Genomic DNA, 55147 nt, shown 5'->3' on the forward strand with positions numbered 1-55147 from the left:
GTCGCGAACAGGTTGCGCCCGGTCTCGGCATCGACCACCGACTGGTGGACGTGCATCGCGCTGCCCGGCTGGCCCGCCATCGGGTTCGCCATGAAGGTCGCATAGACATTGTGCTGCTTCGCGACGTTGCGCACGACGCGCTTGAACAGGAAGACCTCGTCGGCGAGACGCAGCGGGTCGCCGTGGATGAAATTCACCTCGAGCTGCGCGGCGCCCATTTCGTGGATCATCGTGTCGATATCGAGCCCCATCAGCTCGCAATCGTCATAGATATGATCGATGATATCTTCATATTCGTTCATCGCCTCGAGCCCATAGGGCTGGCTGGCGCTCTCGCTGCGTCCCGACTGGCCGGTGGGCGGGGTGAGCGGGAAATCGGGGTCGGTGTTCTGAGAGACGAGATAGAATTCGACCTCGGGCGCGATGATCGGTTTCCAGCCCTTTTCTTCGTAGAGGCCGAGCACCTTCTTAAGGATCGTGCGCGGCGCGATGTCGACTTCGGTGCCGTCGCGGTTGAACGCGTCGGCGATGACGAAGGCGGTCGGCGAGGTGAAGCCCGGTGCGACGCAGATCGTGTCGGGGTCGGCGATCAGGACCTTGTCGGGATCCTTGTCCCAAATGTCGTCGATGTCTTCGGGATAATGGCCGTCGATCGTGCAGATGAAGACGCTGCCCGGGATGCGCAGCGACTTGTCCTTGACCGACGACAGGAACTTCTTGGCCGGCAACACCTTGCCGCGCTGAACCCCGTTGATGTCGGGGACGATACATTCGACTTCGTCGATATTATGGTCGCTGATCCATTGTTCCAGATTGACTGACATGCGCCCCCGATTGGGCCGAGGAGCCGGCCCGCTTGTGGAAGACAAGCCTATCCTGAAGTTGGCTCAAGCGCCAGAGGGGCGGGTTTTGACATTGCCAGCCGTGCGTGCACCCGCCAGATTGGGCCCGACAAGATCAGGAGATGTTCGCGATGCGCGGTGACAACGACCAGCTGGCCTCCTTCTGGATGCCCTTTACCGCGAACCGGGCCTTCAAGCGCCAGCCGCGCCAGCTCGTTTCGGCGAGCGGCATGTTCTATCGGTCGAGCGACGGGCGCGAGATCCTCGACGGGACATCGGGTCTGTGGTGCAGCAACGCGGGCCATTGCCGCCCCGAGATCAGCGAGGCGATCGCAAAGGCGGCCGCGACGCTCGATTTCGCGCCGACGTTTCAGCTCGGCCACCCGCTGCCGTTCGAACTGGCGCAGCGGCTCGCCGAATTGATGCCCGAAGGGCTCGATCGAATCTTCTTTACGAATAGCGGATCGGAGTCGGTCGATACCGCGCTTAAGATTGCGCTCGCTATCCAGCGCGCGAAGGGCGAGGGAACACGCACGCGGCTGATCGGGCGCGAGCGCGGCTATCACGGCACCGGCTTCGGCGGGATTAGCGTCGGCGGGCTCGTCAACAACCGGCGCGCGTTCGGCGGCGGGCTGTCCGGGGTCGATTATCTGCGGCACACGCACGACATCGAACGCAACGCCTTTACCCGAGGATTCCCCCAGCATGGTGCCGAGCTTGCCGACGATCTCCAGCGCCTCGTCGATCTGCACGGCGCCGAGACGATCGCCGCGGTGATCGTCGAGCCGATGGCGGGATCGACGGGGGTGCTCGTGCCGCCGATCGGCTATCTCCGGCGCCTGCGCGAGATTTGCGACCGGCACGGCATTATCCTGATCTTCGACGAGGTGATCACAGCCTTCGGGCGCGTCGGCGGCGCGACGGCGTCCGAAACCTGGGGTGTGACACCCGACATAATCACCATGGCGAAGGGCCTCACCAACGCGGCGGTGCCGATGGGCGCGGTCGCGGTGAAGCGTGAACTGCACGATGCGGTGATCGACAGCGTGCCGGGCGGGATCGAGCTGTTCCACGGCTATACATACTCGGGGCATCCGCTGGCGAGTGCGGCGGGGCTCGCGACGCTCGATCTGTATGCGCGCGAGCGGCTGTTCGACCGCGCGAACGAGCTGGGCAGCCATTGGGAGGATGCGGCGCACAGCCTGAAAGGTGCGCGCCATGTCATCGATATCCGCACGATCGGGCTCGTCGCGGGGATCGAACTCGAACCGCGGCCGGGGGAACCGACCGCGCGCGCGATGGAGTTGTTTCACGCCTGTTTCGACAACGGGCTGCTCGTCCGCGCGACGGGCGACATCATCGCGCTGTCGCCGCCGCTGATTGTCGAAAAACCGCAGATCGACGAGATGTTCGGAAGGATCGCCGATCTGCTGAGCGCGATCGACTAGGCGGCGAGCGGGAAGGTCACCGATACCTTCGTTCCCTTGCCAAGCTCGCTCTCTATGTCGAGCTGGCCCTGGTGGCGTTCGCTGATATGCTTGACGATCGCGAGGCCGAGGCCGGTGCCGCCGACCGAGCGGCTGCGCGCTTCGTCGACGCGATAGAAACGTTCGGTCAGGCGCGGCAGATGATCGGGCGCGATGCCGTCGCCTTCGTCGCTGACCGACAGCCGCACGCGGCTTCCCTCGCGCGCAAGTTCGACCGTGACGGGGGTTCCCGGATGGCCATATTTCATCGCGTTCGAAATGATATTGTGCGCGAGCTGGCCCAGCTGCGCGCCGTCGCCGAGCATCGGCTGCGGCGCGTCGCCCAGCATCGCGACGATGTCCTTCGCGCGCGGCTGTTCGCTGTCGCGAAGCTGCGCGACCGACGTCTGGACGATCGCCGCTAGGTCGACCGGCGTCGTCGGGCGGCGAAAGCGGTCGGCCTCGACCCGCGAGATCGAGAGCAGGTCGATGACGAGCTGCTGCATCCGCCCCGCTTCGCGGTGGATGATCGACAGGAAGCGGCTGCGCGTCGGCGCGTCGGTATCGCCGTTCATGTCCTGCAGCGTTTCGACATAGCCGAGGATCGCGGCGAGCGGGGTGCGCAGCTCGTGGCTCGCATTGGCGACGAAATCCGATCGCATGCGGTCGGCGGCGTCGATTGCCGAATGGTCCGACAGCATGATGATGCGCTGTCCGCCCGATAGCGCCGCGACGCGCATCGTCCAGCGCTGGCCGGGGCGGGGGAAATCGACGAGATTGACCGTTTCCAGCGGGCCGTCACTGTTGATGCGCGACAACCACTCTGTGGCCGCCGGATGGCGGATCGCGGTGCGTATGTCGGCGCCGACGATATGGCGCCCGAGCAGGCGGATCGCCGCGTCGTTGGCGATTGCAACGATGTTGTCGGAAACGCCGAGGAGCGGGTCTTTTTCCTGGTCGACCCAGCGTGCGAAATCGGGGTGGCGGAGAAGCGAGACCGGCGGGGCATCAGCCGCCGGCGCCGCACCCGGCGCGTCCGGGAGCGGGGCGGGAAGCGCGCTGTAAACCGTGCCTGCGGCGGCGAAGCCCGCGATCGCCATCATCGCGATCGACAAGGGGTCGCCCCCCGTCAGCGCGGCAAAGATCGCCGCGATGACGACCAGCGTCAGGGCGATGACGAGGCTGGACAGACGATCGAACATGCGCCGCTCGGGTCGCACGAAGCGGGGGATCAGCGCAAGCGGCTTTGCGGTCGTTAACGCTTTTTGCCCGCATGTGCCAAAGCGGGAAGCCGGTGATCTGCGGCGGTCTTTTTCTTTTCCTAGGCGCTTCATTGCGTTATGCGCCGACCATGGAAAACAGCGACATTCCCGCAGGGCCGCCCGAAATGGATGACGAAGCCGTGCCGTCGCGCCGCAAGATGCTGGCGCTTGGCGCCGCCGGCGTGTCGGCGGCGCTGACGATCCGGCCCGCCTTTGCGCAGACCGCGGTGTCGGTGATGAATTGCGAGATTCCGGTTCCGAGCCCCACGGCAGCGGGCCAATATATCGACCGCGCGGGCAAGCTGGTGCCTCCGGGGACGAAAGGTGCGTTTCCGGGAGCGCCGCGGCCGTTTACGGGCGAGGAAGTGAAACGCGCCTTCCGCGGCCAGACGCTGCCCGGAACGACCTACAACCAGTCGCAAGCCTATCTGCAATATATCCGGCGCTTGCAGGCAGGGCAGAGCGGCTTTACCTGTTTCGCATCGATCACGACGTCGCGCTGATTATCGCTTCCCGACAGGCGATGACGGTTTCAGCCGCATCGTCAGACAAGGGAGTTTTCGTGAAACTAGCATCGCTCAAAAAGGGCCGCGACGGCCGTCTGGTCGTCGTTTCGGACGATCTCGCCTGGTATGCCGACGCCGGCGAGATCGCGGCGACGATGCAGGCGGCGCTCGACAATTGGGCCTATGCCGCGCCGCGCCTCGCCGCGCTCGCCGAGGACCTCAACCACGACGCGATCCCGAAGGAGCGGTTTCACGAGCGCGATGCGGCGTCGCCGCTGCCGCGCGCCTATCAATGGGCCGACGGCAGCGCGTATGTGAACCATGTCGCGCTCGTCCGGCAGGCGCGCGGCGCCGAAATGCCTGACAGCTTCTGGCACGACCCGCTGATGTATCAGGGGGGCAGCGACGCCTTTCTGGCCCCCCGGGACCCGATCCCGCTCGGCGATCCCGCGTGGGGCTGCGACATGGAGGCCGAGGTGGTGGTCGTGACGGGCGATGTGCCCGCCGGTATCGATGCCGCCGCGGCGCGCGACAAGATCCTTCTCGTCGGCCTCACCAACGATGTGTCGCTGCGCGGGCTGATTCCCGCCGAACTCGCCAAGGGCTTCGGCTTTTTCCAGTCGAAACCGTCGAGCGCGATGTCGCCGGTGTTCGTGACGCCCGAGGCGCTGGGCGATCGCTGGCAGGACGGCAAGCTGCACGGGACGCTTTCGGTCGACCTGAACGGCGAACCGCTGGGCCGCGCCGATGCCGGGGTCGACATGACCTTCGACTTCGGCGCGCTGATCGCGCACGCCGCGAAAACGCGCGATCTGGGCGCGGGCACGATCATCGGGTCGGGCACGGTGTCGAACCGCGACGCCGACGGCGGCCCGGGCAAGCCGATCAGCGAAGGCGGGCTGGGTTATAGCTGCCTTGCCGAAGTGCGGACGGTCGAGACGATCCAACTGGGTGAGCCCAAGACCCCGTTCATGAAAAAGGGCGATACGGTCCGCATCTGGATGGACGATGACCGTCACCACAGCATCTTCGGCGCGATCGAACAAAGCGTGGCCTGATAAAAGAGGGCGGAAGTCGCCTCCGCCCTCTTTCTTTAACCGGCGCTGGAGCTGTGATCAGCCCTTGCCGCCGAAGCTGCCGCCCGACATCGCGTCGCTCAGCGAACAGGCAGCCGGGCCCAAAATGACGATGAACAGCACCGGCAGGATGAACAGGATCAGCGGCACCGTCATGATCGCGGGCAGGCGTGCAGCCTTTTCCTCGGCGCGCATCATGCGTTCGTTGCGGAATTCGGCCGACAGGACGCGAAGTGCAGACGCGAGCGGCGTGCCGTATTTTTCGGTCTGGATCATGGTTGTGACCACGCCCTTCACCGATTCAAGATTCACGCGATAGGCGAAATTTTCGAACGCCTGTCGGCGCTCGGTCAGGAAGCCGAGTTCGATCGACGTCAGGGCGAATTCCTCGCCCAGTTCGGGATAGGCGCGGCCCAGTTCCTTCGACACACGTGCGAAGGCGGAGTCGACCGTCAGGCCCGCCTCGGCGCAGATGACGAGGAGGTCGAGCGCGTCGGGGAGGCCTTTGCGGATCGCGTCGGTGCGCTTTTGGCGCATATTGTCGACGAAGAGGTCCGGTGCCTTGTAGCCGAGGATCAACGCACCCATCGTATAGGCCGAGCGTTTGAACGAAGTCAGGTCGGGCCACATATCGACCCCATAGATCAGAAAAAGCGCAAGGCCCCCAAACAGGATCGGCAACACCATGCGGCCGAAGATCACCGCAACGGCGAGATCCTTCGACCGGATACCAGCCTGCGCGAGCTTCTGCTGGACTTCCTTGATCTGACCATCCTGCAGGACCTGGAGTTTGCCCAGAAAAGTGCGCATCTTGTCGGCGGTCTGGTTCTTGCGGACCAGCCGGGCGCGGCGCTTCGCCGTCGAGGCCGTGATGCCGGCCTTCAGTTGTTCGCGTCGATCGTTGAGCGCCTTGACGCGTTTCGTCATCGGATTGCGTACGGTCAGCGCGTTATAGATCGCGAACAGCACGGCGAAGACCCCGACCGCCGCCAGCATGGTGCCGGCCCATACGACGTCGATGCCGAGCAGGGTCGGGCCGCTTTGTGCGCCTGTGAAGGCGGACGAGAGAAGGAGGCTGCTGTTCACTGTTTCTGCCCCCTTAGATTTCGAAATTGACCATCTTGGCCATGATGCCGGCGCCGATGCTCATCCAGATCAGGCCGCCGATACCGGCAATGATAAGGCGTTCCTCGACGAAAAAGCCTTCAAGGTAGCCGGGGTTTACCGTCCAGACGACGCCGAACACGAAGAAGGGCAGCGCGCCAACGATGTAAGCAGACGCCTTGGCCTCCGACGACATCGCGCGGATCTTGAGTTTCATCTGGGCGCGCTTGCGCAGGACGTCGGACAGGTTGGCCAGCGTTTCGGCCAGATTGCCGCCGGTTTCGCGCTGGATCTGAATCGTGATACAGAAGAACTGGAATTCGGGAGTGCCGAGCATTTCGGCCGATTCCTGTAGCGCGGCTTCCATCGTATTGCCGATGCGGATGCGCTCGACGACGCCCTTGAACTCTTCACCGACCGGCCCGGGAAGTTCCTGGCTAACCACCTGAAAGGTCTCGGTGACCGGCAAGCCCGACTTGAGACCGCGGACGAGCAGGTCGATCGCGTCGGGAAAGCGGCTGTTGAAAGCGGCTACGCGCCTTTTGATCGTCATGCCGACGACGAGATAGGGGAGCCCAAGGCTGAGCAACAATCCGACCAGGCCGGCCATCAGGACGGGCGCGCGGACGATAAGCATCGCGCCGGTGGCGACGACGAACACGATCATCGTCGCAAACATATATTGCGTCAGCGTCCAGTTCTTGCCGGTACGGCGGATGCGCTTCTCAAGCTCTTCGCGGCGTGGCAGCAGATGGGTCAGCGACGAGTCGCCCGCGCGGCCCGACTGGATCGTCTTGCGCATCTGCGCCGCGACGACCGCTTCGGTCGAAGCCGCATGGCGATCCTTGACCATCGCCAGTCGCCGCGTCTTCGCCTTGCCCTCCGAAGGCCCGCCGAGCAGGATCACGAGGAGGACGAAAGCGAGAAGGGCCCCGGCGATGATAAGGATGACTGGCAGGTTCATGGTCAGCTGGTGTCCGCTTCTATGACAGAGGATCGCGACGGCGTGCCGGTGGCGTCCTCACGCCGCCTGCTTCGCGCCCTTTTTGGTCAAGCCGAGCTTGCCGAGCAGCGAACCGCCTGATTTGCTTTTCGCGGCCGAGACCGGTGCGTCCTCGGCATCGACGTCGGCGCCGTCGAGGACGAGACGCATCAGATTGTTCCAAACCTGCGCCGATTTGGTGCCCTTGCAGGTTTCGGCGTAGGATTTTCCGAGCTTCGCCGACTGGGCGACGAGCTTGGGATCGAACGGGATGACGATGTCGATCGGCCGTTCGATCGAGGATTCGAACTCCTTGCGCGACAGTTCGCCGATCGCGTTCTGGAACTTGTTGGCGACGAGCACGACGCGCGCGCCGGGAACGTTTTGCTTGAACCACGACAGAAGCCGGATCGTGTCCCGCGCCGCCGCGAGCGTCACGTCGCTGACGAGCAGGATGGTCCCCATTTCCGACACGAGGTGCGGGAAGGGGATCAGCACCTGACGCGGGATGTCGACGATCGTCATCTCGAACGCGTTGCGCAACTCTTCCTCGAGCTGAAAAAAGGCTGAGCCGTCGGTCATCACCGGCTGATGGATCGGCGCTTCGGCCGAAAGCAGGCTGAGCTTGTCCGACGCGCGCACCATCGCGCGCTCGATGAACAGGCCGTCGATGCGGCTCGGATTGTCGATCGCGTCGATCAGGCCGCGCCCGGGTTCGAGGTCGAGCGTAAGCGCGCCCGTTCCGAAATGGACGTCGAGATCAAGCAGAGCGGTCTGGCGATCCGCCTGTTCGCTGATCGCCCAGGCGAGCGACGTCGCGACGAGCGATGCGCCGACGCCGCCCCGCACACCCACGACACCCATCATGTGATGCGGCTTGTCGTCGTGCATATCGGCGTGTTTCGGGGCCGAAAGCATGGCTTGCGCCATGGTCAGCGATTCGCGGACCTGTTCGAGCGACAGCGGCTTCAGAAGATAGTCCTGAATGCCGCTTGACAGAAGGTCGCGATACAGGCGCACATCGTTGACCTGACCGGCGGCGATCACGACCGTTCCGGGCTCGCAGACTTCAGCCAGCGCATTGATATCGTTGATCGGGTCGCCCGATTCGGACATGTCGACGAACAGGATATTCGGGCTCGCCGACACCGACAGCGACTGCACCGCGTTGCGCAGGCCGCCCTTGTTGCACTTTTCGATCGGCCAGCCCATGTCGCCCGCCGCCGCGCGGATCAACTCCAGCGTATCGTCGTCGCAGACGAAGGCGTTGAAAGGATCACGCAGTCCTGCTGATTTGAAAGGAGCGTTCACTGGCCACCTCCGCTGGTGGGTGCTTTGGTCAACTCGCCGGCACCGGTCTGGGGTTTCGTCCGATAGGTCTGGATCGCGCGCGTCGCAGCGAGCGGGTCATGCCCCGTGTCGCGCGTGCCTTTGATGAGGTCGTTGGGATCGGCGACCATCGTGGCGAGGTTGCTGTTGATTGCGCAGCCATAATTGGACGAGGTCGCATTGGCCGGGTTCAAGGAGGACTTGCTTTCCCAGTTGGGACATCCTGGAACCGAAGCCGACGCGCGCGTCACGACGACGCGCAAATATCCTTCCGGAACTGCGCCCGTCGTCACCGGCACGTCCCGGCTCAGCAACAGTCCGCGACGTTCGACCATCGCACGGACGGTCGCCTGCGCCGACGTTGCCCCATATGTCGAGGGGTCTTCGACCGCGATGCGGTCGCCGTAGCGAACGCCCATCGCGTCGAGCCAGCCTTGCAGCCGGCCCTGCTCGCCGGGCGGCAGTTCGCCATTCGCGGTTGCGACGTCGAATTGATAAAGATTGTTGCGCACCACCGGCTGATGCACCGATTCCAGGCTGCGATTGCTATATGCTGCGCCGGTGCATCCGGCGAGCGAGGTCGCGCATGCCAGGACCGTCCAAGTTGCGATTTTCTTCATCACTTTGCTCCTGAGATCCAGCGCGTCACTTGATGTTGAAACCGGGCGCCGCGTTGCCGCTGCCGGTCCGCGGACGGTCGGCGTCGCCGACATTGGTATCGAGCCGCGGTTTGGGGCGGTCGCCGCCGGTTACGCCGTCGCTCGTCTGGTTGAGCAGCAACCGCTGCAGGTCGTGCGTGTCCTGGAAGGCGTCGGTCGGCAGCTTGATGTCATTCGCCGACACGGGCTGGACCAGATAGGGCGTCACGACGATCACGAGTTCGGTTTCGCCGCGGCGGAAACTGTCCGACTTGAACAGCATGCCGAGCAGCGGGACGTCTCCGAGTCCGGGCATCTTGTCGATCGCGCCGATCGAGCGGTTGTTCAGCAACCCCGCGATCATGAAGCTTTCGCCCGATCCGAGTTCGACCGTCGTTTCGGCGCGGCGGATTGTCAGCGCGGGGACCTGAAAGCCCTGCATCTCGATCGCGCCCTCGGTCGACAGTTCGGACACCTCGGGGCGGACGCGCAGGCTGATCCGGCCGTTCGACAATACGGTCGGCGTGTAGGCGAGGCTGACGCCATATTTGCGATATTCGATCGTCGTGCCCGCGAAATTCCCCGGGATCGGTACCGGGAATTCACCGCCCGCCAGGAAGTCGGCGGTTTCGCCGGAAATTGCGGTCAGGTTGGGCTGCGCCAGCGTTGCGACCAAGCCCGATCGCTCGCCGATATCGAGTGAGGCAATCAGATCGAGCCCGAACAGGCGGCCGGCACCGGCGAGGCTGCGCGTCCCCGCTGGCGTGTTGATCGTATAGGTGGTGTTGCCATTGGCATCGGTCGTGATCGTGCCCGCTTGACGCCCTCCGAAAACCCCACCCAGAAAGCCGTTGCCAAGCGGGCCGTCGGTGTCGCGGGTCAGGAGGTTGCCGCTGATTTCCTTGACCAGCGACCGGTTCACTTCGGCAATGCGGACCTGCAGATTGACCTGCAGGGGCGTGGCGGTACGCAGGCGCGAGAGCACCTTGGTTTCCTCGCCGACAAAGGCCTGAACCAGCCGTTCCGCTTCGGCGGCGTCGTCGGGCGACCGAACCGTTCCGGTGAGCAGCACAAAGCCGTTCATCGGGTTCGCCGCAATGCTGGCTTCCGGCATCGCGAGCGACAGCATCTGGTCGATGGTTTCGATATTGTTGCCGACGCGGGCGACGGTCGAAAAGACGACCCGACCGCTGGCATCGGTAGCATAGATGCTGGTTTCGCCCGGCTTTTTGCCAAAGACATAGAGCTGGCGGCCCGAGCGGACCTGAACGTCGGCGACTTCGTCATTGGCGACGAAGACGTCGGACATCGTGGCGGGAAGGCTGACCAGGCGGCCGCGCCCCACCGAGAGTTCGAGGCTGCCGCTCGCATTCTGGACGGCTTGGGCGATAGCGGTTTGCGAAGGCGCCGCGACGAGCGTCGCCGCCACCAGGCCGATGGCCAGGGTGCGCGCCAGTGCCGCCACCTTGAAATTGGCGTTGCTGTTCATCTTACTTACCCCCCACGGGAACTTCGGTCATCTTGTCGCCGCGGGTGACGCGCACGACCGGGCCGGTCGGCACCGCCGCCTGTCGCCCAGCATTGGACGGTGCATAGCCGCCGCTGTTCTCGGACTGCTGCGGGCGCGGCGAGGTGACGCGGCCGCGCACCGGGATCCAGAAACGCGACACGTCGCCGCCGGTCGTCGCCGACGAGCGGCTGGCGGTCGGACGCGCGGCGGCTTGGGCCAGCATCTTCTTTTCGGCGGCGGTATCGGCCCCTGCGGGGACGTCAATCTCGCCCGAGGCGATCGCGGCTTCGAGTTCGCCTGCGCTTTCGGCCAGCGGCCGCAGCGCGAGCGACAACTTTCCCATGTCCTGGGCGACGGCGATTTTCTCGGCGATCTCCGGCGTTGCTTCGAGCGTCACCGAGCTGAAGGTGCGTACCGGCGTCTTGCCCGTCTCGTCCTCGGCATTATAGCGCTGGTCGGTCGCCAGAACGCGAACGTTGCGGATGATCGTCTCTGCGGTGAACAATTCCTTGTCCGGGTAGGACGACGTTTCGGAATCGACCGAGATCTGCTGCGCGAGCACGACGTCGACACGGTCGCCCGGAAAGACGAAACCGCCGACGCCCTCTTCGCGCGAAACCTTCACGGTGACCGCGCGCATGCCCGGACCAAGCGCCGCAGCGAGGAAGCCGCGGTCGTCGGGATGAACGAGGGCGCCCTGCGTGAGCGGCTGTCCGGCGGTTATCGCGTGACGCACGACGGTGCCGACCAGCGTGTTCACGTCGGTCTTGTCCTTCAGAAAATAGGCCTGTTCGACCAATTCCTTCGGCCATGGCTGAAACCGGAAACTGTCAGGGCCGATGATCGTGCCGACCGGCAGCTGCCGCGTCGCGACAAGGATCATCGGGCCCGTAATTTCCGGCGCCGCGGCGGCGCGTGCCGACGGAGCGGCGGCGCCGCGCATCATCTTGTTGACCCCGAACGCCGCGCCGATGGCAATCACCAGCGCGCCGACGATCAGCATAATCTTTCGCGTATCCATGACGAGTTTTCGCCCTCCTGCACCCACCAGAGACGGTCGTGCTTTTCCCTCAGGTCATCCGATAACCTGAAACTGGTTAAGATAGTGTTGGTGAAGCGCCCACAGGCCCGCCGCGGCGATAGCGACCCCGTAGGGCACCTCGACCGGCTTGTCCGAAGGTCGCAATTTCATATGGATAAGCATCAGGGCGGACAGGATGCCGCCGCCGATGGCCATGACCGTCAGCATCGACAGAAACAGCGGAAGCGGGATCCAGAGCATTACCGCACCGATCATTTTCACGTCGCCGCCGCCCATCGCTCCGATCGCGAACAATCCGGCGAAGAGAAGGAAAACCAGAAAGGCCGCGCCGAACTGGATCGCGACCTCGGGCCAGAGCGCGAGGCCGGAAGCGATCCAGAAGGGGATCGCGAGCAGCGCCATCGCGGCGTTGAGCCGGTTGGAAATCGTTCGCGACCCGACATCGCTGATCGCCGCGGCAATCATCAGCAGGCCGAGTAGGGCCATCAGGCCGAGCGAGATCGCGTCGCTATTCATCGGCTCCTCCTACGCAACATGGCTTACCAAAGAGTAACCATGTTGCGGGCGACGCGGCTTGCATTCCGCGGTCCAGCCGATATGCGGCGGGCCATGACCGACCGGCCGCCCTCCGCCACCGATGTGCTGATCGTAGGCGCCGGTATCGCCGGCGCGAGCCTGGCGGCTGCGCTTGCGCCCTGGCGCCGCGTCGTGCTGGTCGAAGCCGAGGATATACCCGGCTATCACGCCACAGGCCGGTCTGCAGCGTTCTGGCACGAAACCTATGGCGGGGCGGCAGTGCAACCCCTGACGCTGGCTTCGCTGGGGACGCTGCGGAACCCAGATCCGGCCTTTTCTGATCGTGCTTTCCTGTCGCCGCGCTCGGCATTGACGATCGGACGGACATCCGAAGCGGCAGCGGTCGATGCCTTCGTCGCCGAGTTCCGGGCGAAGGGTGTCGATGTCGAGCGCATGTCGGGCGCCGCCGTTGCCTCGAGAGTTCCGGGGCTGCGTTCCGAATGGAGCGAAGCCGCCTATGAGGCGGCGTGTCGGGATATCGACGTCGGCGGCCTCCACGCCGCCTATCTTCGCGCCGCGAAGCGGGCGGGCGCCTTGCTCGCCACCCGCGCGCCGCTGCGCAGTGCCCGCCGCGTCCGCGACGGATGGAGGGTCGCGCTGGGTGAGGAGGAGGTGGACGCAGCGGTGATCGTCAACGCCGCGGGCGCATGGGCCGACACGGTCGCGGCCGCTTGCGGTATCGCGCCGCTCGGGATCCAGCCGTATCGGCGGACAGTTCTGCAGGTTCGTCTCGACGTCGCGGTTCCGGCCGAACTGCCGCTGGTGATCCATGTCGGCGGCCAATTCTATTTCAAGGGCGAAAGTGTCGGGCGTGTATGGCTGAGCCCGCACGACGAGACCCCAAGCATCGCGCATGACGTGGCGCCCGAAGATTGGGACGTCGCAACCGCCATCGAGCGCATGCAATCGGTCGTCGACTGGCCGGTCGCCGCCGTCGAGCGCAAATGGGCGGGGCTGCGTAGCTTCGCCCCCGACCGGATCCCCGTCTTCGGTCCGGATCCCCATGAAGGCCGTTTCATCTGGTGCGCGGGGCAGGGCGGGTTCGGCATTCAGACCGCGCCGGCGATCGCCGGGTTGCTCGCGGCGCAACTGGGAGCGCCGCCGCCACCGGGCGCGATCGGACGGGTCGACCCATTGCCCTTCGCTCCCGCACGCTTCACCTGAGCCGATCTTGTCTTGCACGGCGAAACGAGCGAATTAACATATGTTTAGCCCGCCACCCCCGGCGCGGCGCGACGTGTGGAGGATGGCATGGCCCATTATTTCGAGATCAAGAAGAACAAGGCCGGCGAATTTGTCGCCTATTTCAAATATAACAGCGAGCCGATCTTCTGGACCGAAGGCTATAGCAGCAAAGCCTCCGCGCAAAATGCCATCGACTCGATCCTGAAAAACGGTCCCGGCGCCGAAGTTCGCGAGGCCGAGTGATCTTCAGGGGTTAGCGCGCGGGCGCCCTGCGCGCCCGCGCGACCTCGATCGCGGCATCGCTGGCGAGCTGGTCGGCGAGTTCGTTGTCGCCGTGGCCCGCGTGGCCCTTGACCCAGATCCATTCGACCTTGTGCCGCGCGTTTTCGCTGACCAGCCGCTGCCAAAGATCGGCATTGGCGACGGGCTTTTTGGCGGCCGTTTTCCAGCCGTTCTTCTGCCAGCCGAATATCCATTTGGTGATGCCGTCGCGGACATAGACGCTGTCGGTCGACAACTCGACGTTGCAACTGCGCTTAAGCGCGGCGAGCGCCTCGATCGCGGCCATCAGTTCCATGCGGTTGTTCGTCGTATCGGGCTCGCCCCCCGACAGGGTCTTCACGACGTCGCCCCAGCGCAGCACGGCACCCCAGCCGCCAGGGCCGGGATTGCCCTTGCACGCGCCGTCGGTGGCGACGATCACGGTCTTGCCGGTGCTTGTCGTCATGCGAGCGTGAACAGGTCGGCAGCGTCGGCGGCGCGATAGCGCTGCAGGCGGGCGAGGAAGGGCGAGGGATCCTTGCGCGTGACGAGCGCGTCGGCGGGTGTGTGCACCCAGTCGTGCGCGCGGGTCAGCAGGAAGCGAAGCGACGCGCCGCGCGCAAGCAGGGGCAGGGCGGCAATCTCCGCATCGGTCAGCGCGATTTCGCGAGCATAGCCCCGCATCAGCGCGCGCGCGCGCGCCGGATCGCACGCTTTGCCGTCGGCCGAAAAAGTCCAGGACGCGTGGGTGATGGCAAGATCATAGGCGCGAAAATCGCTCGCGGCGAAATAGAAGTCGATCAAGCCGGTGACGCGATCGCCGAGCATCAGAACATTGTCGGGGAACAGGTCGGCATGGATCACATGCGCCGGCAAACCGGTCGGCCAGTGCCTGTCGAGATGTTCCAGCTCGCCGTCGACGATCGCTTGCAGCCCCGGGAGAACCGCGTCGAGATCGCCCGCCCCCTCGGCCACCGTGCGCCAGTGACGATGGCCCATGCTGTTCTCGCGCGCGCCGGCATAGGTTTCGAGCGCGCGGTGCATCGCGCCGAGCGCCGCGCCGGCGGCTTCGCACTGGCCGGGTGTCGGCTGGGTCAGCGAAATGCCCTGAAGAAACTGGATGACGCAGGCGGCTCGTCCCGAAACCTGCTGGATGGCGACGCCCTCGCAGTCGCGGATCATCGCCGGAACCGGGCAGCTCCGGTTTGCGAGATGGTCGAGCAGATCGACGAAGAAGGGCAGGTCGCCTTCGCTGACGCGCTTTTCGTAAAGCGTCAGGATAAAGCGGCCGCCCGTGGTTTCGAGCAGGAAGTTGCTGTTCTCGACGCCCTCGGCGATGCCCTTGCACGAGACGACGGTGCCGATGTCGTAACGCGCCACCAGCGCCGCAAGGTCGTCGGGCTCGACGTGGGTATAGACCGCCATCGCAGGGTCAAAACCCGCGTATGACGCGATCGAGGCGTCGAAATGGCGAAGATATCGGCTTTGCGTGACCGCCGAAGATGGTGGTTCCATCTTCAAGGGGGCGCGGAGACGAGATCGAAGCCATTTCGATGTCCCGAGGGGATTTGATCGATTTTGTCCACGGCTGCGTCAGCGAGCCTTGGAATATATTCATATGCCTACGTCTCACTTCCTTGCCGTGAACAAAATCGCTTCAAACCTCGACCGCGTCATACGCGGGTTTTGACCCTATGCCGCTTCGAGCCCGCGCGGCAGCTTGAAGATCATATGCTCTTCGGCGGTCACGACGATATCTTCGACGATCGTCCTCACGGCCGCAACGGCGTCGATCACTTCGCGAACCAACGTTTCCGGCGCGCTCGCGCCGGCCGTGATACCGAGCGTTGCAATATCTTCCAGCCAGGCCGGATTGATGTCGCTGCCGCGCTGGACGAGATGGGCGGGGGTGCCGAGCCGCTCGGCCACCTCGACAAGGCGCAGGCTGTTCGAGCTGTTCGGCGCCCCGATCACGATCATACGGTCGCACTGCCCGGCGATCGCCTTCACCGCGTCCTGCCGGTTCGAGGTGGCATAGCAGATATCCTCGCCGCGCGGCCCGCTGATCGCGGGAAATTTGTGCTGAAGCGCCGCTATAATGTCGCGCGTATCGTCGACCGACAGCGTCGTCTGCGTCAGATAGGACAGCATCGCGGGGTCGGCGGGTACGAGCGCGGCGACATCGTCGACCGATTCCACCAGCGTCATCGCGCCTTCGGGAAGCTGGCCCAGCGTGCCGACGACTTCGGGATGGCCCGCGTGTCCGACAAAGACGATATGCCGTCCCGCTTCATGCGCGCGTTCGGCTTGGCGGTGCACCTTCGACACCAGGGGGCAGGTCGCGTCGATATAGTCGAGCCCCCGCAGCTCGGCTTTCGCGGGAACCGCCTTGGGCACGCCATGCGCGCTGAACACGACCGGAACGCCATCGGGAACCTGGTCGAGCGATTCGACGAAAATCGCGCCTTTCGCTTTCAATGAGTCAACGACATAGCGGTTATGCACGATCTCGTGCCGGACATAGACCGGCGCACCATATTTCTGCAGCGCGAGTTCGACGATACGGATCGCGCGATCGACCCCGGCGCAAAAACCGCGCGGCGCGGCGATCAAAACCTTGAGTTCCGCCGCTTCATGGCCGGGCGCAGGCGTCGTCGGGTGGGGTGCGTTCATGATGCGCGCGCTCTAGCGCAGCAAGTCCCACGGGGTAAAGCCGCTTCGTCCCGTCGATTGGTCGTTCTCTTTGTTGCGCCGCGTTCATCGCACCGATAAGAAGCGGCGCGCATGAAGCGGGATCAATCGTCCCGGCACCTGTCAAAGCGCCTGTTTGGAAAGCCCGATTATCATGATGTCCAATTCGTTCCCGTCGCGTAAGTTTCTGACTGTGCTGTGCGGCACGGCAGCCATGGCGACGGCGGCGGGCTGTGCGAAGGACAATGAAATCGAGCTTTCGGGCGGCGTCGGCATCACCGCGACACGCAGCGCGTGTCCGGCGGTCGCTGTGCCGCTGCACACGGGCGATATCACGTTGTTCGATCCCGCGACCAGCCGCGACGCGCGCGCGATCGACGTCGTCGCGGCGATCACCAATGTGACGCCGCAGTGCAACGAAACGGGCGAGAAAGTCTATCAGCTAGCGAGCTTCGAAGTCGTCGCGACGCGGCGCGAGGCCGGACCGGCGCGCACCGTGACGCTGCCCTATTACGCCACGGTGCTCCAAGGCGGGACCGCGGTGGTCGCGAAGCGCCTCGGCAATGTCGCCGTGACCTTCGCCGAGGGGCAGGTGCGCGGCACGGGGCGCGGGCAGGCTTCGGCCTATGTCGACCGCGCCGCCGCCACGCTTCCCGCCGATATTCAGGAACGCATCATGCGCAAGCGCAAGCCGGGGGATCAGGACGCGGCGATCGATCCGCTGAGCCTGCCCGAAGTGCGCGCCGCGGTGCAGCGCGCGAGTTTCGAACTGCTGGTCGGCTTCCAGCTGACGCAGGACCAGCTTGAATATAACGTCCGACGATAATCTCGCGGCGGCGCGGTGGCGCCGTTCGCTTCTTCACGCCCTGCGCGCCGCCCGGTGACGCAGGGCTTTTCGCGTGCGCCAAGCTGGGTTAGGGCGCGCGCAAGCGTTTCTCCGATCCAAGATAGGCCAGTCCCGTGACCCTGTTCAGCCGTTTTTCCGATCATATAGGCGCCGCGCTCGACGCGCTTGTTGCCCAAGGTGCCCTGCCGGACGGCCTCGATCGCGGTGCGATCAGCGTCGAACCGCCGCGCGATCCCGCGCATGGCGATGTCGCCACCAATGCCGCCATGGTGCTCGCGAAGCCTGCGGGAATGAATCCGCGCGCGCTCGCCGACCTGCTTGTTGCCGAACTCGGCAAGCTTGACGAGGTGACCGAAGCAAGCGTCGCCGGCCCCGGCTTCATCAATCTGCGCCTCGCCGACGACAGTTGGCGCGACGAGCTGGCGCTGATCTTCAGCGAAGGTCGCGATTACGGGCGGTCGGCGATGGGGCAGGGGCGGCGCGTCAATGTCGAATATGTTTCGGCGAACCCCACGGGCCCGATGCACGTCGGCCACTGCCGTGGCGCCGTGGTCGGCGACGCGCTCGCCGCGTTGCTCGAATATGCGGGGCACGAGGTGATCCGGGAATATTATGTCAACGACGCCGGGGCGCAGGTCGACGTGCTCGCGCGCTCGGTTCACATGCGCTATCGCGAGGCGCTCGGCGAGGATGTCGGCGCGATCCCCGAGGGACTTTACCCCGGCGATTATCTGAAACCTGTCGCGGGCAAGCTGGCGGCCGAATATGGCGACCGCTTCGTCGATGCGCCCGAAAGCGCGTGGCTCGGCCTGTTCCGCGCCGAGGCAGTCAGCGCGATGATGGACATGATCCGCGCCGATCTCGCCAAGCTCGGCATCCATCACGACCTCTTCTCTTCGGAAGCGGAGCTCCAGGCCGAGGGCAAGCCCGCCGCCGCCGAAAAATGGCTGCGCGACCATGATCTCGTCTACGACGGCCTGCTCGAAGCGCCGAAGGGCGAAACGCCCGAGGATTGGGAGCCGGTCGAACTGCCGCTGTTCCGCTCCACGCGCTTCGGCGACGATCAGGATCGTCCGATCAAAAAGTCCGATGGCAGCTGGACCTATTTCGGCGCCGATCTCGCCTATCACTACGAGAAGAGCCGGAATGCCGACGAGCTAATCGACATATGGGGCGCAGACCATGCCGGCACGGTCAAGCGGATCAAGGCCGCGGTCGCCGCGCTGACGGACGGTAAGACCCGTTTCGACGTCAAGCTGGTGCAGATGGTCCGCCTGCTCAAAAATGGCGAACCGTTCAAGATGTCGAAACGCGCGGGCAATTTCGTCACGCTCGCCGATGTCGTCGACGAAGTCGGCAAGGATGCGGTGCGTTTCACCATGCTGACGCGCAAGGCCGACGCGCAGATGGACTTCGACTTTGCCAAGGTGGTCGAGGCATCGCGCGACAATCCGGTCTGGTATCTGCAATATGCCAACGCCCGGATTTCGCGCCTGCGCAAGAAGGCGGCCGAGGCGGGGATCGACCTGCCAGCGCCGGCTCCGGCACGGCTTGGCGCGCACGAATTGGGGCTGATCAAGCTGCTCGCCCAATTCCCGCGCACTGTTGAGGCGGCCGCGTCGGCGCGTGAGCCGCACCGGATCGCTTTCTATCTGGCCGACGTCGCCGCGGCGTTCCACGCTTGGTATAATCTGGGCAATGACGACCCGTCAGCGCGGATCGTGGTCGACAATGACCCCGAACTGACCGCGACGCGCCTTTATTTGGCCGACGGAATAGGGCAGGTTATCCGCAACGGGCTCTTCCTGATGGGGGTCGAGGCGCTCGAGGAGATGAATTGATGGTCGAGGGAAAGGATGCGGGGCAGGGCGACGCGGGGCTGGGTCTCGATGATGAAGACCGGCTCCCCTGGCTTGAAGCGGCCGACGGGTTCGAGGAAGATGGCGAGGTTTCGCCGGTGCGCCTGCTCGTCATGGTGCTCGGCGGGCTGCTTCTGATCGGAGCGGTTCTCGGCGGCCTGTGGTGGATCCAGAATGGCGGCGCGCGCGGCAACGGCGAGCTGATCGCGGCGCAGCAGGGCGATTACAAGGTCGCGCCCGAGACTGACGGCGCAAAGACCTTCGAGGGCGAAGGCGACGCAGCTTTTTCCGCCAGCGAGGGGGCGGAACCCGCGGGCAAGGTCGATCCGGCGCGCATGCCCGAAGAGCCTGCCGTGACGCCGGCAAAGCGTCAGGCGGCCGCCAAGAAAGCGGCCCCGGCCCTGACCAAGGCCGCTCCTCAGGAGAAAGCGAAGCGGGTCGCGCTGGCCAAAACCGCCGAAGCCAAGCCTTCGGCGTCGGGTTCGGCGATGATCCAGATCGGCGCCTTCAGCAGCGAGGGCGCCGCCGCCAAGGCATGGACCAACCTGTCGAAACGTTTCGCCTATCTGGCCGAACTCAATAGATCGATTTTACCCGCCAAGGTCGGCGACGATACCGTCTATCGCTTGCGCGTGTCGGCAGGAACGGCCGCCAATGCGGCGAATTTATGCGGAAAATTACGCGTTGCCGGTGAAAATTGCGTCGTCGTCCGCTGATTCGGCCCGCTTGGCCGCAGACTCCGTTGGTGCGCCCCGGTCCTTATGGCATATTCTTGTCTTGGCTGCTGCCTGAGGGGGCGGCTGCCGATGGAGTTTGATGGACGATGATACCGGCTATTTTCGGCCTGTCGGGCTTGGCCCTCACCGACGATGAGCGCGCCTTTTTCCGCGACAGCGACCCGGCAGGATATATTCTGTTCGGGCGCAACATCGAAAATCGCGACCAGTTGCGGCGCCTGACCGACGAGCTTCGTAGTCTCGACGGCCGCGCCAACCTGCCGATCCTGATCGATCAGGAAGGCGGGCGCGTGGCGCGGATGAAGTCGCCTGAATGGCCGCCTTTCCCGAGCGGCGCGGCGTTCGACGCCCTGTATGACCGCGCCCCCGCCAGCGCGATCGAAGCGGCGCGGCTCAACGCGATGGCGCTCGCTGCCATGCTTTCCGAGGTGGGCATTACCGTCGACTGCCTGCCGCTGCTCGACGTCCGCCAGCCGGGGGCCAGCGATGTCATCGGCGATCGCGCGCTCGGCAGCGAACCGATGCGCGTCGCCGCGCTTGGCCGCGCGATCCTCGGCGGATTGCAGGCGGGCGGCGTCGTCGGCATCGTCAAGCATATCCCCGGCCACGGCCGCGCGCTGCTCGACACCCATGAGGCGCTGCCGACGGTGACCGCGTCGGATCGCGACCTGCAGACCGATCTCGCGCCGTTCGCGGCGCTCCGCGACGCCGCGATGGCGATGACCTGCCACGTCATTTTCGAAGCCTGGGACCCCGACCGGCCCGCGACGCTGTCGCCTATCGTCATCGACAATATCATTCGTCAGCGCATCGGTTTCCACGGTTTGCTGATGACCGACGACCTCGACATGAAAGCGCTGTCGGGCGACGTGCCGTCGCGCGCCGCCGATGCGATCGCCGCAGGCTGCGACATCGCGCTCAATTGCTGGGCGAGAATGGACGACATGATTGGCATAGCGAATGCGCTCGACCCGATCAGCACGGTGTCGCTCGCGCGGCTGGAGGGCGCGATGGACCGAATTTCGGGCGACAGCGACGGCCGCGAATTCGCGATGCTGGTCGATCAGCGCGACGCGCTGCTGGCGACGGCCTGATCGCCGGTGGAGGCGTTGCCGCTGGATTTCGAGATCGTACCGGCGGCGCCCGAGCGCGAGGATGCGTTGCAGCTTTCGCTGGAAAGCTGGGAGGGGCCGCTCGATCTGCTTCTGGCGCTCGCGCGGAGCCAGAAGGTCGACCTCAAGCAGATTTCGATCCTTGCGCTGGTCGAACAATATCTGACCTTCATCGCCGAGGCGCGCGAACTCAAGCTGGAAGTCGCGGCCGACTATCTGGTGATGGCGGCGTGGCTTGCCTACCTCAAGTCGGCGCTGTTGCTGCCCAAAGATCCGCTCGAGGATCCGTCGCCGGACGAGCTGGCGCTGCGCCTGCAACTGCGCCTGCAGCGGCTCGCGGCGATGCGCGACGCGGCCGCGCGGCTGCTCGCGCGCGACCGGATCGGCCGCGACGTCTTTCTGCGCGCAAAGCCGGAGGGGCTGCGCGACATCAAGGTGCGCCGCTGGGATGCGAGCCTTTATGACCTTCTCGCTGCCTATGGGCAGGTCAAGCTGCGCGCCGAACCCGTCGTGCATATGGTGTCGCGTCGCCCGGTGATCACACTCGACGCCGCGCTGCACCATCTGCAGCGGATGCTGGGGGTAAAGCTTGACTGGGCCGAACTCGCCGATTTCCTGCCGCCCGACTATGACGGCCCGCTGCGCCGGTCGGCGATCGCGTCGAGTTTCGTCGCCGCGCTCGAACTGGCGCGGCAGGGGCGGGTCGAGCTGAAACAGGAAGGCGCCTTCGAACCACTTTATTTGAAAGCCGCAGGGGTATGATCGACGATCTTGAACGCGCGATAGAAGCGATGATTTTCGCCAGCGACGAACCGCTCGATGCGCGGCAGGTCGCCGGGCGGCTTGGCGACCAAATGACGCCCGGACAGGTGAAGGCGATCATCGAAACCATCGCGCAGCGCCATGCGGGAAGCGGGATCGAGCTCGTCGAGCGCGGTGGCCATTGGCATTTTCAGACGCCCGCCGACCTTGCGCATCTTTTGCGCCGCGAACGCGACGATCCGCGAAAATTGTCGCGTGCCGCCGCCGAGGTGCTGGCGATCATCGCCTATCACGAGCCCGTCAGCCGCGCCGAAATCGAGGCGATCCGGGGCGTTCAGACCTCCAAGGGAACGCTCGACGTGCTGATGGAGGCCGAATGGGTCATGCCCGCCGGGCGCCGCGAAGTTCCGGGGCGGCCGCTGATCTACAAGACGACCGACGCTTTCCTGCAACATTTCGGCCTCACCAGCCGCAAGGACCTGCCGGGAATCGAGGATTTGCGTGCGGCGGGTCTGCTCGACCCGGTCGATCTCGCTTTCGAGGAAGCGATGGGCGAACTGGACCTAGTAAAAGACGGTGAAGAGGCTTAGATGAGCCCTTCAAGGAGAATTTGAGATGGGTAGCTTCAGCATCTGGCACTGGCTCGTGGTCGGGATTCTTGTCCTGCTGCTGTTCGGCAAGGGCCGCTTTTCCGACATGATGGGCGACGTCGCCAAGGGCATCAAAAGCTTCAAGAAGGGCATGTCGGAAGACGATACGCCGACCCCCGCGCCGAAGCAGATCGAGGGCCAGCGCGCGCCCGACGCCACCCCGGTTTCGACCCCGACGGCCGAGCGCGACAAGCTCTGATCGCAGTCCGCTTGCGGGGGAAGTTTTAGGTCATGTTCGATGTTGCGCCCACCGAGTTGCTGCTCGTCGTGGTGGTGGCCCTGGTCGTTATCGGCCCCAAGGACCTTCCCAAGGCGATGCGTTTCGTCGGCAAATGGATGGGGAAGGCGCGCGGGATGGCGCGCCATTTCCGTGCCGGGCTCGACACGATGATGCGCGAGGCCGAACTCGAGGAACTCGAGAAGCAGTGGCGCGAGCAGAATGAGGCGATTATGCGCGAGTTTCCGCGCATCGACGATGTGAACGTATCTCCAACGCCAACGCCCGCCTCGACGCCGGCGGTGGAGGCCAAGCCCCCAACCGAGATCGATACCGACGGGGCGGCTGCCGCCAACCCTCCCGAAACGCATGCGGTGCCGCCCAAGGACGGCCCGTTGCCATGACCGAGGAAACGGCGTCTACTGCCGGGGACGAGGATGGCGGCGGCGGCAAGATGCCGCTCCTCGATCATCTGATCGAACTGCGCTCGCGCCTGTTGAAGTCGCTTCTGGCAATCGGTCTCGCCTTCGGGGTTTGCCTCTATTATGCGAAGCCGATCTTCGGCATTCTGGTCCAGCCGCTCGTGCGCGCGGGGCAGGGCAAGCTGATATACACCCAGCTGTTCGAGGCCTTTTTCGTCGAGATCAAGGTCGCTTTGTTCGCGGCGACAATGATCGCCTTTCCGGTGATCGCCAACCAGCTCTGGAAATTCGTCGCGCCGGGGCTTTATCGCAAGGAAAAGCGCGCGCTGCTGCCTTTCCTGCTCGCGACCCCGGTGCTGTTTGCGATCGGTGCGAGCTTCGCCTATTTCATCACCATTCCGATCGCGCTCAAATTCCTGCTCGGATATCAGGGCGACATCGGCGGAATTACGCAGGAAGCGCTGCCGTCGGTCGGCAATTATCTGAGCTTTACGATGCAGTTCATCATGGCGTTCGGCATCGCCTTCCTGCTGCCGATCCTGTTGATGCTGATCGAACGGTCGGGGCTGGTGACGCGCGAGCAGCTCGTGTCGGCGCGCCGTTATATGATCGTCGCGGCCTTTGCGATCGCCGCGGTGTTCACACCGCCCGACATCCTCAGTCAGCTGTTACTGGCGGTGCCGCTCGTATTTCTCTACGAAATGTCGCTCTTTGCGATCTGGTTTACCCAGCGCCGACGCAAAACAGGCGCCGAAGAGGCGCCTGTCGAGCCTCTCGAAGAGGCTTAGGGTAAGATCCTTCAGATCAGTCGATCGCGTCGCTGCCGGCCTGACCGACCGATTCGATATCCCGGCCGACACCCTTCACCGTGTTGCAACCAGCGACCAGAAAGCTGGCAAGCAGGGTAAGAAGGATAATACGAACACTCGACATTCTTCACCTCATCAGAATTGAGCGCAAAATGGCCCGGCACGCTTCGAGGGGGGGGAGGGAATGCGAGCCGGGCCAATGTTGCTGAGCAGCGCTGCGGGGGGGCGATGACCGCTGCTCGAATAGGAAACGACCGATGCGGCCGATAAGTTCCCGAAAAAAATCGCAGGCATGAAATTTTTTTCGCCGCTTTTGAATCGCTCGGATTTCAGCGGCTTGGCTTCAAAGCGTGGTGAGTCCGCTGAGCACGGCGAGGCCCAGAAAGGCCAGGAAACCCATGGAATCGGTCGTCATCGTCACGAATATCGAGCTGGCGACCGCGGGATCCTGATCGACACGGTCGAGCAGCAGGGGGATTGCGACCCCCGCGACCCCGGCGACGAAGATATTCACGATCATTGCCGCGGCGATCACGCCGCCGAGCATCGGGTTGCCGAACCAGAGCGCCGTCGCAGTGCCGGCGATGAGCGCAATCGTGCCGCCGTTGAGCAGCGCGATCTTCATTTCGCGCCAGATCGCGCGCCAGCTGTTCGAATCGGTGAGCTGGTTCATCGCGAGGGCGCGCACCGTCACCGCCAGTGTCTGCGTCCCGGCGTTGCCGCCAACCCCCGCGACAATCGGCATCAGCGCCGCGAGCGCGACCATATGTTCGATCGCGCCGCCGAACAGGCCGACGATCGTCGAGGCGACGAGTGCGGTGCCGAGGTTGGCGACGAGCCAGCGCACGCGCGCGCTGTACGTCTCGCGGATCGGCTCGTTGATGTCGCCGTCGCCGGCGCCCGACAGGCGGAGAATATCCTCGCCCGCCTCTTCCTGGATGATGTGGACAACATCGTCGACCGTGATCATGCCGACGAGGCGCCCCGCCTTGTCGACGACGGCGGCCGAGATCAGCGCATATTTCTGAAAGCGTAGCGCGACCTCTTCCTGATCCATATCGACCGGGATCAGCGTCTGTTCGCGCTTCATCACGTCACCGATCGCGATGTCGCGCGGAGTGCGCAATATCCAGCTCAGCTGGCAGGTGCCGACCGGGCGGTGCATCGGATCGACGACGAAGATTTCCCAGAAATCGCTGGCAAGCTCAGTATCTTCACGAAGGCGGTCGATGACATCGCCGACGGTCACATGTTCGGGCACTGCGACCAGGTCGCGCTGCATCAGGCGGCCCGCCGATTCCTCGGGGAAGGACAGCGCGTCCTCGATCGCGGCGCGATCCTCGGGCTCCATCGCCTGAAGGACGGCCTGCTGCTCGTCCTCCTCCATATCCTCGATGATCGCGACCGCGTCGTCGGTGTCGAGTTCGGAGGCGAGTTCGGCCACTTGCTCCGGCGCGAGAAGATCGATCAATTCTTCGCGAACATAATCGTTCATTTCCGCGAGCACGTCGGCGGAAAGCATGTCGCCAAGCACCGCGGCGAGCATCGGACGCTCGTCGGTGCGCGCGAGTTCGAACAGATCGGCGATGTCGGCGGGATGGAGGCGGCCCACGCGCTCGCGCGCGGCCTCTCCCTCGCCGGCCTCGGCAAGTTCGATCACGTCGCGGACGAATTCGGGTTTCAGCCGATCATCCTCGTCGAGTTCGGTTTCGGGCTCGCGGCTGAGGGCATCGTCAACAATCGCCATATCATCAGGCGGCAGGGAATCTTCGCGTTTGTCCATCGCGCGGTCCTCCCTGGTCTTGCGGCGTCCGAGCCTTCCCCTAGAGCGGCCATGCTCCGATGGCAACGCCGTGACGGACCCTTTCGGCATTTAGAGCGTGGCCTTGGGCGCCGCGTCCGTCTATGGCACCGCCAAACCCGACCATAGGAGTAACAATATGTCCGAAACCCTCACGCTTTCGCTGTCGACCGGCGATGTCGTCATCCGCTTGCGTCCCGACCTCGCCCCGCAGCATGTCGAGCGCATCACCAGCCTTGCGAAGGAAGGCTTTTACGACGGCGTCGTGTTCCACCGCGTGATCCCCGGCTTCATGGCCCAGGGCGGCGACCCGACGGGCACCGGCATGGGTGGGAGCAAGCTGCCGGACCTGCCGCAGGAATTTAGCAGCGAGCCGCATGTCCGTGGCGTTTGCTCGATGGCGCGCGCGCAGAATCCGAACAGCGCCAACAGCCAGTTCTTCATCTGCTTCGAAGATGCGCGTTTCCTCGACAACCAGTATACCGTCTGGGGCGAAGTCACCGAAGGCATGGAAAATGTCGATGCGCTGCCCAAGGGCGAGCCGCCGCGCGAGCCCGGCAAGATCGTCAAGGCGACCGTTTCGTAATCGACGACCGCAATCCTCCCTGTGCCGCAGGTATGGGGAGGGGGACCATCGGGAGGATGGTGGAGGGGCTGCGAGCATCGCGAGCGCTTCGCGCTCTGCCCCTCCGTCAGCCGCGATGCGGCTGCCACCTCCCCATCGCTGCGCGACAGGGAGGATCAACGACGCGAGCTAGTCGCCGATAAAGCCGTTGAGTCGTTCGCAGGCCGCGACCCAGTCTTCCTTGAATGCCTGCACGACCTGCCCGGCGCCCATCGCCTCGTTCATCAGGCCGACACCCTGACCGACCCAATAGGTCGCGAGCGCCTTGGCGCCTTCGTGGCCGCCTTCGGACAATTTATCGACCTTGCGCAGCGCGGGTTCGCTGACCAGCGACTGGAGCGGCATCGGCAAGGGTTTGGGCGCCCCCTCGGCCTCCCACGCGTCGGTCCATGGCGAGCGGAGCTGGCGTGACGGCTTGCCGGTGCGGCTTTTCGAGCGCACGGTGTCGCGCGCCGAGGCGGCGAGCATCTTTTCCTTCACGACCGGGTTGGTTTCGGCCTCGGCAGTGGTGAGCCACACCGATCCGCACCAAGCGCCGTGCGCGCCCATCGCCATCGCCGCCGCCATCTGGCGCCCGGTGACGATGCCGCCCGCGGCGAGGATCGGCGTGCTCGCGCCGATCGCCTCGACCGCCGCCGCCACTTCAGGCACGAGCACCATCGTCGCGACCTCGCCGCAATGGCCGCCCGCTTCGCCGCCCGCGACGACAAGGATGTCGACGCCCGCGCGAACCTGCGCCAGCGCATGGTCGCGCGTCCCGACGAGCGCGGCGACCGGGACATTGTGGCGCTTGCCGAGCTCGAGCATCAGCGGTGGCGGGACGCCGAGCGCATTGGCGATCAGCTTGATCGGGTGGCGGAAGGCGACTTCGAGAAGTCTGGCCGCGCCGTCTTCGTGCATATTGTCGCCGAAGCTTTGGCGCGTTTCCATCGCTGCCTCGAGCCCCGCGGCATCGACGTCGAACTTGCCGAGCAGGTCGGCGGCGAATTGCAGATGGGTTTCGGGCACCTTCGCGACGCCCGACGAGGGGGCGTCGCCTTTGCCCGCGAAGCTGTTGGGGACGATCAGGTCGACGCCATAGGGGCGACCGCCGATATGCTCGTCGATCCATGCGAGTTCCTCTTCGAGCCGTTCGGGCGGTAGTGCGGCGGCGCCGAAGACGCCCATGCCGCCCGCTTTCGACACGGCGACGACGACGTCGCGGCAGTGCGAGAAGGCGAGGAGGGGGAATTCGATGGCGAGCATCGCGCAGATGGGGGATTGCATGGGACCTCTCCGAAGTTGGCAAAGTTGCCGCGTGGCGTGCATGTCAGCGCCAGTTGACGTAAACGTCAAGTTGATTTGCTCGGCGGGCGGATTATCGCGGGGGACATGACCCAGTTCACGCTCCCCGATTTCGACCTTGATGCCTTTGTCCGCGCCACTTTGGCCGAGGATCTGGGCGCGGGGGGCGACATTACCTCGATGGCGACGATCCCCGCCGACGCGCGCTTCGGCGGAGTGATGGACAGCCGCGATGCGATCATCGTGGCGGGGCTGCCGATCGCCGAGCGATTCTTTCGCGCGCTCGAACCCGGCATGGAGATCGCGATACTGGTCGAAGAAGGCGCCGAAGTTGCCGCGGGAAGCGACCTGATGCGCTTGTCGGGCAATGCGCGCGCGATGCTGACCGCCGAGCGGTCGGCGCTCAACACGGTGCAGCATCTGTCGGGGATCGCGACGATGACGCGCCAATATGTCGATGCGCTGACGGGTACCGGCGCGACCTTGCTCGACACGCGCAAGACGATCCCGGGGCTTCGCGTGCTCGAGAAATATGCGACGCGGATGGGCGGCGCGAAGAATCATCGCATGGGTCTGTGGGATGCCGCGATGATCAAGGACAATCATGTCGCGGTCGCGGGATCGGTCGAGGAGGCCGTGCGGCGCGCGGTCGACGCGGGAATCGCCGACATCATCGTCGAGGTCGATCGCGTCGCGCAGGTCGAACCCGCGCTGAACGCCGGCGCGACGCATCTGTTGCTCGACAATATGGGGCTCGACGAACTCCGCCAGTGCGTCGCGCTCGTCGGCGGCAAGGTCCCGACCGAGGCGTCAGGCGGCGTGCGGCTCGACACGATCCACGATATCGGCGCGACGGGAGTGACCTATGTCTCGGTCGGGCGACTGACGCAGTCGGCGCCCGCGGCGGACATCGGCCTCGACTTTGCGCTGGCTTAGCGCCGCCGCGCTGGCGCTGATGCCGGTCGCGGCGCAGGCGCAGGCGCTGTCCTGCTCGGTGCCCGACCGCATCCCGGTCCCGCGGCTCGAACAGCCGCGCCGGGGCGAGCCGGTGCGCAAACCCCCGATCACCGGCTATCTGCTGGCCATGAGCTGGTCGCCGCAACATTGCGCCGACGTGCGCAATCCCAAGGGCGCGCGCGATGCTTTCCAATGTTCGGGCGAGAACGGCCGTTTCGGCTGGGTGCTCCATGGGCTGTGGCCCGAGACCGACAGTCGCGGCTATCCGCAATGGTGCCGCCCGGCGAAGATCGTGCCGCAGCCGGTGCTGAGGAAGCATCTGTGCATGACGCCGTCGGCGCAGCTTCTCCAGCACGAATGGGCGAAGCACGGGACGTGCATGAGCCCGCACCCCGCGGCCTATTTCCGCTCGGCCGAAATATTGTTCGGTGCGGTGCGCTTTCCCGACATGAAGGCGCTCGCCGCGAAACCGCAGACCGCGGGCAGCATCCGCCGCGCCTTTGCCGCCGCCAATCGCGGCGTGACGGCGCCGATGATTGCGGTGTCGGTCGGCCGCGAGGGTTGGCTCGACGAAGTGCGGCTTTGCCTGGGACCGCGCATGAAGCCCGCGCGGTGCAAGCCGTTCCAGGCGGGGGCGAAAGAGGGGCGCCGCGTGCGCGTGCGGCCGATGGCCGGAGGTTAAGCCGCGAGGGAAAAGCGTCCCGCCATGGGACGGCCCGGACGTTAACACTCTTTTAACCTTACCGATCCGTTAACATCGCCCTAGCTTCGGGGCATGGACTCGGACGATCATATCGACATTCGCGAGCGCGTGCGGGCGCATGGCGTGCGGCAACTGGCGATCGCACGGCTCAACGCACCGGCGGACTGGCAGGGCGAATTGCGCGCGGCGCTCGCGGCGCACCGCGAACCGGTCACGATCTGGTCGAACAATGACTTGCGGCTGTTTCTGCAGAGCTTTGCGGTTTTCTTTACCGCGACGATGATGTTCTTGATTTGAGGACGGGTTTCGAGCGGAACTAGCCGTCGCCCCCGCGAAGGCGGGGGCCGCTAGCGGGCTTACACGGAGGCGCTGCGTAAATCGACAGCGGCCCCCGCCTTCGCGGGGGCGACGGTTAAAGGCGGCGTCCGCTCCCCAGCCCTAAGCAGACAGGTGTGCCGTCGCCGCTTCCGGTCAGTCGCAAGCCCGGTGCAGTTTGACCGCGAGCCAAGCGGAGATCAGGCACATGGCGGCGCTCATCAGCAGTTGGTCGACGACGCCGATTCCGGCGAAGCCGAGGCCCATTGCGAGGAGCGAGCCCGCGACCATTGCGCCCGAATTGACGATGTTGTTCGCGGCGACGGTTCGCGCGGTCTGGTCCTTGGGGACCGTGGTGGTCAGGAAGGCGTAGAGCGGCACGACGAACATGCCGCCGCTGATCGCGATGCCGAGCAGCGCGGCGAGGAGCGGGATGACGTCGGGGTGGCCGAGGAAGCCTTCGATCCCGTACATCACGCCCGACGGGTCATGTTCCCAGTTGCGGCACACCCAATAGAAGGCGACGACGAAAACACCCATGACGATGACGCTGGCGGGGCTGTAGCGCGCCGATACCTGCCCCTTGAGCAGGCGGTTCACCGCGACCGACCCGATCGCGATGCCGATCGAGAAGATCGCGAGGAAGAGGCTGGCGACGCTCTTGTCGGCGTGGAGGATATTCTTCACGAGCGGCGGAAACTGGATGAACAGCACCGCGCCGATCGTCCAGAAAAAGCTGATCGAGAGGATCGCGAGATAGAGGCGCGGGATGTGCATCGTGCCGCGGACGAGTGCGATCGACGAGCGGATGATGTGCCAGTCGATGCCCGTTTCCTCATGCTCGGGCGGGGCGGGGGGCACTTTGCGTCCGGTCCAGTAACCGATCCCCGCGACAAGGACGACGCCGAGCGCCGCCCATTCGACGTCGATCACGCCCGCGAGGATCGTGCCCGCGAGAATCGCGATATAGGTGCCCGCCTCGACGAGCCCGGTGCCGGCCAGCACCTCGTCGCTTTGCAGGTGCTGCGGCAGGATCGCATATTTGATCGGGCCGAAAAAGGTCGAGTGGATGCCCATCGCGAAGAGCGCGAGCATCATGAGCGGGATCGCGATCAGATGCACCGCAAAGCCCATCCACGCGAGGACGAGCCCGAGCCCGCCGACGAGCATGATCAGAATTTCGCAGAATTTGACGATGCGGATGATCCGCGCCTTGTCGCGCGTGTCGGCGAGCTGGCCCGCGAGCGCGGAAAGCAGGAAGAAGGGCAGGATGAAGAGCCCCGTCGCGACCGCACTGAACAATGTTTCCGAGGCTTCGTCGTTGAACACGCCGTAAACGACGAAGAGCACCATCGCGTTCTTGAACAGATTGTCGTTGAACGCGCCGAGGAGCTGGGTGACGAAAAGGGGCAGGAACCGGCGTTGCTTCAATAGCGCGAAGGAGCCGGTCATGCGTGGTCCAATCTTTTCAATCTTGTTCGGTCACCACGCAAATCGCGGGCAATTTGGTTGTCGCCCGGGGGGCTTATCGGCTAGGGCGGACAGGGTCAAAGGTCATTTTGGACCGCCTATATCGACGGGGATCATGCTGAGCCTTCCCAACATCCTGACCCTTTCGCGAATCCTTGCGGTCCCCATCCTGCTTTTCCTTCTGTGGCCCGGGGTGGTGGAGGGATCGCACCAGCCGAAGCCGATCGACTATGCGCTCGCCTTCGGCCTTTACTGCCTGATGGGCATTACCGACTATTTTGACGGCTATGTTGCACGCTCGCGCGGGATCGTGTCGCGGCTGGGCGCCTTCCTCGACCCGATCGCCGACAAGATCATGATCGCGGCGGTGATATTGCTGCTCGTCTTCACGCGCGACATCGCGGGTTGGCATGTCATCGCCGCGCTGATGATCCTGCTGCGCGAGATCATCGTGTCGGGGCTGCGCGAGTTCCTCGCGACATTGCAGGTGTCGATGCCGGTGACGCAGCTTGCGAAGTGGAAGACGACCTTCCAGCTCGTTGCGTTCGGCGCGCTGATCCTTGCGGGCGCCTTGCCCGCAATAGGGTGGATCAAGACGGTCGGGCTCGTCTCGCTGTGGGGCGCCGCGGTGCTGACGCTGATCACCGGCTGGGATTATCTGCGCGTCGGCCTGAAGCATATGGATTGAGGTCGGCCGATGGCGCTGAACATCGCTTATTTTTCGTGGGTCCGCGAAAGGATGGGGGTGGCCGACGAGACGGTCGATGTGCCCGCGGGCGTCGGCGACGTCGGCGCGCTGATCGCCTGGCTCGCGGCGCGCGACGCGCGCGGCGCGCTGGCCTTTGCCGAGCCGCAGCGTATCCGCGCCGCGATCGACGGGGTGATGATGGGCCCCGATGCGCCGCTGTCGGGTGCGCGCGAGCTTGCGCTGTTTCCGCCGGTGACCGGGGGATGATCCGCGTATTGGTTCAGTCGTCGGCGATCGAGGTCGCCGCCGAGTTCGACCTGCACGATGCGGGCGGGCATGGCGCGAGCGCGAGCTTTATCGGGCGCGTGCGCGGCGACCACGGATTGGCCGAGCTGTTCCTTGAGCATCATCCCGTCATGACCGAGGCCGGACTGGGCAATCTGGCCCATGCGGCGGCGGACCGCTGGAAGCTGTCGGCGCTGACATTGATCCACCGCATCGGCGCGATGGCGCCGGGCGAGACGATCGTGCTCGTGCTCGCGAGCAGCGCGCACCGCGCCGAGGCGCTGGCGGCTTGCGAGTTTCTGATCGACCGGCTGAAAACCGATGTGATGCTGTGGAAGCGCGAAAGCTTCACCGATGGGCGGGTGGCGTGGGTCGAGGAGCGCGAGGGCGACCAGAGTCGCGCGGAGCGGTGGGAATCGGACATTCCATAACCGTCGCCCCCGCGAAGGCGGGGGCCGCTGTCGGTTTACACAATGCCGCTGAGTAAGGCCGCTAGCGGCCCCCGCCTTCGCGGGGGCGACGGCTAAGTTCGGTCGTTTTCTAACGAATATTCGGGACGCTAGTTCACCTGATGTTTGCGGAAAATATCCGCGAGCAGGCGGAACTCGTCGGCGCGGGGGCTGCCCTTGCGCCAGACGAGCGCGATCGTGCGCCAGTCATGCTCCGAATCGAGCGGGCGCGTGTCGATGTCGGTGTGGTCGAGGATGCCGGCCTCGATCGCCATTTGCGGCAGCATCGTGATGCCGAGGCCGTTGTCGACCATCTGGACGAGCGTGTGGAGCGAGGTGCCCATCATCCGCGCCCCGGCGCGCAATTCGGGGCGGTTGCATGCGGCCAGGACATGATCCTTCAGACAGTGCCCGTCCTCGAGCATCAGCATCTGCGCGGGGTCGAGCTGGTCGGCGCTGACCATGGCGGGCAGGTCTTCGCTCTGCTCGCCGGGGAAGGCGACGAAGAGCGCGTCGTCGAACAGTTTCTCGCTCTCGACGTCGCCGCACGCATAGGGGAGCGCGAGCAGCACGCAGTCGACGGTGCCGTGATGGAGCGATTCGCATGCCTGCGCGCTCGGTTCCTCGCGCAGGAAGAGCTTCAACGACGGGCGTTCCTTGCGCAGCCGCGGCAGCAGACCGGGAAGGAGGAAGGGCGCGATCGTGGGGATGACGCTCATGCGCAGTTCGCCGACGAGCGGCGCGGACGCGGCGGCCGCCATATCGGCGAGCTCCTCGGCCTCGCGCAGCACGCGGTGCGCCTTTTCGACGATCGCGTTGCCGAGCATGGTGAAGCGGACGACGCGGCGGGTGCGCTCGACGAGCGTCTGGCCGAGCAAAGTCTCGAGCTCGCGGATGCCCGCCGACAGCGTCGACTGGGTGACGTTGCACGCGTCGGCGGCGCGGCCGAAATGGCCGTGCTCGTGGAGCGCGACAAGATATTGCATCTGCTTCAGCGAGGGGAGGTAATTGTGCATTGATCGGATATAGCAATTGACGCTGGGCTTTTGAACAAGCCTGTCGATTAAAATTCGCCGCCATTATGGCGTCGTCCGTTGGCGCCCGCACGCGCGCCGTGATAGCAAGGGCCGATCAACCGGCGCGGAGGGGCGGATGGCGATTTCCCGATTTCTGATCGGCGGCGTGGCGAGCGCGCTGCTGCTGACCGGCGGGCTGTTCATGTGGAAGGGCTATACGCAGATCGCGGAGGTCGAGGTGCTGCCCGATCCGCCGCCCGCCTTGCCCGCAATTCCGGTCGCGGCGGCGAATGCGCCGAAACGCGGCCCGGCGCCGCCGGCGCTGCCCGCCGCGAAAGAGGCGTCGCGCGAGGAGCGGCGCTTCAACCGCTTCGATCGCGACCGCAACGACAAGATCAGCCGCGTCGAACTGATGTCGTCGCGCACCGCGGCGTTCCGCAAGCTCGACAAGGACGGCAACAATCTGCTGACCTTCGAGGAATGGGCGGTGACGACGGGTGCGCGCTTTGCCAGCGCCGATGCCGACAAGTCGGGCGATCTGACGCGCGCGGAATTTGCAACGACGGCGCCGAAGCGAGCGGCGAAACCGAAGTGTAGTTGCTGAAGCCGGCGGTCAGGCCGCGACGCCCTCCGCCTGCTTCATCCACTCCGCGAGCTTCGCGCCCGCGCGCTGCGTATAGCCGAGCTTGCGGTCCTTCTTGCGCACATCCTCGGCGAGCGGCGGGAAGAGGCCGAAATTGACGTTCATCGGCTGGTAGGAGGACGCATCGGCGCCACCGGTTATATGGCCGAGCAGCGCGCCGAGCGCGGTTTCGGGCGGCGGCGGGGGCAAGGTGCGGCCGCCGAGCTCGGCAATGGCGAAACGCGCGGCGACGAGGCCGATCGCGGCGCTTTCGACATAGCCCTCGCAGCCGGTGATCTGGCCGGCGAAGCGGATATGCGGGGCGGATTTGAGGCGGAGCTGGGCGTCGAGCAGTTCGGGCGAGCGGATGAAGCTGTTGCGGTGGAGACCGCCGAGGCGCGCGAACTCGGCCTTTTCGAGGCCGGGGATGGTGCGGAACAGCTCGACCTGTGCGCCGTGTTTGAGCTTGGTCTGGAAGCCGACCATGTTCCAGAGCGTGCCGAGCGCATTATCCTGCCGCAGCTGGACCACCGCATAGGGCCAGCGCCCGGTGCGCGGATTGTCGAGACCGACCCCCTTCATCGGGCCGAAGCGGAGCGTTTCGGGGCCGCGCTCGGCCATGACCTCGATCGGCATGCAGCCTTCGAAATAGGGGGTGTCCTTTTCCCAGTCCTTGAAATCGGTCTTTTCGCCGTCGACCAGCCCCTGGACGAAGGCGTGATATTGCTCCTTGTCCATCGGGCAGTTGATATAGTCCTTGCCGTCGCCGATCGGCCCGACCTTGTCCCAGCGGCTCGCCATCCACGCGACGTCCATGTCGATGCTGTCGCGGTAGACGATGGGGGCGATCGCGTCGAAAAAGGCGAGCGCGTCCTTGCCGGTCGCGGTGCCGATGCTCGCGGCGAGGCCGGCGGCGGTGAGCGGGCCGGTGGCGACGATCGTCGGGCCTTCGGCGGGCAGCGTGTCGATGCGTTCGCGGACGATGGTGATATTGGGGTGCTCCGACAGCGCCTTGGTGACGCCGCCCGAGAAGAGGTCGCGGTCGACCGCGAGCGCCGAGCCCGCGGGGACCTTCGTCGCGTCGGCTTCGCGCATGATGATCGAGCCGAGCGACCGCATCTCGCGGTGGAGCAGGCCGACGGCGTTGCTGTCGCCGTCGTCGCTGCGAAAGCTGTTCGAGCACACCATCTCGGCGAGCGCGTCACCCTGATGCGCCGGGGTCATATCCCCGCCGCCGCGCATTTCGGAGAGGCGCACGCGATAGCCGGCCTCGGCGAGCTGCCACGCCGCCTCGGAGCCCGCGAGGCCGCCGCCGATGATGTGAATGTCGTGCGCCACTATTTACCCTAAACATTGACTTGCAGTTGGTCCGCCGCGCACTAGGCCCATTGACGGCAAGATGCAAAGGGGCGGGCGATGAGCAGCGAACAGGGTTGGGATCGGGCGCGGTGGCTGTGGTGGCTGGCGCTGGCCGGCGGCGTCGGTTTCTTGGTCGCGGTGTTCCAGCGGCTCGATGGTCCTGCAATCTGGGCGTGGAAGGCGACGGGGGTTGGCTTCCTGGCGCTGTGGGCGGCCGCCAATGCGCGCGAAAGGAGCGGCTGGCTGATCGCGGCGGCGCTCGGTTTCGGGGCGCTCGGCGACTGGCTGCTCGATGCGAAGGGACTCGAGACAGGCGCGGTCGCATTCGTGGTCGGGCACATCATCGCGATCATCCTGTATCTGACCAACCGGCGGGCCGCGATGACGCCGTCGCAGCGCCTGCTCGGATGGCTGACCATGCCCGCGACGCTGGCGATCGTGTGGGGCATGCTGAGCCCCGCACCCGGCTGGTGGCACGCCGCCGTCTATTCGCTGTTCGTCGCCGCGATGGCGGCGGCGGCGTGGACCAGCCGTTTCCCGCGCTATCGCACGGGGGTGGGCGCGATGCTCTTCCTCGCGAGCGACCTGTTCATCTTCGCGGGCGAGGGCGCTGTTTTGTCCAAGGACGTCACGATGTGGCTCGTCTGGCCGCTCTATTTCGGGGGGCAGGCGCTGATCGCGTGGGGCGTGGTCAGCACCTTGTCCAAGGAGGCGCGCGCCTGATCAGGAAGGCGGCGCGGCTTCGCCGACGAGCAACGCCTCGATGTCGGGGATCGGGCGGTCGGTCATTTCCTTGACATGCTCGCCAACGATCCTTGCACTGACCTCCTTATGCCATAGCGGGCGCAGCTCGCCCATCGTGCGCGCGGGCGCGACGACGACGAGCGCATCGAATTTTCCAGATAGCGCCATCGCATTCACCTTTTCGGCGAGGTCGCGCGCGAAGCGGTCCTCTTCCTGCTGGTGGAAATCGGCTTCCTCCATCGTGTCCTGAAAGCCGCCGGCACCGGCGGGGCGGCTCGACCGGCCCGCGGCGTCGGTCTTGATATCGCTATCCTTGCGATCCCCGCGCTCGCGGTGTGAAGACATGCGCAAGTCGATTCGCTGCTCGTCGCCCTGATTGCGCAGGAACAGTGCCTTGCGGCCGTCGGCGACGAGGATGAGGGCGTTGTTGGGGAGGGTCATGGTAGTTGCTCCTTCTGACGGGAGCAACGCGTGGGGGGTAGGCAGGGTTTCGCGACGTGTCGGGACGGCGAGGCGGTTGGACGGGTTTCGGTCGGGAGCTACCTTGATCCTCCCCGGCACGGGGAGGGGGACCACCGAAGGTGGTAGGCACGCGGAGTCGCGCGACGAATAAAGGCAGGGAAACACCCGCGTTCTCTCCACCATGCTTCAGATGGTCCCCTCCCCCTGAAGGGGAGACCGGCTCTCCAATAATGTCAGCCAGCCCGTCCCATGCCGCGATCGTCGTGCGCGGTGGAGGAGGCGGTCGGCCGTCATAGCCGCCGGTCGCGCGGTGGAGGACCGAGCGATTGTCCCGATATGACCAGTATGTCGGGCCTCCCAGACATGGGTATAGCGAAACGCCTCGCGGCCCTGCCACCGATCGCTCAGCAGCGGCAGCCCCTCGCATCGTCGGTTCTGTCGAAGCTGATGATATATTCGGCACGAACAGGTTCTTGCGGCCCGTTTCCGGGATGGGCGCGGACGGCTGATGTAACTGCTTCGAGCGCCTCGTCGCCGAGCGGATATCCATGCTGCGTTCTGTCGTTTGCGCTGCCCTGCGGCGCGTAGTTCGCACGGGCGCTGTGGATCGCCTGCAACCCTTCTGACGCGCGCGCGAAAGTCGGCATCATGTCGAGCGCGGTGTGCTGGCTGGCGACCGCGCTGCCGCCGACGGGCATGGTATGGGTGATGCCGAAGAGGCAGGTGCCGGCAGCAGGGCGGGTCAAGAAAGCCCAGTCGCTGTGCCAAGCTGGCGAAAGCGGCGCGTTTCGTCGGCTTTGGCGCTTCACCGCGATGATACGTGGCCGGGGATCGGGCGAATGAAGGATCGTCGCCGAAGCCGCCGAAATAACGGGTGAAACGCCTCAGATCCGTCCGCCTCATTTTCTGGTCGGGAAGAGGACATGATGACGAGCCTACGCGGCGGATTTATGATCGTTCCGGCGTCGAGCGGCCGCGTGAGGTCGACGCCGGTCACGCGCGCGCCGCAACGCCTGCCGCTGGGGATGATGTAGTACGTCATGGCAAGGATGCTGCGCCGATTGCTGTGCGCGGTCAATCACTCTGGCAGCGCCCCAAAGATCGCCGAACTGACGGGGTCGGGGATGGTGAGAGGCGCCGGCAGTTCAGCCAGGCGCCATCTTTGCCGTCCTAATCTGATCCCGGCGGGGCAAGACGGAAGACAGACGTTCCTGTTCAAGAAACTGGCGTTGGCGGCGCGATCGGCGCGACGCACCGTCGCGGCACTGCCCGCCGATAGTGGAGGCGCGCGATCGCCACCGCTGGCTATTACGTGGCGATCGCGGTGATTATCGCGATACTGCCGCGATTATCGTCGCGATTACCGACGCAGACAGGCGCGCGATTACCGGCGCAGCCACTATCGCGACTGCCGCCATTGCTGCCGCGGTAGCGGCGCCACTGGCCTGGATTGCGCCCGGCGGTGCCAGTGGGCGCCCTGCTCGGTCATGAAGTCGATCACATGACCGCCTGCCCTGGCACGATCATCATGGCGAGCGCCGCGGGCGCGCTGATCGGCGCGAGATCGATCGGTAGTACGCCGCTGTTGACTGGCGATGACTGCCGTTGGCGCTGCGCCGCGCACCTATGGGCTGCGCGGTGCGACGCCCGCCGGTCGGCCGCACAGGTTCATTTGCTGTCTGCGTAATATGGCGGTAGAGTGGTTGTCCCGGCGGGGATCGTCCCGCCGTTCCCATGGAGTTGCCGGATGAAATTCTGGGCAAACCGACGATGGCGGCCGGTCCGCCTGCTGCTGGCGGTCATCGCGCCAGGCATCGCGGCGCTTCAGCAAGGCGCGAAGGCGTCGGATTTACACCGAGCGCGGCGCAGGGCGGGTGCTGTTCAACCTGCTGCCAACAGTGACGCTGAAGAAGGCCGGTGGTGCCCTTTATTTCTTCCCCGCCGCCTTTACGCCGGGCTGCACGCCTGAGGCATCTGTTTCGCCGAGGCGAGCGACGATTAACAGCTGGGCGCGCGCGTCGTCGCGCCACCGCGCGTCATTACCGATCGCGTCGCCGAATTTCAGTTCGAGTGTCGCGGTCAAATTCGCGGTCGCGGCCGATCTGGGCGCGAAGGGTCGCGGCGGAAATATGATTCATCGATGCGGCGCCCCATCGGGACGATGCTGTCGAACCGACATCCTATGCGTCATCGCCCCCCAATGGGACGATTCCTGCCTGGCTACACTGACAGCAAAGCCGCAGGCGCATGCCTGGCGTGCAGACGATGGCGGCGGTAAGGGCGGGAATATGCCATGACGCCGGATCGAGCCGAGGCGGTAATGGCTTGAACCTACCGCTTCCACTCGCTAAGGCGGGGCCGCTATGGCCTTTTATCAGCGCTGGCAAACCGATAGCGTCTCCCCGCCTTCGCGGGGGCGACGGTCGGAAGTCACCCCGTTCCCCTGTTCGCCGCCGATTTGGTTTGCGTCGGGAAACGACCGGAAGCGATGGTGATCTCCCATCGCGAAGCGCTGGGAGGCTGGGTCGTCCGCCCTCGGGTCGACTGACGCTGGGCAATCCTAAATCTCTTACACCTGGCGAAGCGGTGGTGAGGGGCTGGTTTCTGCACCGACGCTCACGGCGTCGACTCCTCTGTCAGCCCTGCTGCCACTCTCCCATTGCTGCGCAAAGGGAGGATCTGGATGACAGTTCCCCACCCCAAAGCCGCTATCGGGCTATCGGAGCGCCGCTATACCGCCGCTTCCGCAGCGTCGCGTTCCGCGACATAGCCGTCGCTGACCACGGTCACGACGCGCGGCGAGCGCGCCGAGTGTCGGTCGGTGGCGTCGCCGTCGACGAGAACCATAAATGGCTTTCTTTGCCCACCGGTGATCGCTGGTGCGTTTGTCGGCGCTGACGACGTGTGCCGAAGCGATCGTCGCGCCTGGATTTCCGCTTCGGCGGGGGTGAAGCTCCGCCTGCCGGTAGATTTCGAGTTCGCGATCGCCCAGATCCCCCAACCATCGGTGCCGGCGACGACTGGCACGCCTGCCTTGTGCATGCTGGGCGCACGGTTCTCGACCACTGCATAGCTTCTTTGCGATAGTCGTCGCGTCAGCCCTCGACGAGCGGATAACCGCCCGCCGTGAACGTGACCGTTCTGGATAACGTAAGAGATGATGCCCATGGCAGGGGGGCATAAGCCGGATGTGGCTTGCCGCCGTCCCGCGTCAGCATGCCTCGAAGATCACGATTGTCGGCCGAGATCGTCTTTCGCCGCGAGATCAGGCGATGAAGCCTTCATCAGCGGGGCGAGGTCGACGTCCTGGAAATAGCGCGTGGGTCATCCGCGCCCTGTGTTCGATTTGTCGATCACCGCGCGGTATCCCCATCATTGACGAAATTGAGGGTGCGTGAGTTCGTCATAGCTCGCGTGGCGACCGCCTCGCTCGGCTTCATCGTTGCAGGACAGACGTGGAGGCTGTGAGCCTGTGTGCTTCGGCATGGCGGGGCGATCCACGCGGATTCATCGAGGCATAGAATTTGACGCCCCAGAGGCCTGCTTCCTTTGACCTGGCGCACGGCCGCGATCGTTTTTCGGCGCTGCCGACCACCTTCGGCGCCCCGCCATGATGGGTCCTTCTTGTCGATGATGACCGAGATGAAGCGTACGCCTGAACAGCAAACCGCCGCCTCGGCGGCGTTTGGTCGCGTCGACCGCGCGGTCGAAGGTCGTGCCGGGGTTGCAGTTGCGTGATCCGTTCGCCATGTTCGAGAGCACGTCCCACCGTCGCCGATATGAAGGTGGCTGTCCCAGATGCCCGGCACCAGCGTTCTGCCGCGCCTGTCGATGACACGCGTCCTGGCGGGCGCTTTCAGCGATCCGGCGAAGGATCGCGGCGATTCTACATCCTGAGAGCACCGCGCGCGAGACGTGGAGGAAAGTACCCTGTCGGCGCTGAACAGCTGACATTACCGAACAGCACGGGGCCTGGCATGGGGGGTCAGAAAGGCTGGCGACGCCGGCGACCGCTTCGCCGTCGCCTTTCCTGAACGTCGATGCTGTTTGAGCGCGCCCTCAGCCCGCCGGAATGACCGAGACATAGCTGATAGCCTACGAAATGGCGCTTATCGAGCCAGACGGGGAGCGGCGAGGGCAGGATACGCTGATGAAAGCGAGCTGACTGTCTTAAATCACTACCCGGAATGACCTCGGACGGGCCGAAGGTCATATACGCTCGGCAGGGAGGCGTTTCAGCGTTCGTACGCGAGCGCGTCGATCAGCGGGCAAGGCGATGCCGACGTCGTTCGCCGGGATGTACCAGCTGCCCAGCGGCGGCTTTCGCCCGCATCATTGGCGGCGCTTTCAGCTGCGCGGCCGCTTGCGACGCGAACTCGGCCGCGTCGCCCGACACAGGACGCTGCGACGGTCACCGCCGCGATCGTGCTGCCGGGTGCGAATGTCGGTCAACCATCTCGGTATCCAGCCGCAGTTCCTGCGACGAAGCGATAGGGCGTGCGCCATCGAAGGCCGCCAGCGCCACTGATTGCCGTGCTGCCCGGCTTTCGAGACGAATGAATAGCGCACCGCACGTAGCTTCAGCACCTTCTTGGGGATGGGCTTCGACTGCGCGGCGCGGGCGCTTCATGGCGTGACGGCAACGGGCGCGCGGCGGGATATTACAGGCGAAGATCAACAGAGGCGCATCTTCTCTTCCCCAAAGAACGGACGGCGGGCGGTCCGACGATGGTGGGGACTTCAGCACGGAAGCAAGATGCGGCTACAAGTAGTCGCGGCTTGAGTTCACGACCGCATGGATCGGGCGTCTGGCGATGCGGGAAGAGGTCGCCGCCGCGCGCGGGTTCCTAGTGATGGCCGCCGAGGAGGATAAGGTCGACCTCGGCGATCATCAGCCCGGTTTCGCCCGCGAAATATTTGGCGATCGTCGTCTCGAGTTGCCTGAAATGACAGGTGGATGGCGGCTGTCATGATATCCAATGGCGGCCTTCGAAGACGCGCGTTCGCGCTCGAAATCCGCCCATTGCCGCGCGGTCAGCACTTGAAGGTCGCGTGCGGGCGCCGTCATTCGGACGGCGCCCGCCTGCGGGGTTTTCGGCCTGTGGTGTCCGCGTTCGCCCCCTGCTTCGTCGCCTTCCTCGATCGGGGCCGCCGAGACGACATGCCTGTCCTTCGCAACGTCGAACAGGCGCACGCCGCGCACTGCCGCGACGACGACGCGCATCGAATTGTTCTTACGCGGATGAGCTGCCTGATCGGTGACGAGCATCAGCCAGTGCCGGTGGCGGGGGAAGCTGGCAACGACGTACCTGCGGCCGATATTACCGATGTTGGTGATAATTTCGACCGCCGCGGCTGCGTGGCGATATTCAGGCCGACGATCTTTACAACTGCTGGCGCAGACGGCGAGGGATGAATTCGTTCGCGTGTCGCGAGTTCGTCATGCGGAATGCCGGGCAGCGTCGGTCTGTTTTCGTTATCCTTCACGGCGCGGCGCGGATAGCTTCGCGCCTCGCCGCTGGTCTTGACGCGGTGGAGGATCGAAAGAGATCACCGCGTCGCCGTCGGCGAGGCGCATGCCGCGGTCATTCCCGGTCGAATTGCGGCTCTGGAATACCTGCGGACATCGTCGCCGGCGAAGCGGACGCTCTTGTTCCCGGCGCGTCGCGAGCGGCACATCGTCGCTTTCGTCGAGCAAAGCGCGACGCCGATCGGCACGTCCTCGCCGTCGCCTCGAATCATCAGTGATCTGCCGTTCGAGGGCATGCTGGTGAAAGCGTCCATGCTGTTCGACGACATCGCTGCCTTTCGCGGTTGCGAACATGACGTGCAGCTTGCCCCCTGCCCGGCCTCATCCTCGGGTAGCGGGAGGACGGTCGAGATCGTCTGCCCTGCGCGAGTGGCAGCAGGAGCCGATCATCGGGCGGTTGGCGTCGCCGGCCTGCCCTCGGCAGGCGCCATTCTTCATGCGATAGACCTGCCCGCGGTCGAGAAGAAGAGGACGGGGTGTGCGTCGAGGTGACGAACAGCTCGGTAACGATTATCCGTCCTGGTCGCCATGCCGGCGCGGCCCTTGCTGCTGCGTCTTCCTCTCTTTTGCCCCGGAACGTGTCGAGCGGGTGCGCCTGGATATAGCCGTCGAGGTGGCGACCGTGACGACCATCTCTCGCGCTCGATCAGATCCTCGCCGTCGATGCTGTCGGCGCAGTGGAGCGACGAGCGTCTTGCGCGGGTCGCAATCTGTCGCGCACCGCGACGATTTCTCCTCGCGCATCACGCCATAGAGCTTGACGCGTCGGCAAGGATCGGCAGTTCAATCTCGGACGCCACCCCCGAGTTCCTTACCGATTTCGTCACGGCCAAGCGCGGTGAGGCGGTGGAGGCGGAGGTCGAGATCAAGCCACTCTGCACTTTGACAGGCGATAGGTGGCGCCCACTTCGCCCTCGATCGGCTTGACGAGGCGGATATAGGCGCGATCTCGCCGATCGGCCATTCGCGCGCGAGCAGGGCCAGGAGCGGCGGCGCGAGGCGAGCGTGGATGATGCGGACGACCTTCGTCGAGATTGCTGACCGCGACGATGAAGCTGAGTAAGATGCGCGCGCGGTCGCGCGCCTGGCGAGTTCGGTTCTGGTAGCGCGGGTGATCACCTCGCGGAAGGCGATGAAGGCAGAGGGATTCTGCAGCCCGAGCATCTCGGACGGCCGCCGCATCGCGAGCATGTTCGCGGGGAAGCTCGATTGCGCCGGGGTGACGCTGAGCTGGTTCAGGACGACTTCGGCACGCGTCGCGCCAGTCGATAACGACGCGCACGCCCTCGCGGTTCGATCTGTCGCGGATGTCGTGGCGACACCCTCGGATCCGCTTTGTCGCGCCGCCTCGGCGATTTTCGACGAGGCCCGACTTGCTGACTGGTGCTGACCGATGCCAATACAATCGATTGGCGGTCGTTCTGCCTTCTCGATGATGCGTCGCGCGCATCATGATCGAGCCGCGTCCGGTGGCAGGCGTTTCCGTGCGCCGCCCCTGGCCGGAGCATCACGCGCCGGTCGGGAAGTCAGTCAAAGACGATCGCCATCAGCTCCTCGAGCGCGACCCGCGGCCCGCCTTCGAGCTGGCGGTCATCATCGCGAGCGTCGCGTCGATCACCACCGAGTGTTGTGCGGCGGGATGTTGGTCGCCATGCCGACCGCGATGCCGCCCGTGCCGTTGACGACAGGTTGGGAAACGCGCCGGGGAGCACGAGTACCGTCGCGTCATGTCATTGGGCTGAAGTCGACGCGTCCTTTGTCGAGATCGTTCAGCAGCACCATCGCGGTCTTTGCAAGGCGCGCTTCGGCGTAGCGCATCGACGCCGGCGGATCAGTCCACGAGCCGAAATTGCTCCTGACCGTCGATCAGCGGAACGCGCAGCGACCAGTCCTGCGTCGATGTGTGCGAGCTGTCGTAACGCGCTGTCGCCGTGCGGGTGATAGTTACCTGGCGACGTCGCCGACGATTTTGCCGATTTCTGTGTACGGATGGCTCAAACGAAGGTACCGCGCCGCGTAGAGATGGCGGTGGACTGGTCAGCCCGTCGCGCACGTCGGGGAGCGCGGTATTGATGATCACGCCTATCGCGTAATCGAGGTAGACGTCTCATTTCGTCGACGATATTGGGATCGGCGAAACCGCCGTCGTCGGACGGCTGCATAGGCGTATTTTCCACAAGACCCGGCCTTTTTCTGCCTTTCGGGAGATGGATATCAACGGCGGCGCGGGAAGACCAGTTGATCTGGCTGCCGGTTGGGATTTTTTTACCTGCGTAGAAAACGGCGGCGAAGGTGCGGGAAAACAAGGTGAAGGTGCGATGTCATCGCGGCGCATCGCGGGGCTTCTGCCAATCGCTTCCACTGGTCCCAAAGCTTCACCGCGATGACCGCTGCCGAAAAGCTGGCGCCGATAGCCTCTGATCGCGCTGGTCGGCGCTTCCCGGAAACGCTGCCTGACGGTCGCTGCGCGCGTCGTCACCGTCGCCGGCGACGCTGTTCGAGCGCGTCAGGCGGCGTCTATTGACGTCGGGTGACGGCGCAGTCAGTGGTCGCCGCGGTCTGCCGAACTGCTCGGTGACTCGCGACTGCATTCGCTGTCAATCATAGTGACTTGTGTGCGCGGTGAGCGACCTCGTCCCGCTGGTCGAGGCTTATTTGACCGGATTATCCTGTCGCCGACGGCCTCCGCGCCGGTGGCACGTATTATGGCAATCGCAAAGCTCCGGATCTCCGCGATCCCCGTCACCGGCGACACGATGCTGACGCAGGGTTTCTGAGCGGATCGACGCGATGCGGCGCTGGGGCGGCCTCGCCTCGATCTCCCAGCCGATGGTCGCCGAACTCTGCGGGCATGCCGGGCGAATGTGATGATGCTGACTCCTGCTGCGGACTTGCGCAGGCGGGCGCTCGGCGGTTTATTGGCGGTTCCGCCCTGTTCGAGCAGTGGCGAGATCGCGATCGTCGCCGATCGCCCGACCGGGTGGCGCTGATCGAGCGATCGAGCCCAGCCGGTCGAATATGGCGGCATGTACCGGGCGTCGGAGGATCATGATGCCGGTGATCCGGCTCGCGGGCCGCTGTTCGTCAAATCGCTGCCGACAACCGCATCGCTATCTGCTGCATGTCACCGCGCTTCAGGTGGCGGCTGTTGTTTCGTCGCGAGCGAAGGCCCGCGGGCGGCGGGCGCGCCTGTCGCGGTCCTCGGCGGCTGGGGCTGGCGGCGATGCGCCTTCTGCGCGTTTGCGCCGAGCGCCGCTCAGGACCGGGCGCGACGTCATCCGCCTGCATGGGTAAGCGCCTGCGGTCTTTCCCTGCTGCTGTCGCCGCCGGGCCGGGCAATGCGATGCCGTTTTGAAGCCGCGCCTGCGCTACGCCTTCGCCGCGGCGATCTCGCTGGCGCGCGCGCTCTATGAGGATTCGGGCGAAAGGGCGGCGCTTTCACTGGCTGCCGCCCGATGCGGACGAGGCTTGATCTTGCTCGCCCCGCGCTGCTGTTCGGCTTTGCCCCGCTGATGTTCGCGGATCCTGCCACTGCCGCGCTGCCCAGATCCCGCTGTGGTTCCGCCTCGCGCCGTCGTCCCGAGGCGGTAAACAACAGTCTCGCGCTTAAGGGTCCATACCGGGCGCTGATGTATTGGCGGACGCGCATGAGTGACCGGTCCTTCCCCGGCATCGCCCGTCGCCGGTCGTGCTGCTCGGCGCGTCGGTATCGAGCTGGCGATTATCTGACTGCCGCAGGGCTGGTTGACTGAAGAACAGTGCGTTAGCAAATGCGCGGCGGATGGTCATGACATCGCTGCGCGGCTCGATCCTGCGATCGATCCTGCAGCCTATGGCGGAGGCTTCGGCGGCGGACCGCCCTCCGCACCGGGCTCGCGGCGAAATTGTTTCGCGCGCGCCGAGGAAAACATGCCGCTGCGAGCAACGGACAGCGCAGCCCGCCGCCGCTGCTGTCCGAACCCGGAAGTGCGAACGACGATAGCCTCCCGTCGGCGAAGCGCTGTCTGACGTCGGTCACCGTTTAATTGGCGTTGCAGACGCCGACCGCCGGCGGTTCGACGCGCTTGGTAATCGGCGATCGCGATCGCCGACCGGATAGGCGAGGACCTCCAGCGCTGCTGCTCGATATCGCGGCGTGGCGGCTGGCCGAGGCGAGCAAGGACGCGAAGCGCGCCGCCGTTGGGCGACGCCGTGCGCGCCGAAACAGTGACCGCCAACGCGACCGAAAGCGGGATCGCGACGCGGACGTGCCCACACGAAGCACTGGGCGCTGATGCCGTTTACGCGGCGGTTGCCAGCGATCGCACGGCACGATTACCCGTGCCTGGGTGTTCGCGGCGGCGGCGTACCGCCGCGCCATGACGATGGCGCTGGCGCTATTAACGTCGAGACGCGGCGCTGCCGCCTGCGCCGCTGCACCGATTCGGCTGGCGCTGGCGCCGATCGAGGCATCGCTGGCGATGCTGCCGGCACGCGCAGGCATTTATGAGAACGATAATGAACAAATGTAGCACGAGCGCGTACGGTGAACGAGCGCGTCATCCGGGGCCGGATCGATCACTGCGCTGGAGCGCCGACGCGCTGCCGCTGCGTCAAAGAGTGCGCGCGGACTCGACAAGCTGCCTGCGCTGCCGCACTCGCGCGCCCGCCATGCAAAGCGGCTGATCATGATTATCAGTCGGCCGCTGTATGCGGCCGACGATCATAGCGACATTCACGCGCCGTCCGCACCACCCCCCGACGCCGACGGTGTAGTTCGAGATCACCAGACTGGCGTACCCGGCCGCTGAGCTAACCCCAGACGCCGCCGATTGCCGAGGGCGCCGTGGTTCGCGTTGGGCATGGAAATGCGACCATACTGTACGTTGTGCGTTGCGCGTGCGGCCGATGCCCCGCCGGTTCCCGGTCAAGGGCGCCCGCCTGAATTGTTCGAGTTGTAGCCTGGACGATGACGGCTTATTTTCCGGTGCTGCGCGCTGGCGCGGCAGGCGCGCTTCGACGGCCAGCGCGTCCGACGGGCAGATGATGATGACGCTCTGCCGGCGAGTACCTTGTTCGACGCGACCGGACGCCGCACCGGCTGCGCAACGGCGGTCGCCGCTGGAGGAGCAGCTCCGCCGCGGCTCAGCAAAGAATCCGGCGCGCTCGCTGTCGATCCGGCCTTTGATCGCTACCGCTGGACCTGCAGTCGGGCGCTGCATTGATGCGCGTGACCGATGGAGCCGCATCATCGCGACGGCCAGACGATTTCGGGCCAGTTCGATACTGGATCCGCGCTGATTATGCGCGCTACGCCGCGATATCGCGCATGCCGGGCGGCAATTGCTCGGCCTCACCGACGACCTGCCGACCTCCGGGGAATATCGAGCGCCCTGCTCTGCTATGGCATCGCGACGATATCGACTCGGCGATCTGGCCTGCCGCGCCAGGGCCTGCTCGCCATGAAGCGAGAAAAGCGGCATCCGCATCGACGCGCTGCACCGACGATCAAGTGCCAGCCTAAGGTGAGCTTGTCGCGTTCTGCAGGTTGCTCAACTGCCCGCAACGCGATCCGTTACCGCCCGACACCTGCAGATATGGATTCGCGTCGACCGCGAAGACGCGCGACGGTGACTGCTCACCAGGGGCAGGCATCGACGCCGGAGCAGCAGGCGGTGGTGTTCCGGCGCCCGAGCGCTTCCGGGCGCACCACAGCAGATCGGGGATTGGGCTCATCGCGCGCCGTCTGGCGCGGTGCGATGGACGGCGACCCACCGTCGATTGGGCGCGCCGGGGCAGGGAGCGCGGTTCACCCGGAGCCTGCCGGTGGCGGGATGATTACACAGGACGTCAGCAACCGGTCGTAAGCCCCGTGTCCTACGGATCAACGCATCCTAACTCCGCGCCTCGGCCGTCTGCAACCCGGCGTTCTGCCAACGCATCGGCTTCGCGCGCGGCCGCGAAGAGCGCGTCACTTTGGCTTCGCACTCGCGCTGTTCAGGCGTAAATGCTGTCGGCGACGATGCCTGCGCTGGCCTGAATGCGCATTGCCATCCTGACGATCGCGGTGCGCAGCACGATGCAGCTGTCCATATTGCCGTCGGGGCGAATAGCCACGCCGCCCGCGTGGCCCGCGCGCACGTGGCTTGAGTTCGGCGATGATCTGGGCAGGCGCGCACTTTGGGAGCGCTACACCGTGCCGCAGGAAAGCTGGCGAACAACGCATCGATCGCACTTTGCCGGGCGCGATGCGGCCGATGAGACGTTCGGAGACGATGCATGACGGCTGTAATATTCGACCGTATAGCTGTCGGTGACGGTCACGCTGCCGCCGATCGCCGCGCGGCCGACGTCGTTGCGCCGAGGTCGAGCACTCGAGTTCGGCGCGCCCGTGGATCGGCGAGCAGGCTGTCGCGATCTCGATTATCCTCGGTGCTCGTGCGGTCAGGCGGGTGCTCGCGATCGGGCGGATCGTACCCGCCGCGCACCCGAACGAGGTGATTTCGGGCGACGAGCCGATCAGCGCGAAGCCGGGTAATGAGAAATAGAGAAGGGCGAGGGATTTCATCTGCCGCGCGCGATAGAGGTCGAACGGCGGCAGATCGAACGGGGTTGCAGCGCTGCGACAGCACGACCTGAAAAATGTCGCACCGCGGCGACATAGTCTTCTGCTACACCATCTTTGGCGAAATGCGCGTCGTTAGTGGGTCGCGGCGATATCGGTCGTCGGTGGTCGTCGCACGATTTGGCGGCGCTGGCGTTTCATTGGCGCGCGCGCGATGGTGTCGGAGACGATCTCAGCGGCGTCGATCATCCGGTCGATCGCACCGCGCCGGGCCGATCGGCGCGATGAGGAAGAGTTCGTCGGCGAGGCGGCCGAAGACGAGATCACCGCCGGGCGCACGAAGATCATGTCGGGCAGGCCGAGGCCAGCGCCCGGCGCGCGCGGATGCGTCTAACGAGGCTGATCGTTTCATAGGCGAAGAAGCGACGAGCGTCGCGAGCGCCTTCGCGGCCCCTCGGGCACGTCGAAGTGGCATTCGGCGACGAGGGTCGCGGTATTCCGCGCGCCGGAGCCTGAGGGCTGGAACGCATCGCGATCGCGGCGCCAGTCGTGGTTGATCCGCGCGGCGTCGCCGCCGGTGACTCGAACATCAGGTCGGGGTCGAGTCCGATCAGGCTGTAGCGCCCGCGCGTCTCGCCAAGCTTGACCGGAGCACCCTGCGTCGCCGCGGCCCGGCTCGATGAGTTTGAGCGCGGCCGAGACGGGGGTTTCTGAGTCCGCGATGAAGGCTGCCAGACGACCGCGCTGCGGCCCCGCGCCAGCGCTTCGAGCGTCGCGGCTCTTCCTTCGAGGCTCACTCTTATTCGACGACCGGCGTTGCCGGTGAGTCGGCGCGCAGCTGGCGACGAGATCCTTGTTGATCGTCACGCTGACGCGGCGCTTGGTTTCGGCGGCGAGCTATCTGATCAGCCTGCCGTCGAAGGCGGGGGCTAGCGGCCGGGCGATCGCGGCGACGCGCTGCGCCTGATCGCTTTCGGATCGGGGCGCTGCACACGCTGAGCGCTACGACCATCCAGCCGCGATTGCCTGGGATTGAGCGTCTTGACGCTGCGTTCTTCGCCACGAGAAAGGAGGGCGAGTTCGGGCGGAACGGGTTGCCGTCGGCGCCAAGCTCGGCGCGGTGGCCGCCGATCGCCTGCACGCCGGATGTTCGGACCGGCGGCGGCGGCGACCGCTTCATTGAGGCTCTTGCAGGCCCTCGACCGCCTTCACGATCGCGCGCGCCTGTCGCGGGCGTTCCTGCCCTCGGCGAAGCGCCATTCTGCTGAGCAGGTCGGCGCGGATCTGCGCGTGAAGGGGCGGTGCGGCGGCGACGATCGACTTCACCCCGCGTAAACGGCGAATTTCTCATTCCTCGACGATCGTCGTGATGTGACCTCGCTCGCCCGCGGCCTGGAAGGGCCTGTGCGACGAGCGCGGGCGAGTTCGGGCGCGGGCACGAAGGCGGGCTGCTGCGGCGCACGGCCGCTCGGCAGCAACGCTGGGGCTTCGACAAGCTGGAGCTTGCGGCTCAGCGGCGACTTCCTCGACCGAGGCGCCGCTGTTCACGGCATCCTGAATCGCGTTGTAATAATCGACGATCGCTTCGTCTGCCTTGTTCTTCGCGAGTTCGGTGATCTTCGCTCGCCTGCGCCAGGAGTGCGCGCGGGTTTGGCGGTGACGTCCGACGCGCGCGACGGTCCAGCCGAGGCCGGTCTGCGTCACCGGCCGACGAGGTCGCCGCGCCCTGGCAGCGGTGCGGCCTGCCGCGGCGGCGGTGGTCGCCATGAAGAAAATGATCTGGTCATATCGCCGGTGGTCGAGGCCGACAGGCCTGCCGCCTGATGCGCCGCGGTGGCGAGCGAGGTGCCGCCGCGAACCTTCGCGAGCGCGTTTGCTGCCGCCTGATCGGGGATGATCACCTGCGCGAAGCGGTTTCGCTCGCGGCATATTGCGGCATTGTCCATAGACCCGGCGATTTCGGCGTCGGCGACCGCGGAACGGAACCGGCGTGGTCAGAATCAAGGCGTACTGGATCACGCGGCGTTCGGGCACGGTGAACTTCGCCTGACCATGACAGAGTTATTGAGCGCCGCGTCGCCGGGGTCGGCGGTCGGCGCGAAGGGGCTGGATCGGAATGCCAGAAGGTCGCCTGACCGCGGCGCTGTTCGAGGAGCAGCGCGGCATAGGTTGCGCGATGCCGAGCGCGATGCGCGGCATTTGCATGATCGGCGCGGCGAGCTGTTCGACGAGGAGTTGCCGCAGGTCGCGCGCGCAGCTGCGCCCTCGCTGATGCCGTTTGCCGGCGAAGCTGAACACCGTCTGGTCGAACTTCGCCCGACACGCCGGCGAAAGCGGCAGGTCGGCGATGCGGCTGTCGATCGCCGCTTGCTGACGCCGAAGCCCAGCTCGGTCGCGAACTGGTCGAACGCCGATCCTTCGACGAGCTGATTGAGCACTCCGGTCGAGCCCCGCCCGATTCGACGAAGGCGGCCACGTCATTCGGGCTGGTCCTGCCGCGCCTGATTATAGTCTGACGCACGCGCTCGCGCAGTTCGCCGACGCCGTATTCTCGCTGCCGACCTTCGCGACATTGGCGCCGCTGATCCGCCGGAAGGTCAGAGTTGCCGGTGACGCCGCTGAGTTGTGCTAAGACCCCGACCGTGCTGACGTGCGCGCTAAGGCCGAAGCCGGGCTGGCTGCCGGATTGTCGGTGATCCAGGCCGGTGAGCTGCGCGAAGTGCGCGACCGGGCGGGGCGACGTGGATCTATGCGTGCTGGCGCAGATCGCGGCCGGTGCCTGACGCTTTCGATGCGCAGCGCCTTTCGCTATCGCTTATGAGCCGATCTGGGCGATTGAACGGGGCTTGTTCTCACTGCGGCCGATGTGGCGGCGATGCATCGGCGCGATCCGGCAAGCACTGCGGCGCGGTTCGGCGGCGCCGCTGACAAAATGCGCATTCTTTATGGCGGATCGGTCAACGGCGACAATGCGGCTGAACTGCTCGGCGCGGGCGATGTCGACGGCGCGCTGGTCGGTGGAGCGAGCCTGATGGCGGCGAAGTTCGTGCCGATCGTGGCGGCTGCAACGAGTTGCTGATCGACCCTGTCGCCCCGCGACGGCGGGGGGCCAACGACCTAGCAACCCAGTTGCCCTGCCTTCGCGGGGCGACGATTAGGTGGCGGGCTGAAGCGCCGGCCGCTTCGTCTCTATGTGGTGCCGCGGGCGCGTCCGTGGAGGCCGTGCGCGAGTTCGGGAAATCATGATGTCCAGCCTTTTCACCTTCCCTGCTTGTCGTCCAGGCGCTCGTTGCCGCGGCGATGATCGGCGTCATCCTGATGAAGTCGGCAGGCGGTCTGGTGTCGGCGGCACCCGGCGGGCCTGCTGTTTCCGGCGCGGCGCGGTGACTTCACATTCCGTGCGACGACGGTCCCACCGCTTTGTCGCACTGTCGATCCTACCGCGGCGATGGCCTCGGTCGGCCGCAGCGGTTCGGACGATCGACACCTCACTGTCGAAATCGGCGCAGGACGAGCGGCGCGGTCGCCGTCCCTGCCGTTGACCGGCCCGGCGTAGTCCGCCTGGCACTGCGCTCTACCGGCGCTGGCCCTGGCGACGACGATCCGCTGGCGGCTGCGGCCGCGGCGGCAAGTCAGGAAGCCGCCCGCTCCCGCGCAGGCGCCCCTTCGCTACAGGGGTCAACTGGCGCTTCTGCCTCTGACCAGACTCCCGCCCGGCGGAAATATTTTCCGCGGTTAAAGATCTGGCGGTTTGCGCCGTCCCTCCTGCTGAGCAAGTCTTTCCTCCCATGGCGGTTCATTTTATCACCGGCGGCGTGGTCTCCCTGCTTGGCAAAGGTTTGATGGCGGCTAGCCCGCAGGCCTTGTTGCAGGCGCGCGGCTATCGCGTGTCCGGTTCGCGTTCGACTTCATTCGAACGTCGACCGCAATGATGTCGTCTTATCAATGGCGAGGTCTATGTGACCGACGACGGGGCCGAGACCGACCGACCCGGCCATTACGAGCGTTTTACGGGCGCGTTGCGGGCGCGGCAGAGCGACAATGTCACCTCGGGCCGCATCTATCAGGGCATCATCGCCATGAAACGCCGGTGCGACTATCTGGGCGCGACGGTGCAGGTCAACCTGCACGTCACCGACGCGATCAAGAATTCGCGCGCCGAGACCGATGACCTGGACTTCGTGCTGTGCGAAATCGGCGGCACGGTCGGTTATCGAATCGCTTCCCCTTCATCGAGGCGATCCGCCAGCTCACAACGAGGTCGGGCGCGAAATGATTCGGTCCACGTCACGTTGGTGTTAAAGCATCGCCGCTGCTGGCGAACTGAAGACCGCCGACGCAGCACAGCGTGCGAGCCTCGCGTCCTGGGCGTCCAGCCCGACATCCCGCTTCCCTGCTGCTGCGAAAAGCTGCTGCCCGAGACCGAACGCGCGAAATCGCGCAATTCTGCAACGTCCGCAAGGAAGCGGTGATCCTGCCCTCGACGCGACAGCATCTATTCGGTGCCCGTCCACACGGCGGCGAAATTCGATCTGAGTACTGCACGCCTTCGGTATTCACGACGCGCCTGCGCCCGATCTGACGCGCTGGTACGACGCGGGACCGCAAGCAGCATCCCGAGGGCGAGGTCAACATCGGCGTCAGGCAAAATATGTGTCGCCACCCGACGTCATAACCGCTCAACGAAGCACTGGTCCATGGCGGCATGGCGCACCGGGTCAAGGGTCAACATCCGCTGGACGCCGAAATGTTCGAGCGTGACGATCTCGCCGCCAATCTCGAAATCCGATGAGCGGTATTCTCGTCCCCGGCGGTTTTAAGGAGCGGGTCCGAAGGCAAGATTTCGAGCGTGCGCTTCGCGCGCGAACGCGGCGCGTGCCCTTCTTCGGCATCTGCCCGGCATGCAGATGGCGCATCGAGTGGGCGCGCGAACACGAGCGCATCAAGGACGCGTCGAGCACCGAATTCGCCAACGGGACGGTTCTCGTCGTCGGATGATCACGAATGGATGAGCGACGAAGGCCTGCAGCGCGGCGCCGACACTGATCTGGGCGGCACGATGCGGCTTCCGGCGCCTATGAAGCGAAGCTGTCGCCGAACAGCCGTCAGCGTTCATGGCGCCAACGACATCAGCGAAAGCGCCACCGTCATCGTTACGGTCAACGGCGCCTATCGCGAGCAGTTCGAAAAGGGCGGTTTGCCTTTCGGGCATGTCGCCCGACGGCATGTTGCCGGAAATCGTTGAGCGCCCGGACCATCCGTGGTTTATCGGGGTGCAGTTCCACCGGAACTCGTACCGAAGTTGTCGACCCGCATCCTTTGTTCGTGGATTCATCGAAGCGGCGGTGAAGCAGAGCCGGCTGGTTTAGAACGACGCGCAGGGGCAGATGGATCACGCGAAATCCTCGCCGAATTGTGGTACTCGACAGCACCTTTTTTTTCCGGCCTGACGATCGAGGATTGGGCTGAAATGCGCGCAGGCGCGCGGTGCAAGGTCAATTTCGTCAAGGGCAAGGAACGTTCGTCCAGGGCGACCCCGGGCGATGATGCTGATCCTGACCGATGGCACTGCGCGGGTATCGATGCTGACCTCGGCGGCCGCGAAATCGTGCTTCGCTTATGCTGCCGAATCCGGGCGCGGTGTACCGGAGGAGATCGCGCTCCTCGATGCCATGGCGAGCGCACCCGGCAAGCCCCAGACCGCGACGAGCGCGCGGGGGAGCGCGTCTAGCTCGGCCGCACCGCGCCATGATTTCGCCGCGAGCTATCCTGAATTCGCCTGGTCGCTGATGCAGCAGCTCGCGCGGCGCTTGCGCACCGCCGACCAGACGATCGAGAGTGACCGCGCCTATGCCTTCGCCCCGCGGCTCGCGCGCCATCTGAAACGGCTGATCTGCAAGGATGTCGACGCATCACAGCGTGTCGAGCTGAGCCAGACCGAATCCGCAATTTCTGCCGGAATGAGCCGCGAGCATATCAACCGCCAGCTGAAAAGCTGGGAGGAGTCGGCGTGATCTCGCTCGAGCAGGGCGGGTGCGCGCTCGATGCGGAGATGCTCGAGGATACTTCAGCGAGAGCGAGGGATAGGCGGCTTCCGACCGGTTGCGGCCATTGAGAGAGAGCCCCTCCCTTCAGGAGGGGTTGGGAGGTCTATCGGCCTGGCAGCAACGATAGACCCCACCCCCACTACGACCAGGCGTTGCCGCCGGTGCCAGTGCTGCCCCTCCCCCCTGAAGGGAGGGCTAAATTGCCGCAACGTCCGCTCACCACCCCTAAGCTGTCGTTTCCGCAACGTTGCGGGAGAATCACAACGCCCGGGCCTCGTTTTGCGAGACCCGGGCGCCTGTGACGAACATCGCCATCCCCCTTGTTGCAGGCCTGGCGAAAGGCCTGCACTCCCTGGAGCCG

57 protein-coding genes and 1 pseudogene (1 of these 58 only partly in view) are annotated in these 55147 nt (G+C 65.3%); 34 read left to right on the forward strand and 24 right to left on the reverse strand.

Features of this window, described 5'->3' with window-relative positions:
• Nucleotides 1-824, reverse strand: the 5' portion of a protein-coding gene (locus tag OVY29_RS05040; RefSeq protein ID WP_037555636.1) for a glutamine synthetase family protein. It extends 523 nt beyond the left edge of the window; 824 of the gene's 1347 nt are visible here — the first part of the coding sequence; the start codon lies at nt 822-824; its stop codon lies beyond the left edge, outside the window.
• 149 nt (nt 825-973) lie between these two features.
• Between OVY29_RS05040 and OVY29_RS05045 the strand changes: the two genes are divergently transcribed.
• Nucleotides 974-2290 carry an aspartate aminotransferase family protein gene (locus OVY29_RS05045; protein WP_200880183.1) on the forward strand — a complete coding sequence of 439 codons (1317 nt, stop codon included), beginning with the start codon at nt 974-976 and terminating at the stop codon, nt 2288-2290.
• Here OVY29_RS05045 and OVY29_RS05050 read toward each other — a convergent pair.
• Nucleotides 2287-3510 (reverse strand): ATP-binding protein, encoded by a 1224-nt coding sequence (locus OVY29_RS05050; RefSeq protein ID WP_313911078.1) that lies wholly within the window; start codon nt 3508-3510, stop codon nt 2287-2289. The genes OVY29_RS05045 and OVY29_RS05050 overlap by 4 nt on opposite strands.
• Before the next feature lie 149 nt (nt 3511-3659).
• Here OVY29_RS05050 and OVY29_RS05055 point away from each other — a divergent pair, with 149 nt between their 5' ends.
• Nucleotides 3660-4073, forward strand: a complete 414-nt coding sequence (locus OVY29_RS05055; RefSeq protein ID WP_037555813.1) for a hypothetical protein — start codon at nt 3660-3662, stop codon at nt 4071-4073.
• Nucleotides 4074-4132: 59 nt separating this feature from the next.
• Entirely contained in the window at nt 4133-5134 is a 1002-nt protein-coding gene (locus OVY29_RS05060; RefSeq protein ID WP_037555638.1) for a fumarylacetoacetate hydrolase family protein, read from the forward strand.
• Between the two features lie 57 nt (nt 5135-5191).
• On the opposite strand, the gene OVY29_RS05065 is transcribed toward OVY29_RS05060, so the two are convergent.
• The 7 genes from OVY29_RS05065 to OVY29_RS05095 all read right to left on the reverse strand — a co-directional run bounded on the left by OVY29_RS05065 (nt 5192) and on the right by OVY29_RS05095 (nt 12273).
• A complete protein-coding gene (locus OVY29_RS05065) occupies nt 5192-6148 on the reverse strand; it encodes a type II secretion system F family protein (protein WP_052182284.1) in 957 nt (318 codons plus the stop codon).
• 103 nt (nt 6149-6251) lie between these two features.
• Entirely contained in the window at nt 6252-7220 is a 969-nt protein-coding gene (locus OVY29_RS05070; RefSeq protein WP_037555639.1) for a type II secretion system F family protein, read from the reverse strand.
• Nucleotides 7221-7277: 57 nt separating this feature from the next.
• Nucleotides 7278-8549: a pilus assembly protein CpaE gene (locus tag OVY29_RS05075; RefSeq protein ID WP_037555642.1), complete on the reverse strand. Its 1272-nt coding sequence runs from the start codon at nt 8547-8549 to the stop codon at nt 7278-7280.
• On the reverse strand, nt 8546-9187 hold the full coding sequence (locus tag OVY29_RS05080; protein WP_037555643.1) for a CpaD family pilus assembly protein: 642 nt from the start codon (nt 9185-9187) through the stop codon (nt 8546-8548). The genes OVY29_RS05075 and OVY29_RS05080 overlap by 4 nt, the downstream gene beginning before the upstream one ends.
• Nucleotides 9188-9212: 25 nt before the next feature.
• Nucleotides 9213-10694: a type II and III secretion system protein family protein gene (locus OVY29_RS05085; protein WP_037555645.1), complete on the reverse strand. Its 1482-nt coding sequence runs from the start codon at nt 10692-10694 to the stop codon at nt 9213-9215.
• 1 nt (nt 10695) lies between these two features.
• Nucleotides 10696-11736, reverse strand: coding sequence for a Flp pilus assembly protein CpaB (gene cpaB / locus OVY29_RS05090; protein WP_313911079.1), 1041 nt, complete (start codon nt 11734-11736; stop codon nt 10696-10698).
• Nucleotides 11737-11790: 54 nt separating this feature from the next.
• A complete protein-coding gene (locus OVY29_RS05095) occupies nt 11791-12273 on the reverse strand; it encodes a prepilin peptidase (RefSeq protein ID WP_037555647.1) in 483 nt (160 codons plus the stop codon).
• Nucleotides 12274-12366: 93 nt separating this feature from the next.
• On the opposite strand from OVY29_RS05095, the gene OVY29_RS05100 reads away from it, so the two are divergent.
• Nucleotides 12367-13497 carry an NAD(P)/FAD-dependent oxidoreductase gene (locus tag OVY29_RS05100; RefSeq protein ID WP_037555648.1) on the forward strand — a complete coding sequence of 377 codons (1131 nt, stop codon included), beginning with the start codon at nt 12367-12369 and terminating at the stop codon, nt 13495-13497.
• 87 nt (nt 13498-13584) lie between these two features.
• On the forward strand, nt 13585-13761 hold the full coding sequence (locus OVY29_RS05105) for a YegP family protein (RefSeq protein ID WP_081933099.1): 177 nt from the start codon (nt 13585-13587) through the stop codon (nt 13759-13761).
• A gap of 10 nt (nt 13762-13771) precedes the next feature.
• Here OVY29_RS05105 and rnhA read toward each other — a convergent pair whose 3' ends face one another.
• The 3 genes from rnhA to ispH form a co-directional block, all read right to left on the reverse strand.
• Nucleotides 13772-14245 carry a ribonuclease HI gene (gene rnhA / locus OVY29_RS05110; RefSeq protein WP_037555650.1) on the reverse strand — a complete coding sequence of 158 codons (474 nt, stop codon included), beginning with the start codon at nt 14243-14245 and terminating at the stop codon, nt 13772-13774.
• On the reverse strand, nt 14242-15204 hold the full coding sequence (gene thrB / locus OVY29_RS05115) for a homoserine kinase (protein ID WP_037555817.1): 963 nt from the start codon (nt 15202-15204) through the stop codon (nt 14242-14244). The genes rnhA and thrB overlap by 4 nt, the downstream gene beginning before the upstream one ends.
• Nucleotides 15205-15471: 267 nt before the next feature.
• Entirely contained in the window at nt 15472-16452 is a 981-nt protein-coding gene (gene ispH, locus OVY29_RS05120) for a 4-hydroxy-3-methylbut-2-enyl diphosphate reductase (RefSeq protein WP_052182274.1), read from the reverse strand.
• A 172-nt stretch (nt 16453-16624) separates the two neighbouring features.
• Between ispH and OVY29_RS05125 the strand changes: the two genes are divergently transcribed.
• The 9 genes from OVY29_RS05125 to tatC all read left to right on the forward strand — a co-directional run bounded on the left by OVY29_RS05125 (nt 16625) and on the right by tatC (nt 23864).
• A complete protein-coding gene (locus OVY29_RS05125) occupies nt 16625-17296 on the forward strand; it encodes a hypothetical protein (RefSeq protein ID WP_052182275.1) in 672 nt (223 codons plus the stop codon).
• 134 nt (nt 17297-17430) lie between these two features.
• Entirely contained in the window at nt 17431-19158 is a 1728-nt protein-coding gene (argS, locus tag OVY29_RS05130) for an arginine--tRNA ligase (protein WP_037555651.1), read from the forward strand.
• The gene (locus OVY29_RS05135) at nt 19158-19892 is read left to right on the forward strand and encodes an SPOR domain-containing protein (RefSeq protein WP_052182276.1); all 735 of its coding nucleotides are present in this window, start codon (nt 19158-19160) and stop codon (nt 19890-19892) included. The genes argS and OVY29_RS05135 overlap by 1 nt, the downstream gene beginning before the upstream one ends.
• A gap of 107 nt (nt 19893-19999) precedes the next feature.
• Nucleotides 20000-21007 carry a beta-N-acetylhexosaminidase gene (gene nagZ / locus OVY29_RS05140; protein WP_037555653.1) on the forward strand — a complete coding sequence of 336 codons (1008 nt, stop codon included), beginning with the start codon at nt 20000-20002 and terminating at the stop codon, nt 21005-21007.
• A gap of 21 nt (nt 21008-21028) precedes the next feature.
• Nucleotides 21029-21787 carry a segregation and condensation protein A gene (locus OVY29_RS05145; RefSeq protein WP_037555823.1) on the forward strand — a complete coding sequence of 253 codons (759 nt, stop codon included), beginning with the start codon at nt 21029-21031 and terminating at the stop codon, nt 21785-21787.
• The gene (gene scpB, locus OVY29_RS05150; protein ID WP_037555654.1) at nt 21784-22377 is read left to right on the forward strand and encodes an SMC-Scp complex subunit ScpB; all 594 of its coding nucleotides are present in this window, start codon (nt 21784-21786) and stop codon (nt 22375-22377) included. Before OVY29_RS05145 ends, scpB begins: the two co-directional genes overlap by 4 nt.
• Nucleotides 22378-22402: 25 nt before the next feature.
• On the forward strand, nt 22403-22636 hold the full coding sequence (locus tag OVY29_RS05155) for a twin-arginine translocase TatA/TatE family subunit (protein WP_037555655.1): 234 nt from the start codon (nt 22403-22405) through the stop codon (nt 22634-22636).
• Between the two features lie 32 nt (nt 22637-22668).
• Entirely contained in the window at nt 22669-23058 is a 390-nt protein-coding gene (tatB, locus tag OVY29_RS05160) for a Sec-independent protein translocase protein TatB (RefSeq protein ID WP_037555656.1), read from the forward strand.
• Nucleotides 23055-23864 (forward strand): twin-arginine translocase subunit TatC, encoded by an 810-nt coding sequence (tatC, locus tag OVY29_RS05165; RefSeq protein ID WP_052182277.1) that lies wholly within the window; start codon nt 23055-23057, stop codon nt 23862-23864. Before tatB ends, tatC begins: the two co-directional genes overlap by 4 nt.
• A 16-nt stretch (nt 23865-23880) precedes the next feature.
• On the opposite strand, the gene OVY29_RS05170 is transcribed toward tatC, so the two are convergent.
• Both OVY29_RS05170 and mgtE read right to left on the reverse strand, forming a co-directional pair.
• Entirely contained in the window at nt 23881-24009 is a 129-nt protein-coding gene (locus OVY29_RS05170; protein ID WP_037555657.1) for an entericidin A/B family lipoprotein, read from the reverse strand.
• Between the two features lie 219 nt (nt 24010-24228).
• A complete protein-coding gene (mgtE, locus tag OVY29_RS05175) occupies nt 24229-25668 on the reverse strand; it encodes a magnesium transporter (protein WP_037555658.1) in 1440 nt (479 codons plus the stop codon).
• 157 nt (nt 25669-25825) lie between these two features.
• On the opposite strand from mgtE, the gene OVY29_RS05180 reads away from it, so the two are divergent.
• Nucleotides 25826-26272, forward strand: coding sequence for a peptidylprolyl isomerase (locus OVY29_RS05180; protein WP_037555827.1), 447 nt, complete (start codon nt 25826-25828; stop codon nt 26270-26272).
• A gap of 168 nt (nt 26273-26440) precedes the next feature.
• Here OVY29_RS05180 and OVY29_RS05185 read toward each other — a convergent pair whose 3' ends face one another.
• Complete coding sequence (locus OVY29_RS05185; protein WP_313911080.1) at nt 26441-27577, reverse strand: nitronate monooxygenase; 1137 nt, start codon at nt 27575-27577, stop codon at nt 26441-26443.
• Between the two features lie 105 nt (nt 27578-27682).
• Here OVY29_RS05185 and nadC point away from each other — a divergent pair, with 105 nt between their 5' ends.
• From nadC to OVY29_RS05200, 3 genes are all read left to right on the forward strand, one after another.
• Nucleotides 27683-28531, forward strand: coding sequence for a carboxylating nicotinate-nucleotide diphosphorylase (gene nadC / locus OVY29_RS05190; RefSeq protein WP_037555660.1), 849 nt, complete (start codon nt 27683-27685; stop codon nt 28529-28531).
• Complete coding sequence (locus OVY29_RS05195) at nt 28518-29234, forward strand: ribonuclease T2 family protein (protein WP_037555662.1); 717 nt, start codon at nt 28518-28520, stop codon at nt 29232-29234. Before nadC ends, OVY29_RS05195 begins: the two co-directional genes overlap by 14 nt.
• Nucleotides 29235-29327: 93 nt before the next feature.
• The gene (locus OVY29_RS05200) at nt 29328-29552 is read left to right on the forward strand and encodes a hypothetical protein (RefSeq protein WP_037555664.1); all 225 of its coding nucleotides are present in this window, start codon (nt 29328-29330) and stop codon (nt 29550-29552) included.
• 174 nt (nt 29553-29726) lie between these two features.
• Here the strand turns inward: OVY29_RS05200 and OVY29_RS05205 are convergent, their stop codons facing one another.
• Nucleotides 29727-31022 (reverse strand): MFS transporter, encoded by a 1296-nt coding sequence (locus tag OVY29_RS05205; protein ID WP_037555667.1) that lies wholly within the window; start codon nt 31020-31022, stop codon nt 29727-29729.
• 133 nt (nt 31023-31155) lie between these two features.
• Here OVY29_RS05205 and pgsA point away from each other — a divergent pair, with 133 nt between their 5' ends.
• The 3 genes from pgsA to OVY29_RS05220 are packed head-to-tail and all read left to right on the forward strand — an operon-like array spanning nt 31156 to nt 32444.
• Complete coding sequence (pgsA, locus tag OVY29_RS05210; protein ID WP_037555668.1) at nt 31156-31728, forward strand: CDP-diacylglycerol--glycerol-3-phosphate 3-phosphatidyltransferase; 573 nt, start codon at nt 31156-31158, stop codon at nt 31726-31728.
• 9 nt (nt 31729-31737) lie between these two features.
• On the forward strand, nt 31738-31995 hold the full coding sequence (locus OVY29_RS05215) for a MoaD/ThiS family protein (protein ID WP_200880184.1): 258 nt from the start codon (nt 31738-31740) through the stop codon (nt 31993-31995).
• The gene (locus OVY29_RS05220) at nt 31992-32444 is read left to right on the forward strand and encodes a molybdenum cofactor biosynthesis protein MoaE (protein WP_037555669.1); all 453 of its coding nucleotides are present in this window, start codon (nt 31992-31994) and stop codon (nt 32442-32444) included. The genes OVY29_RS05215 and OVY29_RS05220 overlap by 4 nt, the downstream gene beginning before the upstream one ends.
• A 128-nt stretch (nt 32445-32572) precedes the next feature.
• Here the strand turns inward: OVY29_RS05220 and OVY29_RS05225 are convergent, their stop codons facing one another.
• Nucleotides 32573-33478: a hydrogen peroxide-inducible genes activator gene (locus OVY29_RS05225; protein WP_037555670.1), complete on the reverse strand. Its 906-nt coding sequence runs from the start codon at nt 33476-33478 to the stop codon at nt 32573-32575.
• A gap of 136 nt (nt 33479-33614) precedes the next feature.
• Here OVY29_RS05225 and OVY29_RS05230 point away from each other — a divergent pair, with 136 nt between their 5' ends.
• Nucleotides 33615-34082, forward strand: coding sequence for a hypothetical protein (locus OVY29_RS05230; RefSeq protein ID WP_200880185.1), 468 nt, complete (start codon nt 33615-33617; stop codon nt 34080-34082).
• A gap of 9 nt (nt 34083-34091) precedes the next feature.
• Here the strand turns inward: OVY29_RS05230 and trmFO are convergent, their stop codons facing one another.
• Complete coding sequence (gene trmFO, locus OVY29_RS05235; protein ID WP_152567620.1) at nt 34092-35441, reverse strand: methylenetetrahydrofolate--tRNA-(uracil(54)-C(5))-methyltransferase (FADH(2)-oxidizing) TrmFO; 1350 nt, start codon at nt 35439-35441, stop codon at nt 34092-34094.
• 75 nt (nt 35442-35516) lie between these two features.
• Between trmFO and OVY29_RS05240 the strand changes: the two genes are divergently transcribed.
• Complete coding sequence (locus OVY29_RS05240; RefSeq protein ID WP_037555674.1) at nt 35517-36182, forward strand: lysoplasmalogenase; 666 nt, start codon at nt 35517-35519, stop codon at nt 36180-36182.
• Here OVY29_RS05240 and OVY29_RS05245 read toward each other — a convergent pair whose 3' ends face one another.
• Nucleotides 36183-36644, reverse strand: a complete 462-nt coding sequence (locus OVY29_RS05245; RefSeq protein WP_313911081.1) for a host attachment family protein — start codon at nt 36642-36644, stop codon at nt 36183-36185.
• Nucleotides 36645-37069: 425 nt separating this feature from the next.
• Entirely contained in the window at nt 37070-37411 is a 342-nt protein-coding gene (locus OVY29_RS05250) for a hypothetical protein (RefSeq protein ID WP_313911082.1), read from the reverse strand.
• A 1128-nt stretch (nt 37412-38539) separates the two neighbouring features.
• Here OVY29_RS05250 and OVY29_RS05255 point away from each other — a divergent pair.
• The 4 genes from OVY29_RS05255 to OVY29_RS05270 all read left to right on the forward strand — a co-directional run bounded on the left by OVY29_RS05255 (nt 38540) and on the right by OVY29_RS05270 (nt 42687).
• Nucleotides 38540-38962, forward strand: a complete 423-nt coding sequence (locus OVY29_RS05255) for a hypothetical protein (RefSeq protein ID WP_313911083.1) — start codon at nt 38540-38542, stop codon at nt 38960-38962.
• A 2517-nt stretch (nt 38963-41479) separates the two neighbouring features.
• The gene (locus OVY29_RS05260; protein ID WP_313911084.1) at nt 41480-41638 is read left to right on the forward strand and encodes a hypothetical protein; all 159 of its coding nucleotides are present in this window, start codon (nt 41480-41482) and stop codon (nt 41636-41638) included.
• Complete coding sequence (locus tag OVY29_RS05265; RefSeq protein ID WP_313911085.1) at nt 41635-42081, forward strand: hypothetical protein; 447 nt, start codon at nt 41635-41637, stop codon at nt 42079-42081. The genes OVY29_RS05260 and OVY29_RS05265 overlap by 4 nt, the downstream gene beginning before the upstream one ends.
• Before the next feature lie 234 nt (nt 42082-42315).
• Nucleotides 42316-42687: a hypothetical protein gene (locus OVY29_RS05270; protein ID WP_313911086.1), complete on the forward strand. Its 372-nt coding sequence runs from the start codon at nt 42316-42318 to the stop codon at nt 42685-42687.
• Nucleotides 42688-42978: 291 nt separating this feature from the next.
• Here OVY29_RS05270 and OVY29_RS05275 read toward each other — a convergent pair whose 3' ends face one another.
• Both OVY29_RS05275 and OVY29_RS24680 read right to left on the reverse strand, forming a co-directional pair.
• Nucleotides 42979-43386 carry a hypothetical protein gene (locus OVY29_RS05275; protein ID WP_313911087.1) on the reverse strand — a complete coding sequence of 136 codons (408 nt, stop codon included), beginning with the start codon at nt 43384-43386 and terminating at the stop codon, nt 42979-42981.
• A 534-nt stretch (nt 43387-43920) separates the two neighbouring features.
• On the reverse strand, nt 43921-44013 hold the full coding sequence (locus tag OVY29_RS24680; protein WP_409581454.1) for a hypothetical protein: 93 nt from the start codon (nt 44011-44013) through the stop codon (nt 43921-43923).
• A gap of 2540 nt (nt 44014-46553) precedes the next feature.
• Here OVY29_RS24680 and OVY29_RS05280 point away from each other — a divergent pair.
• Nucleotides 46554-46706 (forward strand): hypothetical protein, encoded by a 153-nt coding sequence (locus OVY29_RS05280; RefSeq protein WP_313911088.1) that lies wholly within the window; start codon nt 46554-46556, stop codon nt 46704-46706.
• A gap of 2168 nt (nt 46707-48874) precedes the next feature.
• Here the strand turns inward: OVY29_RS05280 and OVY29_RS05285 are convergent.
• Nucleotides 48875-49087, reverse strand: a complete 213-nt coding sequence (locus OVY29_RS05285) for a hypothetical protein (RefSeq protein ID WP_313911089.1) — start codon at nt 49085-49087, stop codon at nt 48875-48877.
• A 999-nt stretch (nt 49088-50086) separates the two neighbouring features.
• Complete coding sequence (locus OVY29_RS05290) at nt 50087-50506, reverse strand: hypothetical protein (protein ID WP_313911090.1); 420 nt, start codon at nt 50504-50506, stop codon at nt 50087-50089.
• A 126-nt stretch (nt 50507-50632) separates the two neighbouring features.
• On the opposite strand from OVY29_RS05290, the gene OVY29_RS05295 reads away from it, so the two are divergent.
• The 6 genes and pseudogenes from OVY29_RS05295 (at nt 50633) to OVY29_RS05320 (ending at nt 54753) form a co-directional block, all read left to right on the forward strand.
• Complete coding sequence (locus OVY29_RS05295; RefSeq protein ID WP_313911091.1) at nt 50633-51169, forward strand: hypothetical protein; 537 nt, start codon at nt 50633-50635, stop codon at nt 51167-51169.
• Between the two features lie 445 nt (nt 51170-51614).
• Nucleotides 51615-51818, forward strand: coding sequence for a triose-phosphate isomerase (locus tag OVY29_RS05300; RefSeq protein WP_313912044.1), 204 nt, complete (start codon nt 51615-51617; stop codon nt 51816-51818).
• A gap of 709 nt (nt 51819-52527) precedes the next feature.
• A pseudogene (locus OVY29_RS05305) lies at nt 52528-53211 on the forward strand (hypothetical protein).
• 316 nt (nt 53212-53527) lie between these two features.
• Entirely contained in the window at nt 53528-53737 is a 210-nt protein-coding gene (locus OVY29_RS05310; protein WP_313911092.1) for a hypothetical protein, read from the forward strand.
• A gap of 10 nt (nt 53738-53747) precedes the next feature.
• Entirely contained in the window at nt 53748-53984 is a 237-nt protein-coding gene (locus OVY29_RS05315) for a hypothetical protein (protein WP_313911093.1), read from the forward strand.
• Between the two features lie 298 nt (nt 53985-54282).
• Nucleotides 54283-54753, forward strand: a complete 471-nt coding sequence (locus OVY29_RS05320; RefSeq protein WP_313911094.1) for a hypothetical protein — start codon at nt 54283-54285, stop codon at nt 54751-54753.
• Nucleotides 54754-55147: the final 394 nt, after the last annotated feature.

Source organism: Sphingopyxis sp. SE2 (assembly GCF_032227185.1).
In the GTDB taxonomy this organism is placed as follows: domain Bacteria; phylum Pseudomonadota; class Alphaproteobacteria; order Sphingomonadales; family Sphingomonadaceae; genus Sphingopyxis.

Excerpts from the sequence above, each read along its gene's own strand:
- OVY29_RS05105 (WP_081933099.1), top strand. The coding sequence starts at position 13,585 with ATGGCCCATTATTTCGAGATCAAGAAGAACAAGGCCGGCGAATTTGTC.
- OVY29_RS05220 (WP_037555669.1), top strand. The coding sequence starts at position 31,992 with ATGATCCGCGTATTGGTTCAGTCGTCGGCGATCGAGGTCGCCGCCGAG.
- OVY29_RS05280 (WP_313911088.1), top strand. The coding sequence starts at position 46,554 with ATGACGATGGCGCTGGCGCTATTAACGTCGAGACGCGGCGCTGCCGCC.
- ispH (WP_052182274.1), bottom strand. The coding sequence starts at position 16,452 with ATGAACGCACCCCACCCGACGACGCCTGCGCCCGGCCATGAAGCGGCG.
- OVY29_RS05205 (WP_037555667.1), bottom strand. The coding sequence starts at position 31,022 with ATGACCGGCTCCTTCGCGCTATTGAAGCAACGCCGGTTCCTGCCCCTT.
- OVY29_RS05065 (WP_052182284.1), bottom strand. The coding sequence starts at position 6,148 with ATGCTGGCGGCGGTCGGGGTCTTCGCCGTGCTGTTCGCGATCTATAAC.
- OVY29_RS24680 (WP_409581454.1), bottom strand. The coding sequence starts at position 44,013 with ATGCGCTACGCCGAAGCGCGCCTTGCAAAGACCGCGATGGTGCTGCTG.
- OVY29_RS05320 (WP_313911094.1), top strand. The coding sequence starts at position 54,283 with ATGATGCTGATCCTGACCGATGGCACTGCGCGGGTATCGATGCTGACC.
- OVY29_RS05135 (WP_052182276.1), top strand. The coding sequence starts at position 19,158 with ATGGTCGAGGGAAAGGATGCGGGGCAGGGCGACGCGGGGCTGGGTCTC.
- tatB (WP_037555656.1), top strand. The coding sequence starts at position 22,669 with ATGTTCGATGTTGCGCCCACCGAGTTGCTGCTCGTCGTGGTGGTGGCC.
- OVY29_RS05155 (WP_037555655.1), top strand. The coding sequence starts at position 22,403 with ATGGGTAGCTTCAGCATCTGGCACTGGCTCGTGGTCGGGATTCTTGTC.
- OVY29_RS05265 (WP_313911085.1), top strand. The coding sequence starts at position 41,635 with ATGATATCCAATGGCGGCCTTCGAAGACGCGCGTTCGCGCTCGAAATC.
- OVY29_RS05200 (WP_037555664.1), top strand. The coding sequence starts at position 29,328 with ATGGACTCGGACGATCATATCGACATTCGCGAGCGCGTGCGGGCGCAT.
- cpaB (WP_313911079.1), bottom strand. The coding sequence starts at position 11,736 with ATGGATACGCGAAAGATTATGCTGATCGTCGGCGCGCTGGTGATTGCC.
- OVY29_RS05260 (WP_313911084.1), top strand. The coding sequence starts at position 41,480 with ATGCGGGAAGAGGTCGCCGCCGCGCGCGGGTTCCTAGTGATGGCCGCC.
- scpB (WP_037555654.1), top strand. The coding sequence starts at position 21,784 with ATGATCGACGATCTTGAACGCGCGATAGAAGCGATGATTTTCGCCAGC.
- pgsA (WP_037555668.1), top strand. The coding sequence starts at position 31,156 with ATGCTGAGCCTTCCCAACATCCTGACCCTTTCGCGAATCCTTGCGGTC.
- OVY29_RS05315 (WP_313911093.1), top strand. The coding sequence starts at position 53,748 with ATGAGCGACGAAGGCCTGCAGCGCGGCGCCGACACTGATCTGGGCGGC.
- OVY29_RS05225 (WP_037555670.1), bottom strand. The coding sequence starts at position 33,478 with ATGCACAATTACCTCCCCTCGCTGAAGCAGATGCAATATCTTGTCGCG.
- OVY29_RS05055 (WP_037555813.1), top strand. The coding sequence starts at position 3,660 with ATGGAAAACAGCGACATTCCCGCAGGGCCGCCCGAAATGGATGACGAA.
- OVY29_RS05215 (WP_200880184.1), top strand. The coding sequence starts at position 31,738 with ATGGCGCTGAACATCGCTTATTTTTCGTGGGTCCGCGAAAGGATGGGG.
- OVY29_RS05240 (WP_037555674.1), top strand. The coding sequence starts at position 35,517 with ATGAGCAGCGAACAGGGTTGGGATCGGGCGCGGTGGCTGTGGTGGCTG.
- OVY29_RS05070 (WP_037555639.1), bottom strand. The coding sequence starts at position 7,220 with ATGAACCTGCCAGTCATCCTTATCATCGCCGGGGCCCTTCTCGCTTTC.
- thrB (WP_037555817.1), bottom strand. The coding sequence starts at position 15,204 with ATGGCGGTCTATACCCACGTCGAGCCCGACGACCTTGCGGCGCTGGTG.
- OVY29_RS05180 (WP_037555827.1), top strand. The coding sequence starts at position 25,826 with ATGTCCGAAACCCTCACGCTTTCGCTGTCGACCGGCGATGTCGTCATC.
- tatC (WP_052182277.1), top strand. The coding sequence starts at position 23,055 with ATGACCGAGGAAACGGCGTCTACTGCCGGGGACGAGGATGGCGGCGGC.
- OVY29_RS05310 (WP_313911092.1), top strand. The coding sequence starts at position 53,528 with ATGAGCGGTATTCTCGTCCCCGGCGGTTTTAAGGAGCGGGTCCGAAGG.
- OVY29_RS05050 (WP_313911078.1), bottom strand. The coding sequence starts at position 3,510 with ATGTTCGATCGTCTGTCCAGCCTCGTCATCGCCCTGACGCTGGTCGTC.
- OVY29_RS05085 (WP_037555645.1), bottom strand. The coding sequence starts at position 10,694 with ATGAACAGCAACGCCAATTTCAAGGTGGCGGCACTGGCGCGCACCCTG.
- OVY29_RS05045 (WP_200880183.1), top strand. The coding sequence starts at position 974 with ATGCGCGGTGACAACGACCAGCTGGCCTCCTTCTGGATGCCCTTTACC.
- OVY29_RS05245 (WP_313911081.1), bottom strand. The coding sequence starts at position 36,644 with ATGACCCTCCCCAACAACGCCCTCATCCTCGTCGCCGACGGCCGCAAG.
- nagZ (WP_037555653.1), top strand. The coding sequence starts at position 20,000 with ATGATACCGGCTATTTTCGGCCTGTCGGGCTTGGCCCTCACCGACGAT.
- OVY29_RS05185 (WP_313911080.1), bottom strand. The coding sequence starts at position 27,577 with ATGCAATCCCCCATCTGCGCGATGCTCGCCATCGAATTCCCCCTCCTC.
- OVY29_RS05100 (WP_037555648.1), top strand. The coding sequence starts at position 12,367 with ATGACCGACCGGCCGCCCTCCGCCACCGATGTGCTGATCGTAGGCGCC.
- OVY29_RS05125 (WP_052182275.1), top strand. The coding sequence starts at position 16,625 with ATGATGTCCAATTCGTTCCCGTCGCGTAAGTTTCTGACTGTGCTGTGC.
- OVY29_RS05080 (WP_037555643.1), bottom strand. The coding sequence starts at position 9,187 with ATGAAGAAAATCGCAACTTGGACGGTCCTGGCATGCGCGACCTCGCTC.
- OVY29_RS05300 (WP_313912044.1), top strand. The coding sequence starts at position 51,615 with ATGCATCGGCGCGATCCGGCAAGCACTGCGGCGCGGTTCGGCGGCGCC.
- OVY29_RS05095 (WP_037555647.1), bottom strand. The coding sequence starts at position 12,273 with ATGAATAGCGACGCGATCTCGCTCGGCCTGATGGCCCTACTCGGCCTG.
- OVY29_RS05275 (WP_313911087.1), bottom strand. The coding sequence starts at position 43,386 with ATGCTCGCGATGCGGCGGCCGTCCGAGATGCTCGGGCTGCAGAATCCC.
- OVY29_RS05230 (WP_200880185.1), top strand. The coding sequence starts at position 33,615 with ATGGCGATTTCCCGATTTCTGATCGGCGGCGTGGCGAGCGCGCTGCTG.
- OVY29_RS05295 (WP_313911091.1), top strand. The coding sequence starts at position 50,633 with ATGATCACCTGCGCGAAGCGGTTTCGCTCGCGGCATATTGCGGCATTG.
- nadC (WP_037555660.1), top strand. The coding sequence starts at position 27,683 with ATGACCCAGTTCACGCTCCCCGATTTCGACCTTGATGCCTTTGTCCGC.
- OVY29_RS05285 (WP_313911089.1), bottom strand. The coding sequence starts at position 49,087 with ATGATCTTCGTGCGCCCGGCGGTGATCTCGTCTTCGGCCGCCTCGCCG.
- OVY29_RS05170 (WP_037555657.1), bottom strand. The coding sequence starts at position 24,009 with ATGTCGAGTGTTCGTATTATCCTTCTTACCCTGCTTGCCAGCTTTCTG.
- mgtE (WP_037555658.1), bottom strand. The coding sequence starts at position 25,668 with ATGGACAAACGCGAAGATTCCCTGCCGCCTGATGATATGGCGATTGTT.
- OVY29_RS05290 (WP_313911090.1), bottom strand. The coding sequence starts at position 50,506 with ATGGCGACCACCGCCGCCGCGGCAGGCCGCACCGCTGCCAGGGCGCGG.
- rnhA (WP_037555650.1), bottom strand. The coding sequence starts at position 14,245 with ATGACGACAAGCACCGGCAAGACCGTGATCGTCGCCACCGACGGCGCG.